Origin of the sequence: Pararhizobium sp. (genome assembly GCF_035497515.1) — a bacterium.
Taxonomy (GTDB): Bacteria; Pseudomonadota; Alphaproteobacteria; order Rhizobiales; family Rhizobiaceae; genus Pararhizobium.
Map to the genome: position 1 here is coordinate 1 of NZ_DATJDJ010000175.1, position 56,876 is coordinate 56,876.

Annotated in this window: 53 protein-coding genes and 5 pseudogenes (1 of these 58 running past the window's edge); 39 read left to right on the forward strand and 19 right to left on the reverse strand. The window is 61.1% G+C overall.

The window, feature by feature from the left end:
* Positions 1-146: 146 nt before the first annotated feature.
* The 8 genes from VL202_RS18160 to VL202_RS18195 form a co-directional block, all read right to left on the reverse strand.
* The gene (locus tag VL202_RS18160; protein WP_325465490.1) at positions 147-323 is read right to left on the reverse strand and encodes a hypothetical protein; all 177 of its coding nucleotides are present in this window, start codon (positions 321-323) and stop codon (positions 147-149) included.
* A 681-nt stretch (positions 324-1,004) separates the two neighbouring features.
* Positions 1,005-1,346: a MerR family transcriptional regulator gene (locus tag VL202_RS18165; RefSeq protein WP_325465491.1), complete on the reverse strand. Its 342-nt coding sequence runs from the start codon at positions 1,344-1,346 to the stop codon at positions 1,005-1,007.
* A complete protein-coding gene (locus VL202_RS18170) occupies positions 1,343-2,260 on the reverse strand; it encodes a DnaJ C-terminal domain-containing protein (RefSeq protein ID WP_325465492.1) in 918 nt (305 codons plus the stop codon). The genes VL202_RS18165 and VL202_RS18170 overlap by 4 nt, the downstream gene beginning before the upstream one ends.
* 426 nt (positions 2,261-2,686) lie before the next feature.
* Positions 2,687-3,046, reverse strand: a complete 360-nt coding sequence (locus VL202_RS18175) for a TraR/DksA family transcriptional regulator (protein ID WP_325465493.1) — start codon at positions 3,044-3,046, stop codon at positions 2,687-2,689.
* A gap of 309 nt (positions 3,047-3,355) precedes the next feature.
* Entirely contained in the window at positions 3,356-3,760 is a 405-nt protein-coding gene (locus VL202_RS18180) for a hypothetical protein (RefSeq protein WP_325465561.1), read from the reverse strand.
* A gap of 6 nt (positions 3,761-3,766) precedes the next feature.
* Entirely contained in the window at positions 3,767-4,156 is a 390-nt protein-coding gene (locus VL202_RS18185; RefSeq protein ID WP_325465494.1) for a cation-transporting P-type ATPase, read from the reverse strand.
* A 71-nt stretch (positions 4,157-4,227) separates the two neighbouring features.
* Complete coding sequence (locus VL202_RS18190; RefSeq protein WP_325465495.1) at positions 4,228-5,049, reverse strand: universal stress protein; 822 nt, start codon at positions 5,047-5,049, stop codon at positions 4,228-4,230.
* Between the two features lie 67 nt (positions 5,050-5,116).
* Positions 5,117-5,392: a hypothetical protein gene (locus VL202_RS18195; protein WP_325465496.1), complete on the reverse strand. Its 276-nt coding sequence runs from the start codon at positions 5,390-5,392 to the stop codon at positions 5,117-5,119.
* 447 nt (positions 5,393-5,839) lie between these two features.
* Here VL202_RS18195 and VL202_RS18200 point away from each other — a divergent pair.
* Positions 5,840-6,952, forward strand: a pseudogene (locus tag VL202_RS18200) (MBL fold metallo-hydrolase); the annotation flags it as partial.
* 409 nt (positions 6,953-7,361) lie between these two features.
* Positions 7,362-7,817, forward strand: coding sequence for a pyridoxamine 5'-phosphate oxidase family protein (locus tag VL202_RS18205; protein ID WP_325465497.1), 456 nt, complete (start codon positions 7,362-7,364; stop codon positions 7,815-7,817).
* Between the two features lie 54 nt (positions 7,818-7,871).
* Here the strand turns inward: VL202_RS18205 and VL202_RS18210 are convergent.
* Positions 7,872-8,188: pseudogene (locus VL202_RS18210) on the reverse strand (heavy metal translocating P-type ATPase); the annotation flags it as partial.
* A gap of 389 nt (positions 8,189-8,577) precedes the next feature.
* Between VL202_RS18210 and VL202_RS18215 the strand changes: the two are divergent.
* From VL202_RS18215 to VL202_RS18225, 3 genes are all read left to right on the forward strand, one after another.
* The gene (locus VL202_RS18215; protein WP_325465498.1) at positions 8,578-9,012 is read left to right on the forward strand and encodes an MgtC/SapB family protein; all 435 of its coding nucleotides are present in this window, start codon (positions 8,578-8,580) and stop codon (positions 9,010-9,012) included.
* Positions 9,013-9,176: 164 nt separating this feature from the next.
* Positions 9,177-9,512, forward strand: a complete 336-nt coding sequence (locus VL202_RS18220; RefSeq protein ID WP_325465562.1) for a DUF4010 domain-containing protein — start codon at positions 9,177-9,179, stop codon at positions 9,510-9,512.
* Positions 9,437-9,832: a DUF4010 domain-containing protein gene (locus tag VL202_RS18225; protein WP_325465499.1), complete on the forward strand. Its 396-nt coding sequence runs from the start codon at positions 9,437-9,439 to the stop codon at positions 9,830-9,832. Before VL202_RS18220 ends, VL202_RS18225 begins: the two co-directional genes overlap by 76 nt.
* Before the next feature lie 44 nt (positions 9,833-9,876).
* Here the strand turns inward: VL202_RS18225 and VL202_RS18230 are convergent, their stop codons facing one another.
* The 3 genes from VL202_RS18230 to VL202_RS18240 all read right to left on the reverse strand — a co-directional run bounded on the left by VL202_RS18230 (position 9,877) and on the right by VL202_RS18240 (position 11,195).
* A complete protein-coding gene (locus VL202_RS18230; RefSeq protein ID WP_325465500.1) occupies positions 9,877-10,377 on the reverse strand; it encodes a cytochrome b in 501 nt (166 codons plus the stop codon).
* Positions 10,378-10,447: 70 nt separating this feature from the next.
* On the reverse strand, positions 10,448-10,873 hold the full coding sequence (locus VL202_RS18235; protein ID WP_325465501.1) for a plastocyanin/azurin family copper-binding protein: 426 nt from the start codon (positions 10,871-10,873) through the stop codon (positions 10,448-10,450).
* Between the two features lie 133 nt (positions 10,874-11,006).
* Complete coding sequence (locus tag VL202_RS18240) at positions 11,007-11,195, reverse strand: universal stress protein (RefSeq protein WP_325465502.1); 189 nt, start codon at positions 11,193-11,195, stop codon at positions 11,007-11,009.
* 11 nt (positions 11,196-11,206) lie between these two features.
* Between VL202_RS18240 and VL202_RS18245 the strand changes: the two genes are divergently transcribed.
* The gene (locus tag VL202_RS18245) at positions 11,207-11,671 is read left to right on the forward strand and encodes a hypothetical protein (protein WP_325465503.1); all 465 of its coding nucleotides are present in this window, start codon (positions 11,207-11,209) and stop codon (positions 11,669-11,671) included.
* Between the two features lie 67 nt (positions 11,672-11,738).
* On the opposite strand, the pseudogene VL202_RS18250 reads toward VL202_RS18245, so the two are convergent.
* Positions 11,739-12,239 (reverse strand): annotated as a pseudogene (locus VL202_RS18250) (IS21 family transposase); the annotation flags it as partial.
* Positions 12,182-13,341, reverse strand: a pseudogene (locus tag VL202_RS18255) (AAA family ATPase); the annotation flags it as partial. The pseudogenes VL202_RS18255 and VL202_RS18250, both read right to left, overlap by 58 nt.
* Positions 13,342-13,508: 167 nt before the next feature.
* Here VL202_RS18255 and VL202_RS18260 point away from each other — a divergent pair.
* The 6 genes and pseudogenes from VL202_RS18260 (at position 13,509) to VL202_RS18285 (ending at position 22,025) form a co-directional block, all read left to right on the forward strand.
* Positions 13,509-14,444 carry a bifunctional enoyl-CoA hydratase/phosphate acetyltransferase gene (locus tag VL202_RS18260; protein WP_414692891.1) on the forward strand — a complete coding sequence of 312 codons (936 nt, stop codon included), beginning with the start codon at positions 13,509-13,511 and terminating at the stop codon, positions 14,442-14,444.
* Positions 14,441-15,640 carry an acetate/propionate family kinase gene (locus VL202_RS18265; protein WP_325465504.1) on the forward strand — a complete coding sequence of 400 codons (1,200 nt, stop codon included), beginning with the start codon at positions 14,441-14,443 and terminating at the stop codon, positions 15,638-15,640. The genes VL202_RS18260 and VL202_RS18265 overlap by 4 nt, the downstream gene beginning before the upstream one ends.
* A gap of 74 nt (positions 15,641-15,714) precedes the next feature.
* Positions 15,715-18,120, forward strand: coding sequence for a phosphoketolase family protein (locus VL202_RS18270; RefSeq protein WP_325465505.1), 2,406 nt, complete (start codon positions 15,715-15,717; stop codon positions 18,118-18,120).
* 148 nt (positions 18,121-18,268) lie between these two features.
* Entirely contained in the window at positions 18,269-18,628 is a 360-nt protein-coding gene (locus VL202_RS18275) for a TraR/DksA family transcriptional regulator (protein WP_325465563.1), read from the forward strand.
* Between the two features lie 78 nt (positions 18,629-18,706).
* Positions 18,707-21,282 (forward strand): annotated as a pseudogene (locus VL202_RS18280) (cation-translocating P-type ATPase).
* 101 nt (positions 21,283-21,383) lie between these two features.
* Positions 21,384-22,025 carry a CBS domain-containing protein gene (locus tag VL202_RS18285; RefSeq protein ID WP_325465506.1) on the forward strand — a complete coding sequence of 214 codons (642 nt, stop codon included), beginning with the start codon at positions 21,384-21,386 and terminating at the stop codon, positions 22,023-22,025.
* A gap of 599 nt (positions 22,026-22,624) precedes the next feature.
* On the opposite strand, the gene VL202_RS18290 is transcribed toward VL202_RS18285, so the two are convergent.
* Positions 22,625-23,455: a universal stress protein gene (locus tag VL202_RS18290; RefSeq protein WP_325465507.1), complete on the reverse strand. Its 831-nt coding sequence runs from the start codon at positions 23,453-23,455 to the stop codon at positions 22,625-22,627.
* Between the two features lie 182 nt (positions 23,456-23,637).
* On the opposite strand from VL202_RS18290, the gene VL202_RS18295 reads away from it, so the two are divergent.
* From VL202_RS18295 to VL202_RS18380, 18 genes are all read left to right on the forward strand, one after another.
* A complete protein-coding gene (locus VL202_RS18295) occupies positions 23,638-24,747 on the forward strand; it encodes an HlyD family secretion protein (RefSeq protein ID WP_325465508.1) in 1,110 nt (369 codons plus the stop codon).
* Complete coding sequence (gene rbbA, locus VL202_RS18300) at positions 24,744-27,512, forward strand: ribosome-associated ATPase/putative transporter RbbA (protein ID WP_325465509.1); 2,769 nt, start codon at positions 24,744-24,746, stop codon at positions 27,510-27,512. Before VL202_RS18295 ends, rbbA begins: the two co-directional genes overlap by 4 nt.
* A 3-nt stretch (positions 27,513-27,515) precedes the next feature.
* Positions 27,516-28,622 (forward strand): ABC transporter permease, encoded by a 1,107-nt coding sequence (locus VL202_RS18305; protein ID WP_325465510.1) that lies wholly within the window; start codon positions 27,516-27,518, stop codon positions 28,620-28,622.
* A gap of 75 nt (positions 28,623-28,697) precedes the next feature.
* Positions 28,698-29,399 (forward strand): CBS domain-containing protein, encoded by a 702-nt coding sequence (locus VL202_RS18310; RefSeq protein WP_325465511.1) that lies wholly within the window; start codon positions 28,698-28,700, stop codon positions 29,397-29,399.
* 59 nt (positions 29,400-29,458) lie between these two features.
* Positions 29,459-32,095, forward strand: coding sequence for a magnesium-translocating P-type ATPase (mgtA, locus tag VL202_RS18315; RefSeq protein ID WP_325465512.1), 2,637 nt, complete (start codon positions 29,459-29,461; stop codon positions 32,093-32,095).
* Between the two features lie 67 nt (positions 32,096-32,162).
* The gene (gene blh, locus VL202_RS18320) at positions 32,163-33,461 is read left to right on the forward strand and encodes a bifunctional sulfur transferase/dioxygenase Blh (protein WP_325465513.1); all 1,299 of its coding nucleotides are present in this window, start codon (positions 32,163-32,165) and stop codon (positions 33,459-33,461) included.
* Positions 33,452-33,799: a sulfite-sensing transcriptional repressor BigR gene (bigR, locus tag VL202_RS18325; RefSeq protein WP_325465514.1), complete on the forward strand. Its 348-nt coding sequence runs from the start codon at positions 33,452-33,454 to the stop codon at positions 33,797-33,799. Before blh ends, bigR begins: the two co-directional genes overlap by 10 nt.
* On the forward strand, positions 33,796-34,206 hold the full coding sequence (locus tag VL202_RS18330) for a YeeE/YedE family protein (RefSeq protein WP_325465515.1): 411 nt from the start codon (positions 33,796-33,798) through the stop codon (positions 34,204-34,206). Before bigR ends, VL202_RS18330 begins: the two co-directional genes overlap by 4 nt.
* Positions 34,203-34,634 carry a YeeE/YedE family protein gene (locus tag VL202_RS18335; protein WP_325465516.1) on the forward strand — a complete coding sequence of 144 codons (432 nt, stop codon included), beginning with the start codon at positions 34,203-34,205 and terminating at the stop codon, positions 34,632-34,634. The genes VL202_RS18330 and VL202_RS18335 overlap by 4 nt, the downstream gene beginning before the upstream one ends.
* Positions 34,631-35,413, forward strand: a complete 783-nt coding sequence (locus tag VL202_RS18340) for a sulfite exporter TauE/SafE family protein (RefSeq protein ID WP_325465517.1) — start codon at positions 34,631-34,633, stop codon at positions 35,411-35,413. Before VL202_RS18335 ends, VL202_RS18340 begins: the two co-directional genes overlap by 4 nt.
* Positions 35,414-35,709: 296 nt before the next feature.
* Positions 35,710-36,039, forward strand: coding sequence for a hypothetical protein (locus VL202_RS18345; protein ID WP_325465518.1), 330 nt, complete (start codon positions 35,710-35,712; stop codon positions 36,037-36,039).
* A gap of 274 nt (positions 36,040-36,313) precedes the next feature.
* The gene (locus VL202_RS18350) at positions 36,314-38,191 is read left to right on the forward strand and encodes a cation-translocating P-type ATPase (RefSeq protein WP_325465519.1); all 1,878 of its coding nucleotides are present in this window, start codon (positions 36,314-36,316) and stop codon (positions 38,189-38,191) included.
* Between the two features lie 204 nt (positions 38,192-38,395).
* The gene (locus VL202_RS18355; RefSeq protein ID WP_325465520.1) at positions 38,396-39,751 is read left to right on the forward strand and encodes a ferredoxin reductase family protein; all 1,356 of its coding nucleotides are present in this window, start codon (positions 38,396-38,398) and stop codon (positions 39,749-39,751) included.
* Between the two features lie 135 nt (positions 39,752-39,886).
* The gene (locus VL202_RS18360; protein ID WP_325465521.1) at positions 39,887-40,459 is read left to right on the forward strand and encodes a TetR/AcrR family transcriptional regulator; all 573 of its coding nucleotides are present in this window, start codon (positions 39,887-39,889) and stop codon (positions 40,457-40,459) included.
* The gene (locus VL202_RS18365) at positions 40,456-41,619 is read left to right on the forward strand and encodes an efflux RND transporter periplasmic adaptor subunit (RefSeq protein WP_325465522.1); all 1,164 of its coding nucleotides are present in this window, start codon (positions 40,456-40,458) and stop codon (positions 41,617-41,619) included. Before VL202_RS18360 ends, VL202_RS18365 begins: the two co-directional genes overlap by 4 nt.
* Positions 41,616-42,749 carry an ABC transporter permease gene (locus tag VL202_RS18370; RefSeq protein WP_325465523.1) on the forward strand — a complete coding sequence of 378 codons (1,134 nt, stop codon included), beginning with the start codon at positions 41,616-41,618 and terminating at the stop codon, positions 42,747-42,749. Before VL202_RS18365 ends, VL202_RS18370 begins: the two co-directional genes overlap by 4 nt.
* A gap of 2 nt (positions 42,750-42,751) precedes the next feature.
* Complete coding sequence (locus tag VL202_RS18375) at positions 42,752-43,456, forward strand: ABC transporter ATP-binding protein (RefSeq protein WP_325465524.1); 705 nt, start codon at positions 42,752-42,754, stop codon at positions 43,454-43,456.
* Positions 43,457-43,736: 280 nt separating this feature from the next.
* The gene (locus VL202_RS18380) at positions 43,737-44,015 is read left to right on the forward strand and encodes a hypothetical protein (RefSeq protein WP_325465525.1); all 279 of its coding nucleotides are present in this window, start codon (positions 43,737-43,739) and stop codon (positions 44,013-44,015) included.
* Positions 44,016-44,152: 137 nt separating this feature from the next.
* Here the strand turns inward: VL202_RS18380 and VL202_RS18385 are convergent, their stop codons facing one another.
* The 4 genes from VL202_RS18385 to VL202_RS18400 are packed head-to-tail and all read right to left on the reverse strand — an operon-like array spanning position 44,153 to position 48,181.
* Positions 44,153-45,145 (reverse strand): FAD:protein FMN transferase, encoded by a 993-nt coding sequence (locus VL202_RS18385; protein WP_325465526.1) that lies wholly within the window; start codon positions 45,143-45,145, stop codon positions 44,153-44,155.
* Positions 45,126-47,324, reverse strand: a complete 2,199-nt coding sequence (locus VL202_RS18390) for a PepSY domain-containing protein (protein ID WP_325465527.1) — start codon at positions 47,322-47,324, stop codon at positions 45,126-45,128. Before VL202_RS18390 ends, VL202_RS18385 begins: the two co-directional genes overlap by 20 nt.
* 17 nt (positions 47,325-47,341) lie before the next feature.
* Positions 47,342-47,812, reverse strand: a complete 471-nt coding sequence (locus VL202_RS18395; protein ID WP_325465528.1) for a DUF2271 domain-containing protein — start codon at positions 47,810-47,812, stop codon at positions 47,342-47,344.
* A 27-nt stretch (positions 47,813-47,839) separates the two neighbouring features.
* Entirely contained in the window at positions 47,840-48,181 is a 342-nt protein-coding gene (locus tag VL202_RS18400) for a hypothetical protein (protein WP_325465529.1), read from the reverse strand.
* Between the two features lie 162 nt (positions 48,182-48,343).
* Between VL202_RS18400 and VL202_RS18405 the strand changes: the two genes are divergently transcribed.
* The 9 genes from VL202_RS18405 to VL202_RS18445 all read left to right on the forward strand — a co-directional run.
* On the forward strand, positions 48,344-49,003 hold the full coding sequence (locus VL202_RS18405; protein ID WP_325465530.1) for a response regulator transcription factor: 660 nt from the start codon (positions 48,344-48,346) through the stop codon (positions 49,001-49,003).
* The gene (locus tag VL202_RS18410; RefSeq protein ID WP_325465531.1) at positions 49,000-50,379 is read left to right on the forward strand and encodes an ATP-binding protein; all 1,380 of its coding nucleotides are present in this window, start codon (positions 49,000-49,002) and stop codon (positions 50,377-50,379) included. The genes VL202_RS18405 and VL202_RS18410 overlap by 4 nt, the downstream gene beginning before the upstream one ends.
* Positions 50,380-50,474: 95 nt before the next feature.
* Positions 50,475-50,972: a hypothetical protein gene (locus VL202_RS18415; protein ID WP_325465532.1), complete on the forward strand. Its 498-nt coding sequence runs from the start codon at positions 50,475-50,477 to the stop codon at positions 50,970-50,972.
* A 103-nt stretch (positions 50,973-51,075) separates the two neighbouring features.
* Positions 51,076-51,738 (forward strand): response regulator, encoded by a 663-nt coding sequence (locus VL202_RS18420; protein WP_325465533.1) that lies wholly within the window; start codon positions 51,076-51,078, stop codon positions 51,736-51,738.
* Positions 51,739-51,770: 32 nt separating this feature from the next.
* A complete protein-coding gene (locus VL202_RS18425; RefSeq protein ID WP_325465534.1) occupies positions 51,771-53,099 on the forward strand; it encodes an ATP-binding protein in 1,329 nt (442 codons plus the stop codon).
* 256 nt (positions 53,100-53,355) lie between these two features.
* Positions 53,356-53,742, forward strand: coding sequence for a DUF2946 family protein (locus VL202_RS18430; protein WP_414692892.1), 387 nt, complete (start codon positions 53,356-53,358; stop codon positions 53,740-53,742).
* Between the two features lie 263 nt (positions 53,743-54,005).
* The gene (locus VL202_RS18435) at positions 54,006-55,115 is read left to right on the forward strand and encodes an ABC transporter substrate-binding protein (protein ID WP_325465536.1); all 1,110 of its coding nucleotides are present in this window, start codon (positions 54,006-54,008) and stop codon (positions 55,113-55,115) included.
* Positions 55,112-56,176: an iron ABC transporter permease gene (locus tag VL202_RS18440; RefSeq protein WP_325465537.1), complete on the forward strand. Its 1,065-nt coding sequence runs from the start codon at positions 55,112-55,114 to the stop codon at positions 56,174-56,176. The genes VL202_RS18435 and VL202_RS18440 overlap by 4 nt, the downstream gene beginning before the upstream one ends.
* Positions 56,173-56,876 carry the 5' portion of an ABC transporter ATP-binding protein gene (locus tag VL202_RS18445; protein WP_325465538.1) on the forward strand. Its footprint extends 46 nt past the window's final position, so only the first 704 of its 750 coding nucleotides appear in the window; the start codon lies at positions 56,173-56,175; the stop codon falls past the right edge of the window. Before VL202_RS18440 ends, VL202_RS18445 begins: the two co-directional genes overlap by 4 nt.

Sequence of the window (56,876 nt, forward strand, 5' to 3'; positions counted from 1 at the left end):
CCCGCAACTTGCGGGTCACCTTCCACCCGCCGCGAAGAGCGAAGGGGGCAAGGGCGCAGCACGCAACTGACAAAAGTTGCAGCACATTGCTGCGGCGAAGCTTCCCTTGCGGCCGACAGGTCGCCAGCGGCAGGGACATGCTGGTCTCAATGAGACCCGCGGGGGAAGTATTCATGCACGATCTCCAGATCGTCTTCGTCATCGAGTTCGTCGGACGGAAGGACGCCGAATTCGTCACCGGATTTGAACAGGGTGATGGGAACCATGAGGATGCGGGAAAGCGAAAATGCGTGGCTTTGGGCGAGTGCAAGATCCTGTGCCATGTGAGAAACCTCCGTCCGGAGCGGGCCAATCCCGCTCGATGGCTCCTAAAAGGACCAGGGACGGTCGCGATCACCGCGCAGTCGAAGACAAGCGGCGGCAGCTGGCTAGCCGACCCCGATAGTGGGTTGATCGACGGAGATCCGGACATGGGTCCAGGACGCCATCCATAAAGAGCGGGATTGGTTTGCTTCGGCGGGAATTGAGGTGTCCGGCACAGATCGTTCACGGAAGCCAGCTCAGCATTTGTTGCCGAGCATCTGTCTGGCCAGCCCACCAGTCAGCGACGGCCGGCTTCCTCCTGATCGGACAAGCCTTTGAGAACAGCGAAGTCCATCTCAGCGCGTGGCTCTATCCGGGCTATCTCGCTGGCGACTTTCGACCAGTGCCAGACCTCTTCGAGATCAGCAGTGGACCGGCTATGGAACGCACGGCGCTGTGGTTCGTAATAGGGTCCGGCTGGATCCGAAATTGCGAGAAGCCTGGCATCAGCCTGCCATCGCCGCCGTATTGCCCGGCGATGTGCGAGCCATCGTGTGAGGAAACGGATCATCAATCTCTCGAGACCGGTGGCGACAGAGGCAAATTGCCACAAAATCCGAACGATAGAGAGCGGCACTTAATAAGCTATTTCAATATCTTAATGGAAATCGCATAAGCATATTTATGGAACAAATCCAAACCTATTCCTCTTCATCGGTCTTAGTTTGGCGTTCGACAGCTTTAAGAATTGCAGTCTGGACCAATTTGTCCTGTATGGCCACGGCAGCTGATAGTTTGAACAATCGCTGGCGGGCCTGGTGTAGCTGATCTAGCAAGGAGACTATGATCGGTAGCGTATCTGCCTCGACCCCCAGATCATAGCGCAGGGTGCAGATCAAACGGATACGTGCGCATTCCATCTCTGAAAACACCAAATCTCCGCCATCTTCCTGGGGCGAGATCAATGCCTCCCGGATCCACGCGTCGAGATCGTTTCGCTGAAGATCACCTATTTGCTCGACAATTTCATCAACGCGCATCATTTCAGCATCTCCTTGCGGGGCTCATCCACGTTCTTCGGCTGCCAACTCTCCAGAAATGCTGCCAACTCGGGCTCCTCGCCGGCAGGCAGGACGACTTTCAGGGTGATGAATTGATGCCCGCGATCACCGGATTTGTGGTCGAGAACTCCCTTGTCGCGCAGTCGCAGGGTCTGGCCGGTGTTTGCGCCTTTTGGAATCTTCATCGAGACCGGGCCATTGATTGTCGGCACGGTGATCCGGGCGCCAAGAGTCGCTTCTTTTAGCGTGACGGGTACCTCCACATGGATATTGTTATCCTTGCGATGGAAGAACGGGTGCGGTTCGATATGCAATTCAACGAAGGCGTCACCTGCCGGCCCGCCGCCAAAGCCGGGCATGCCTTGGCCTTTCAGCCGCAACATCTGCCGGTCGGCTGCGCCCTCCGGGATCGACACACTCAGCGTCTTTCCTTCGGGCAGTGTGATGGTGCGAACGGCGCCATCGACTGCGTTCATGAAGCTAACCGGCAGTACATAACTCACATCCTGCCCTCGTGCCCGGAATGTGCCCTGTGCCCGCTGCGCGCCCCCGCCAAAAGCGCGCGCGAGAAAATCCTCCAGATCATCATTGCTGGCAAAGCCATCCTGCGCTGCGTGGGAGCCGCGGTGTGATCCATTGGCGAAATCGCGGTAGTAGCGCTGCTGGGGCTTTTCCGCTCCACTGGCATCTATCTCGCCTGCATCGAACCGCCGACGCTTCTCCTTGTCCTTGAGCAGGTCGTTTGCCGCCGAGACCGCCTTGAACCTCTCCTCAGCGAACTTGTCGTCCGGATGCAGATCAGGGTGGAACTTACGTGCCAGTTTTTTAAACGCGTCCCTGATTTCCTTGTCGGTCGCGGTACGAGCTACCCCGAGTGTCTCATAAGGGTCATTCATGCAGTGATCCCACCTCATCCGGTTCTTGAAATAATTCAGCGTCGTTTCGGGCGCGAAAGACACGCCACTCACTCATGCTTCTACAACCATGATCCGGCGCTAGTGCACGTTCGAGCCGCGCCGTTACAGTCGCGAGTTATCTGCAGCAGATGCTGGACGTGTTGGAGGCTATCTCTATTGTTGCCAGCCGAGGTGGGTAACCACTAACCTGGTTGTCATCACCGTAACCGGCACGCCGCTAAGCCCACCATCCCGTAAGATATTGCGCGCTTCCAGATTTTTTCATCGGTCCCGACTGAATTCCGATTCGAATCTTGATTGATCGAACCGTCAACAGGGAATTCTATCCTTGAGCTACTTTCAGCCTAGCCACCAGAGGTTCTACCCACATACACCGGAATTGCCAATGACGAGGCGATGAATGCTCTAGCGAGGTTGGAGCGAACGTGCGCAGGACTGACAAAACGGCGTGTGTGGGACGACATCAAGCCGTTCATCACTTATCGCACTGCCACACTTGACGCATAAACCGAAGGCGCCCTCTTCCATCCGATCAAGGGCGGCTTCTATGGCAAAAAGCTCCTTTTGCCCGGTCTCTCCCAGTTCCTCCAGTACCTCGTCGTTGTTGCGTTCTACGGCACGATCATCGCCGTCCCGGTTTCGGGGCTGTTGAAAATCAACTTCAATCTTTTCCAGCCGCGTTTGCAGCTGTTGCTGTCGGTGGACGAGGATCTGCCTGTACTTGGCTTCGCGCTGCTGCAGATGCTTGGAGGAAGATCTCGTCATGGTGGCCCCTCGAACTCAGTTGGTTGAAGCTCGAATTTACTTCTCGTCGGGAGCCACTGGCATTGATCATGATCAAAAGGGGGTGGTTCGGTACAGCGTATCTTCCAGCGCGGCGGGAATGGCGAAATAATCCTGACGCGCATTGACCAACGATCGCGATGAGCGGCTTTCGCCTTCGCCACCTGGCAAAACCGCCATTGATGACGATGGCACGGCAGGTAGTTGGCGTTAGTCACGCGCGATGGCCCTCCATACGCAATGATGCCGCCACCCCATGAACCGAGAGACGGTGCGGTGCAGAAGGGCTCACTATCCAAGATACCGCCGGAACTGGCTAACGATGACCAGCATGATCTCCGTCATGAGATAGCCGAAACGCCGGATGCCGCGCGCGAAATCCGTTTCCGGCGCGACATGGGCGATGGTCGAGGCAATGGAGGCGAACTCGGTCTCGCCGCCAGTTTTGACGACAACCATGGTCGCGGTGCCGCTGCGCACCGAGGTGCCGGTGAAGACGGCGTTCATCCGCTGGCCAATCTGGGCGTCCGACGCCGAGACACCGGCAGATTTCACCACCGGAAAGGTCTCGCCGGTCAGCGCAGCTTCACTGACGTTGAAGTCACGGGTCTCCAGAATGACGCCGTCGGCGGGAATGAGGTTTCCCGCCGAAAGCCGGATGATATCGCCCGGCACGATCTCCGCGACGGCAAGCAGCGTTTCCTACCCATCACGCAGCACCATCACCTTGGGCGCGATGCGGGCGGTTAGAGCCTGCATTGCCCGCGAGGCGCCATATTCCTGCGTGAAGGAAAGGACGCAGCTCGCCAGCACGATGATGCCGATGATGACCGCCTCACTGCCCTCGCCAACCACACTCGACACGATGGCAGCGAAGATGAGGATCAGGATAAGAGGGCTGCGGAATTGACGGGCGAAGGCCGCCATCGCCGACGTTTCATTCGCTGCGCTGATCCTATTGGATCCCGAGGTGAGCGAGCGCGTCTTTGCCTCGCCAGAGGAGAGTCCGTCCTTGCCAGCGTTCAGACCGGCGAGAAGCTCCTCGGCGGGCATCGCCCAATAGGTCGATCCGGTATTTATGGGTTGCGGCAAGGACGATTCCGGGTGCATTCGATTATCTCCCGCCCGCCCGGAGGCGCATCACTCGACCCGCGAAATGCTCCTTAACTCGACATGAAACGGTGGAGCCGGATCTCATCGAGCAGCGACCGGGTCATGCCACCGAAAGCCCATTCCCGGAGGCGGCTGTGTCCATAAGCACCCGAAACGACAAGGTCGGCATCATGCCTGTCGATGAGTTCGATCAAGCCGTCGCTTTCCCTATAGCTTTCGATCGTTTCGCTTCGCGCAGCTACGCCGTGGCGCGCTAAAAATGCGACCACGTCGACAATGCTCTCACGGGCCCATTGGTCAATGGTCGAAGCCACGGTCGCGACAACGACGTCATCAGCGGCTTGAAGTAGTGGCACCGCATCAAACACCGCCCGCCTCGCTTCCTTCGTGTCCTTCCAGGCAACGACGATCTTCCTGCCCACTCGGTGCGCTGTGTCGGTCCCGACAACCACAAGCGGGCGGCCTGTTTGCAGCACGACGCTTCCTGGATCGGACCTTCGCGCCGTGTCCTTGGTCGCCGCGCCATCTGAAGCATGCATGACGACGAGGTCTGCGTTTCGCGAGGCCTGCACGAGAGCGTAAGTCGGTCGTTCTTGGGCATCTCGCCATTCGGTCGAGACGGCGCCGGCAACCAGCGCCTCGAATTCCTTGCGCAGTTCCTTGAAACGGCGCTCGTCGTCATCGCGCATCTGTTGCCAGACTTCCCCAGCGAGCGTTGCTCCTTCCGGCCCGGTAATTGGCAAGTACACGTCAGCCGCGCAGAACCCGATCAATTTGGTATTCCAGCGCTGTGCCAGCTCGCTCGCTGCCTTCATCACCGGAGCGATGGGCCCATCGATATCCAGATTCACGAGAATGGATTTATAGCTCATTGGGCTGTTCTCCGTCTTATGTGTGCAAAGACGATAGGAGGTTTGAAGAAAGGCACATTGACGCGGGTCAAACGGCGGGCTCGATCCAAGTTCCGCGTAATCCTCCAACGATCTTCACCGCCTCCTCCAGCTTTCCGATCGCCGCAGGCTTGCCAGAGGCGCGGACAAACTCCACAGCTGCCTCGACCTTGGGTCGCATCGAACCTGCGGGAAAGTCTCCGGGTACAAAATCGCAAGCCTGAACATTTGCGAGCGGCCGGGCCGAGGCCAGGCCCCAGTCGGCATACACCGCGTCAACGTCGGTCAGCAGCAGGAGAAGGTCCGCATCAAGCTGACGCGCCATTCGCTCTGTGCGCAACTTATCTCAAATAAAGGCGCTGTGCCTAACGATGTGCCGACCGGGCTCCGCGAAGCACTGATCCCGAATCGGACCGACGTCTGCGTCGACCGTTTTGCCTGACGGTGAGACCTTCCCGGTGTCCCGCTCAAGGTATTTCGATCACCTGCGACCGCGCATAGGACCATTCCAGTAGCGGATCTCCGGCATGCCCTCGCCGTTCTCGCGCACATCGGCGCGAGGCTCGTCGCGCTTTTGCTTCAGCGTGACGATGATGCCGACCGCCCTCTCTCGAGGACCTGCAAGCGCTCGTTGGCAATTCCCTCTATCCGCTGACGATTGAATGCGACATCGCCAACCGCATCGGCAATAACCCAGCTGACCTGGGGAAGACCAAAACGCCGCGTGGCGCGCCATTTCGCAATAGACTGTCTCGGACGTCTCGCGTGCTCCCGACGCTACCGCGATGCCCATCTCCTCGGATCGGCGTCAGTCGAAATGGAGATCGGCGGGGACAGCCCCCTCCGCATTCTCTTCTCGGGAGACATAGGGCCGGATTACAAGCTGCTGCAGGCCGGCCCGATAGCACCGGTGGGCTGGGACTACGTAGTCTGTGAAAGTACCTATGGCGACCGGGAGCGGATCGACACGACAGACGAGATGCGTCTGCGCATTTTGCGCGACGAGGTCAACACTGCGGCCCGCCATACGGATGGCGCGCTCATCATACCCTCCTTCGCCGTCGAGACGACCCAAGAACTCTTGGCTGACCTCGTCTTTCTCATGGAGCAAAATGCGATCCCGGGGTGCCCAATTATCATTGATTCCCCTCTCGCAACCCGCGCGACGGCGATTTTCGAGTTGCATTCGGACGACTTGGAGAATGGCCAACTGCTCACCCGAGCCATCCATTCGAAATATGTCCGTTTCACCGAAAGCGCCGAGCAGTCCAAGGCTGTCGATTTCATCAAGGGTTTTCATATTGTAATCGCCGCCAGTGGCATGTGCGAAGCTGGCCGTATCCGTCACAGGCTGAAGAACTGGCTTTGGCGCGAAGAAGAGACCGTGCTTCTGGTCGGCTTCCAAGCAGCCGGGACGCTGGGTCGGATTCTGCAGGACGGTGCTTCGACAGTCAAAATTCAAGGCGAGGAGATCGCCGTTAGAGCGCGCATACGCGCAATTGACGTCTATAGCGGCCATGCCGATGGGCCGGAACTAGTGGCGTGGCTGAACGCACGACAACCGCTGCGAAAGGCCCTGTTCCTGGTACATGGTGAGGAGGAAGCTCTGGCTGCCATGAAAATGCAGGCTGCCAAATTGATCGACGACGAGCGTGTCATCATTCCGGGCATCGACCCTGCCTTCGGTCTCGATCCCGATGGCCCCGTCAATATTTCCAAGTCACTTCCCTTGCCGCGGCTCGATCCGCTCCAGCCAGGCCACCGCGACTGGAACAACGATTTTCAGGGCCTGATCCTAGATCTCCAGATGCGGTTGCGTAGCGCCGCAGACGATAAAGCGCGACGCGTGATCATTCGCAGGATTCGGGATTCTCTCGAGCTCTGAAGGGTGCGAAAGCCCTGCCGGCGCTCCTCACCGGGCCCGCTCGTCGAAACGCGACAGATGTGAACACCGCACCCGACTTTCCGGACGCGTGAAAAGATCTATTGATAAGACATCTAACGGACGGACGGACGGACTTTAAATTTCCGCCAGTCGTATATCACCCATTGCTTTACCATCCAGATCAGCGCCAGTTAGCTTTCCTTTGCGCTGCGTCAATGAGTGACTGCCCAGATGGTGGAGAGTAGCGGTGATTTGCGTCCGCGCAATTGTAAATACGTCGCGTAGACGGGCCGCAATACCAAGGCAGCCGTTTGGCGCTTCCACGTCGGAAAGATGTCCCACGGACCTCGGCACCGCGTGATGGCTCCGAAAATCGTTCGCGGCGGGTACAATAAAGGAGGAACTTGGGATGATGATCCGGGAAATGACGCATAACGAATGTGTCACGATGGTTGCCGAGCACCACATGGCTCGACTGGCATGCGCGAAAAACGACGTGCCGTACGTCGTGCCGATACACTACGCGCATTCGGGATCCCGGCTTTATGCGTTCTCGATGCCGGGAAAGAAGCTCGATATTCTGCGTGCCAATCCTCGTGCCTGCGTGCTGATCGAGGTTTTCGAAGACAAACATCGATGGAAGAGCGTGGTGGTGGATGCCGTGTTTCACGAGCTTTCCGACACGGAGGAACTGCACAACGAGCGCCTGAAGGCCTGGTCGCTCCTTTCGGATGACCTCGACTGGTGGGAGCCGGGTGCGCTCAAGCCGCGGCCGCAACCCACCGTCGCGGTTTCGCCTCATGTCTTCTTCGCTCTTGAAATTGAAACGTTGAGCGGGCGTGAAGCCAAGGGCGATACGTCGTAGGCCCCTTCAAGAGCCAACCAAGTGCTGGCGTCCATCCCGAAGACGCATATGCTTTCACCGAAGCGCTCTGAGCGCATTGAGGATCACGGCAACGTCGATCACCTCCTGGAGGATCGCGCCTTCGACGGGCTGCAGATATCCGAACGCAGCCGCGACCATCGCCCCGATCGAAAGCGCCAGTCCAGCCGATACGCTCTGAAGCGCATTCGACGGCTGCGTCGCGCGATTGCGACGGCTTTGGCGAGGGGGCCGAGTTCATCGACGAGAAGTACGACCCCGGCGGCTTCCGACGATGAAGCCGCACCTCGTGCGCCCATGGCAACGCCGATATCGGCGGCGGCAAGCGCCGGAGCGTCGTTGACGCCATCACCTGAACGAGCAGGCTGGCAAGGACCGCCAGCGTTGCGACCGTCCAGACAAGACTTGAGTAATGAGGATCACGCCATAACAGGACGAGCCCGATCAGAAGTCCACCCAATGCGACCACGACCAGGATCATACTGGAATGCCGCTGCCACACGCCTCGCCTCACTTGGGACACTTTGTCGTCTCCGTTGGCAGGAGGCCGGATGAACGCATCTGGAGTCATCAAAAAGCGTTCTGGCACTTTACAGGATGTGGGCCGAAGTTCCTTTGCATAAGCTACAAATGACAATGCGCACCTTGCGCAAGATCAAGTCCGAGAACAGCACGTCGTCTACAGTCGGTTCCCTACCCCCAATCGCCCATCGCAGGCCGATGGGCGATTGGATCAGCCCTGATGAAAGCCGCGATGGATACGCTCATAGCCAGATTTGGGATTGCCCTGTCGATCGGCCTTTTGGTCGGGCTCGAACGCGGATGGCGGGAGCGTCAGGCGCTCGCTGGCAGCAGAACGGCCGGCATCCGCACGTTCGGGATTTCGGGTCTTCTCGGCGGGGTGCTGTCAGCGATCGCCGATGCCCTGCACTATCCCATGGTGTTCCCGATCGCATTCCTCGGCTTCGCCGCTACATTGGCCGTGTTCAAATTGCGTGAGGCGCGGTCGGATTCGGACTATAGCGTTACCACCGTAGTGGCTGGTCTCGGCGTTTTCGCGCTCGGCGGCCTGGCTGTGTCAGGCGATGCGCAGGCCGCCGCTGCGGAAGGGGCGGCCCTTGCGGCCACGCTTGCAACCCGGGAAGTGCTGCACAGCGTCCTGAAGCGCCTGACCTAGGTGGAGCTCCGCTCCGCCCTGATGCTGGCCGTCATGACGGCCGTGATCCTGCCGATCTTGCCAAACGAGGCGTGGATCCGTGGGGCGGCCTCAATCCCTGGAAGGTGTGGTTCTTCACCGTCCTGACCGCAAGCCTCTCGTTCCTCGGCTACATTGTCGTCAGGATGCTCGGGGCAAGAAAGGGCCTCATCGTGAGCGCGATCGCCGGCTCATTGGTGTCGTCGACCGCCGTCACCATTGTTCTGGCGCGAACCGCCCGGCTGGCCGCTGGTTGGCTTCCTCTGGCCGGCGCAGCAGCACTCGGCGCAGCCGTATCCAACTTGCGCGTGATGGCGCTGATCCTTGTGATCGACCCTAGTGCGATCGTCCCCGTCGGGCCGGCGGCTTCCATGGCCGCGATCCCGTTCGCCGGATGTGGGTCGCCATGTTCTGCTGGCCGCAGGACAAGCCCCTCACGCAAGTGCCGGCGAGCAATCCGTTCGAGATCGGCCCACTCCTGATCTTCGCCGCGATTTTCGCGGCCGCGGCCGTGGCGAATGCTGTCATGGTCTCGCAATTCGGCAGCGTCGGCTTTTTGGCAACGGTCGCCTTGACCGGTACGGTCGATGTGGATGTCGCGGTACTGAGCGCACTGCAAACGCCGAGGGACGTGTTGCCGCTTGACGTAATCGGAAGAGCGATCCTGATCGCGCGGCGGCGAACGCCCTGTGCCGCGCGGGAATCGCGGCAGCGGTCGGGCCTCTGTCTTACAACATACCTCTCGCGGCCGTCACAGTCGTTGCTGTCGCGGCGTATGCCGCCTACGCCGCTACTGCGATGATCTGGTAGCGTTCCGCCAATCGCCAGCCGTGCACAGACCAAAGGTCAACCAACCGTCATCCGCCGGAGCACGTTCGTCTTCCAGTAGAACTGATGGACGAGCGCACCGAGGACATGGGCCGCGACCACAACCCAAAGAATAGCCTTAAGGACATCGGCGTGGAGGTCACCGGCTCCCTCATATCCGAGATAGTAGGCCACCATACCCGTAACTGGCATCGCGAGTAGAAGAAGGTAGAGGGTTCCCTCGGCAATCTTCGCTGCGAGCCTCAGGAGCGCCGGCTCCTGCGGCGGGGCTTCTGGAACGCCGTGGACGAGCCGAAGGAGAAGACGAAGCGCGACAAGAACCAGGATCGCGATACCGGCATAAGCATGAATGTTGGCGCTTGCAACCTGGTCAGCGGTCGCTGCACCGGTTTGCTTGATACTGCGGTCCCACGCATTCATACCATCGGGAAACAGCAGATTGAAGAAGACGAGCGCTGCCGTCAGCCAATGCAGCACCCGCTGCGGGAGGGAAAACGAAGAGGGAGTGGTCGTTGCCAAGGGATTCTACCTTCTGTCAAACGCCATGGGCGACGGCCACTGCGTCGTGGCCGTCGTAAGATCGGCCTCGTTACTTTGTGACCGTCAGCATGGCATGCATGCCAGCCTCGTAGTGCCCCTTGATGTTGCAGAGCAATAGATAGGCACCAGGCACAAGCTTCGCCTTCATTTGGCCATCAGCGCCGGGCTTCAGCTCGGAGACCTCGCCGAGGCTCTTCAACTGCTTTTCGTCGACCCGGTGTTTGGCGGCGACCACCTCGATTTTCTGATCAGCGGACTTCAGCTTGATGAGGACCATCTCATGCTCTTCCGTCATGGCATCGTTGTGGACGAGAAACGTCGTTTCTCCTGCCTCTATCGTCGACTGGTCGAGCGTCAGTGTCATTGGTCCGCCCCCTTCGCCGCCTTCCACCACCTTGACGGTGGCCGCGGCAGATGCGGACGATGCGAGGACGATGAGAGCGAATGTGGTGAGGATATTGCGACGGACGTTCATGTTGCTTCCTTGTTGCTGGAACTGCGTGTGGGAATAGGTCGCCATGCTGACAGATGCCTGAACGATAACGAGGAAAGCCAAGAGTTTGGTACGAATGACCTGATGCAGTATAATCGTCGGGACATGCCTCCTCTCATCGCACCATGAAGACCGGTACATCGCACGTCTCGAGAATCGACGCTGTCACGCCCCCGAAAACACGCTCGCGCAGAGGCGAATGACCATAGGCGCCCATGACGATCATGTCGCAGGCGAGTTCGAGCGCATGCTGACGGATCACGTCCTCCGTCGGCTTCTGGCCGCTCGCGATCTGCTCAACCAAGACTTTGCGCCATGACGGGACCGGAAGGCCGCCATGTCGGCACCCGGCTCTCCACCGTTCTCGAAGTAAGAGGAATCGGGATCGACGACAACGAGGCGGACAGTATCGGCCCCTTTAAGCATCGCGATAGCTGCCTTTGCCGCTCTGGCCGCTTGCGGGCGGGAACTCCAGGCAAGAAGGACATTTTTCGGCTTCAGGGCGGTACGGCCTGCCTTCGGTATCAAGAGCAGTGGCGTACCGGAATTGAATGCTGTCGCCGCGATTGCAGCTTTGCGAAGTTCGGCATCAGAACGGATACCTTCTCCAGCGACGACGACATCGGCGGACATCGCACGCATGCCGATGTTGCTTTCGATGATGAAGCGATCATCATAGATATGGTCGACATCGAACGACACACCACCTTTCCTGCAGCGCTCGTCTGCGCTTCGTCGAACGTCCACAACCTCTTCCATTTCCCTTTGGCGCTCAGTTAGCCAGGCGGCTGCGGCCGGGTAGTCGGCCCCAAACGGAGATATCGCGCTTCTCAGCGCCATGACGGACACGGCCTAGGGGCAAAGTCAGTAGATGCGTGCCGCCGATGAGGACGTCGAGACGATCATCGAACAGACGTACCCGGAGCCGGTGGCCGATCAAACGGGAAGGTACGGTGTACAAGACCTTGCGCAAAACGAAGCCGCCGGTGCTCGATACGGCAACGATAATTTCTTCGAAGTCGCTGGTGCGATGATCGGGAAGAGGCTGCAGATGCGTACGCTCGGCGTCGATGCGCTTGCCATGGGCGGCATTACGGCGGCTGATTATCTCATCGATGAAGGCGCGATAAGAAACGAGATCGCCAAAATCCCTGGTTCCGCGCATCAGCAGAGCATCGCGGATCGCGTTCTTGAGATGTCCGTGGGAGCACTCGATCGAGCCGTTCTCATGTGCGACGCCCTTGTTGTTGCGCGTCGGCGTCATGCGGTAATGAGCGCACAGTTCGTCATAGCGACAGGAAGCGTCGTCTCGGCGGACACGCCATGCAGCGCTTTGCGGATCCGGTCGCTTTCGACGACCCTCGCCCCGGGAGGCGCGCCCACCTTGGCGGCCAGGCGATCCGCGACCGTCGTCTTGCCGGAACCGCTGAGCCCGCCGATCGCTACCAGGCGCGAGGGCGTGTCCCCCAAAAGCTCATGGGCGAGATCGAAATAGGACCTCGCCTCCTGCGCCAGCCTGGCGGCATCCTGGCCGGGCTCTTCGGCCTGCGTCGCCGTCACATGGGCGCGGACCGCCGCCCTGATCGCCATCAGGAACGGCAGCAGGCAGAACCCGTCCTCGTCGTCGGTTTCATCCAGGTACCGGTTCATCACCAAGTTCGCGAGGCCCGGGAAACCGCGGTGCCAGAGATACATCAGCAGGAAGGCGAGGTCGTAGAGGACATCGACGGTGGCGATGTCGAGATTGAACTCGATGCAATCGAACAGGCACGGCTTGCCGCCCAGCAGGCAGATATTGCGCAGGTGGAGATCGCGTGGCAGCGGCGGACCTTGCCCGCCACCGCCCGCCGGTCGAGAAGTCCGCTATGGCGACCGAGCCGCAACCGGAAGGCCTCGCTGAGCTTCGCCAACTCCGCTGCGCTGAAAACATGGCTGGTCGCAAACCCGGCATCGTTGATGTCGAGGACGGATTCGATATTGGCCGCGCCGCCTCCCTTGGAAACCACCGGCGCCCGGCGATGATACAAAGCGATCATCCGAGCGGTCCGGGTCATAATTTCCGGCGTCAGCCGACCGGCAACCGCCATGCGGTCGAAAAGCTGGCTCTGCTCGAACCGGCTCATCTCAACGACGGCATCAATCAGCGGGCCATCGTCGTCGAATTCCAGGGTGCCCGCTTCGGCGCGGGTGATGCGCCGCACGCCGATATAGAGGCCAGGTGCGGTCTCGCTGTTCAGCGCGACCTCCTTGCGGCAGGCATCCATCCGGATCGCGGCGGTCGAGAAATCGACATAGGGTAGTTTCAGCGCCTTCTTCAGCTTGTAGACCTGGTCGCCGACCAGGAAGATCATGGAAATGTGGGTCTCCATCATCTCGACCGGACCCGCCATCCCGTAGGAGGCCGGGTCGGAAAGGAAGACGGTCGTCCCGCTCTGATCTTCAGTCATCATTTGCTGCACCTCAAGCGTTGAACCGAACCGGCTCGACAGTTGACGGATCGCCGCGTCGGCACATTGAGCTGTGTCAAGGCAAGCGACTCCATTCCAGGCAACAAGGTCACCGCAGGTGCGCTCTCATGCGCTGAGGCGAAAGGAACAGGTCGATCCCGGTGGATACCATGCTCAGACATCACGGCCGTTACGAGACCATTATCCGCGAGGCGATTTCGCTGCCGCCCATGCGCACGGCGGTGGTCCATCCGTGCTCGACGGAGACCCTGCGTTCCGCAGTGGAGCTCAAGCAACAGGGTCTTCTCGATCCGCTCCTGGTGGGGCCGGAACATAAGATCAGGGCGATCGGGGAGGCCGCCGAACTTTCACTCGCCGGCATAGACATCGAGCCTGTCGAGCACAGCCACGCGGCGGCAGACCGCAGCGTCGAACTTGCTTCCACGGGCAAGGTCGCGGCCCTGATGAAAGGTAGCCTGCACAGCGACGAGCTTTTGTCTGCCGTGATCGCGCCATCGTCGAGGCTGAAGACCGGGCGGCGCATGAGCCATGTCTACGTCATGGACATCCCGGCCTACGACAAGCTGCTGATCGTTACCGATGCGGCGATCAACATCCAGCCGGATCTCGAGCAAAAACGCGATATCTGCCAGAACGCCGTCGATCTCATGCATCTTCTCGGGATCGAGATGCCGCTCGTGGCAGTGCTCGCCGCTGTCGAGACGGTCAACAGCAAGATGCCGTCGACGCTGGACGCGGCCGCGCTGACGGTGATGGCGGCGCGCGGGCAGATCAAAGGTGCGCTCGTCGACGGGCCGCTCGCCTTCGACAATGCGATCAGCATCGAGGCGGCGCAGGCGAAATGCATCGCCTCCCCGGTCGCCGGCCGGGCGGATATCCTGCTGGTTCCCGATCTCGAGGCCGGTAACATGCTCGCCAAGCAGCTCATCTATTTCGCCGGTGCAGACGCCGCCGGATTGGTTCTCGGCGCTCGAGTTCCTATCATACTGACAAGCCGGGCTGATCCCGCCAAGGTTCGGACGGCTTCTGCCGCCCTTGCCCGGCTGACGGCAGCGAAAGGACTTGAAGCAAGGATGCCTCTATGACGGACAACCTTCTCCTGACGTTCAATGCCGGCTCGTCCACGGCGAAGATCGGCATATTCAAGGTGGACGGCGGCAGGCCGGAGCGGATCGGCAAGGCAGTCGTCGACTTCGGCACCCATCCGCTGACCCTGCATCTGAAGGAAGGCCCGGAGCAATTCGAGCTGCCGCTCAAGGGCGAGGCCGGTGACGATCTCGCCGGGCTGATGGACGAAGTGTTCCGGGAACTGGGCACGCATTTCGACCTCGACGCAGTCACCTCCGCCGGACACCGCATCGTTCATGGCGGCGACGTCTTCGACGGTCCGGTGGAACTGACGACCGAGACGCTCGCCGAGGTCCGCTCGTTGACGGACCTGGCGCCGCTCCATCAGCCCCAGGCACTGCGGATGATCAAGGCCGTCCGGCACCTGCGCCCTAAGCTGTTCCAGACCGGCTCCTTCGATACGACCTTCCATGCGACGCAGTCCGATCTCGTGCGGCGTCTCGCCATTCCGCGCGCCTATCATGACGAGGGCATCAAACGGTACGGCTTCCACGGACTGTCCTACCGGTACGTGGCCGGTGCGCTCGTCGCCAAGGCGCCCGGCATTGCGGACGGCAAGGTCATCATCGCCCATCTCGGCAGCGGCGCCAGTCTCTGCGCCATCGAAAACGGTTTCAGCCGCGATTCCAGCATGGGATTTTCGACGCTGGACGGCATTCCCATGGCAACGCGGCCCGGCTGGCTCGACCCCGGCGTGCTGCTGCATTTTCTAGGGCCGCTCGGCAAGTCGATCAAGGACGTGGAGGACATGCTCTACCACAAGTCCGGTCTTCTGGGTGTTTCCGGCCTTAGCGGCGATACGCGCGAACTCATCGAGAACGGCGGCAGCCAAGCCCGCGAGGCGATCGACCTCTTCACGCTCAGGATCGCCGGCGAGGTCGGGAGGCTCGCATCCACGCTTGGCGGGCTCGATGCCCTGGTGTTCACCGCCGGCATTGGAGAGAACCAACCGCAGATCCGCAAAAGTGTCACGGAACAACTTCTGTGGCTGGGCGTAGAGTTGGACGCGACCGCCAATGAAAACAGCGCACTGACGATCAGCACCGCGGCAAGCCGCATCGCCGTCCATGTCATCCCCACGGATGAAGAACAGATGATCGCGGAAGAATGCTTGTCCGTCCTTCATGCGAAGGATCACCCCGCCGCTTCGTGACCAGCGTCGGAGACACCCCCTCCAGTTCACGATAGATGTTTCCGATCAACTCGCCCTCTCGAAGGAGCAAGAAGATGCAGTCAAATAGAACCTCGCCCGTCATGCCGGAGATCAGCTCCGCGGAACTGGCGCTCATCGACCGCTACTGGCGGGCGGCGAACTACCTCTCCGTCGGGCAGATCTATCTTCTCGACAATCCTCTGCTGAGGGAGCCGCTAAAGCCGGAGCATATCAAGCCGCGGCTGCTCGGCCACTGGGGCACGACGCCCGGCCTCAACTTCATCTACGCGCATCTAAACCGGATCATCCGCAACCGCGATCTCAGCATGATCTACATCTGCGGGCCCGGCCATGGTGGGCCGGGCATGGTTGCCAGCACCTATCTCGAAGGCGCCTATAGCGAGATCTATCCGGAGATCGGCGAAAATGCCGACGGCATGCGCAAACTGTTCCGGCAGTTTTCCTTCCCCGGCGGCATTCCAAGCCACGTGGCCCCGGAAACGCCCGGCTCCGTCCATGAGGGCGGCGAACTCGGTTATGCACTGGTGCATGCCTATGGCGCGGCCTTTGACAATCCGGACCTGATCGTCGCCTGCGTCGTCGGCGATGGCGAGGCCGAAACCGGACCACTTGCGGCCAGCTGGCAGTCGAACAAGTTCCTGAACCCCGCCCGCGACGGCGCGGTGCTGCCGATCCTGCATGTCAACGGCTACAAGATCGCCAACCCGACGCTGCTCGGGCGTATGGCGGACGAGGATATCGACCATCTGTTCCGGGGTTACGGCTATGAGCCGTTCTTCGTCGAAGGCCACGAGCCGGCCGACATGCACCGGCAGATGGCCGCCACATTCGACGCCGCCTTCGACCGCATCCGGACGATCCAGGCCGAAGCCCGCGACGGCACCGCTCCTGAAGGCTGCCCGCGCTGGCCGATGATCGTGCTCCGCAGCCCGAAGGGCTGGACCGGACCGAAGGAAGTGGACGGCAGACGAGTCGAAGGTTTCTGGCGCGCCCATCAGGTGCCGGTCTCCGGTTGCCGCGAGGACGACGGCCACCGCAAGATCCTCGAGGACTGGATGCGGAGCTACGATCCGGACGACCTGTTCGACGCCAATGGCCGGCTGAAGGAGGAACTGCGGGCGCTTTCGCCCGGTGGCGAGCGCCGCATGGGTGCCAACCCTCATGCCAATGGCGGCCTTTTGCGCAAGGAACTGATCGTTCCCGACATCCGGGACTATGCGGTACCCGTGAAGACGCGCGGTGCCGACATGGTGCAGACGACGGAGATCCTCGGCAGATATCTGCGCGACGTGCTGAAGCTCAACGACATCAATTCAAACTTCAGGATCTTCGGCCCAGACGAGACCGAGTCAAACCGGCTTGGCAACGTCTTCGAGGTAACCGACCGCGTCTGGATGGAGAAGATCGAGCCCTACGACGTGCATCTGTCGCGCGACGGCCGGGTGATGGAGGTGCTTTCCGAGCATCTTTGCCAGGGCTGGCTGGAAGGCTATCTTCTGACGGGCAGGCACGGCCTCTTCTCGTGCTACGAGGCCTTCATCCACATCATCGATTCGATGTTCAACCAGCATGCCAAGTGGCTGAAAGTGTCGCGCGAACTGCCGTGGCGCAAGCCCGTCTCCTCGCTCAACTACCTGCTCACATCGCATGTCTGGCGGCAGGACCATAACGGCTTTTCCCACCAGGACCCGGGCTTCCTCGATTTCGTTGCCAACAAGAAGACGGATATCGTGCGCATCTATCTGCCGCCGGATGCCAATACGCTTTTGTGGATCGGCGACCACTGCCTGAAGACCTGGGACCGCGTCAACGTCATCGTTGCGGGCAAGCAGCCGGAACCGCAATGGCTAACCGTGGACGAAGCGATCCGGCATTGCGAGGCCGGCGTGGGCATCTGGGACTGGGCAAGCAACGAGGACGGTGCCGTCGAGCCCGACGTGGTAATGGCCTGCGCCGGAGACGTGCCGACGCTGGAGACGCTTGCGGCAGTTTCCCTGCTGCGCGAAGCGATACCGGAACTCAGCATCCGCGTCGTCAACGTCGTCGATCTGCTAGCGCTACAGTCTCAGGACCAGCATCCGCATGGCCTATCCGAAGAGGCATTCGACCGGCTGTTCACCGCCGACCGCCCCGTGATCTTCGCCTATCACGGTTATCCCTATCTCATCCACCGGCTGACCTACAAACGCACCAACCACCAGAACATCCATGTGCGCGGCTTCATCGAGGAAGGCACGACGACCACGCCCTTCGACATGACGGTGCTGAACGAACTCGACCGCTTCCATCTTGCTATCGAGGCGATCGAACGGGTGCCGGGGCTGAAGGAAAAGGCCGCCGGCGTGATCGACATGCTCAAGGACAGGCTAGCCGAACACACCCGCTATGTCCGAGAATATGGAGAAGACATGCCTGAAATTCGTGACTGGAAATGGAGAAACGCAGAAACCTTTGGGTGAGCAGCGAGACGTCACGCATGGCAGCCCGAACTTTCGCTCGGGCTGCTTCGACCCAACGGGTTCCCGCTCCTCCCTTGATCATAATCAATGCCCGCGGCTCCTGAGGAGAAGAAGCTTCGATCCAAACATCAATGATCGAGGGGCCAACATGACGAGATCTTCATCCAAGGATCTGAAGCATCGCGACGAGAAGTACAGGCCGATCCTTGTCCAACGACGGCAGCAACTGCAGACTCGTCTTGAAAGGATCGAGCATGACTTCGAACAGCCTCGCAACCGGGACGACGATGACCGTGCCGTCGAACGCAATAACGAGGAGGTCCTGGAGGAACTTGGAGAGACCGGGCAAAAGGAGCTTGCGGCCATAGAAGCCGCCCTTGGTCGGATGAAGCAAGGCGTCTTCGGAATATGTGTCGAGTGCGGCAATCCCATTAGCGATGAACGGTTCGACGTCGTTCCTCACACGCCGTTCTGCCAGTCCTGCGCACATTCGCTCCAACTTCGCTAGAGCATTCATCCCAATCTAGTTTAGCGATGACGGCGTTTCGTGCTCTCGTCCCTGCTGCAAAGCGTAACGAAGAGACAGATGGCCGACCTTGCCTCCATAGATCCCGTAACCGGTTCTGCGGTCGAGCGCGGCCTGACCACGGAGGAGGCCACGGAGCGCCTGCAGCGATTTGGGCCGAATGTTCTGCCGCAACCACAGCCGCCGTCGATCCTATCCATCTTTCTGCACCAGTTCCGCAGCCCGCTTATCTATATCCTGCTCATCGCGGCTGCGGTGTCCCTGGTCGTCAGCGAACCGGAAGATGCAGTCTTCATTGGCATCGTGCTGCTCGTGAACGGCGTCATTGGCAGTGTTCAGGAGTATTCCGCGCGGCGCGCGGCGACAGCTCTTCGCAAGCTTGAGCAAGCCCGCGCGACCGTGGTCCGAGACGGTCAAACCCGCGAGATTGAATCTCGTCTCCTCGTACCGGACGACGTTGTCTTGCTAGACGCCGGCGGGCGGGTTCCGGCCGACCTGATGCTGATCAAAACCACTGACCTCCTCTGCGACGAATCTTTGCTGACCGGGGAGTCCCTTCCCGTTCGCAAGTCTGCCACGGATCCAGACCATCCTTCCGTCGATCGCAAAGCGAGCATGGCCTTTGCCGGAGCGCTGATCATCCGAGGACGCGCAACCGGCATGGTCACCGCCACCGGGCTTGCAACCGAAATCGGCAGCATTGCCGCGGAGATCGGCAAGGCATCCATCTTCCAACCACCTCTTATGATCCGTCTTTCGCACTTCTCCAACGTCATTGCCTGGACGGTGGGCGTGGCGTCGCTGCAATCTCGATTGCGCTGGCGATTAGCATGCGCCGCATGGCGAAGGATAATGTGATCGTGCGACGGATGCCGGCGGTCGAATCTCTGGGTTCGTGCACCATGATCGCCACCGACAAGACTGGAACGCTGACGCTGAACGAATTGACCGTCACCGATATCCGACTCCCTGATGGCACCTATTTGCGTCTCGACGCACATGCCAATCTCGATGATTGTGAGATCCGAGGCTCCGACATGGCTCCTGAAGAAGCGCGCTCCAAGGCAGAACGCCTGCTGCGCGCAGCGTCCTTGCCGAACGAAGGTTCGTTGGTCAACGACCAGAGTGGCTGGGCAGGTGTCGGAGACACGGTCGACGTCGCCCTTTTGGCTGCAGCCCATAAAGCAGGATTGACCCACGACAGAATCCACCGGGAATACCCTCTCCTCGCCCGCATTCCCTACGAGCCCGATCTCAAATACGCGGCCTCTTTCCACCAGAGGGGAGAACGAGTGGGTATTTTCGTCAAGGGAGCGGCAGAGACGCTGATTGACATGGTCGATCGAATGGATGTCGGTGGTGAGGCGGTGGCGATCAAACGTGATGCCCTTCTGGCCCAGAAAGAAGAGATGGCCGCGCGGGGGCTTAGGGTGCTTGCCTTCGCAGAGGGTCGAATACGCAGCGACGGCGAGAAAAATTTCGGTCATCACCATCTTGTCGACCTTGTGTTTCTGGGCTTCGCCGGCATGCAGGACCCGGTGCGGCCTGAAGTCCCCCGCGCGATCAAGGACGCCCGTACCGCAGGAGTCGAGGTCGCGATGCTGACGGGCGATGATCCGCGGACGGCCGAAGCAATCGCACGACAGGCAGGCCTCGAGTTCGTGTCCGACCAGATAACAACTGGTGATGCCGTGCGGCAGGCGGAAACGGCTGGCGAGAACCAGCTGGATGAACTGACGCGACGGGCACGCATCTATGCCCGTGTTGCCCCCGCCCAAAAGCTTGCCATTGTCCTCTCCATGGCCCGCAACGGCCATTTCGTGGCCGTCACCGGAGACGGGGTGAACGACGCCCCGGCGCTCAAACACGCGCATGTCGGCATAGCTATGGGGCGCAAGGGTACGGAAGTGGCCAAGGAGAGCGCCGACATCGTCGTCACCGACGACAATTTCGCATCGATCGTCAGCGGCATCCGGGAAGGCCGTACAGCCTACTCGAACATCCGCAAGGTTATCCTGATGCTGGCAGCAACGGGGGCAGCCGAAATGCTGTTGTTCCTGCTGGCAATCCCGCTAGACCTTCCGATGCCGTTGCTTCCCGTGCAGCTCCTCTGGCTCAATCTGGTGACGAACGGCATCCAGGACGTCGCGCTGGCCGGCGAAAAACCTGAGGGCGACGAGCTTTCCCGCCCGCCGAGACGGCCGAAGGAGCCGATCTTCGACCGACTGATGATCCGTCGCATCATCCAGTCGATGCTGGTCATCGGTGTCGGCGGCTTCGTCCTGTTCTATTGGCTCCTGGCACAGGGGTATGAGGTTTCACAGGCCCGCAACCTGCTTTTGCTGCTATTCGTCATGTTCGAAAATGTTCAGACGCTCGCCTGTCGTTCGGAGCGGCAGTCGATTTTCAGGATGTCCTTGTTGGGCAACCCCGCTCTCGTCGTCAGTGTGATCGTTGCGCAAGCCGTGCACATAACAGCGATGTATATTCCTTGGCTGCGCGATACCCTGGAACTGGCGCCGATCTCTCTGCTTGAATGGGCCTTCATGCTGCTTGCCTCCTCTTCGCTAATCATTGTCAGCGAGTTGGACAAGTTCTTCGGAACAAGATCCTTCGCGACAACGCCATCAGCCTAAATCCTCGCACTACCGCAATCTCGGGTGTGGTATTGAGCGAGATCAACGCTCTCCTTCGCTACACCTGCCAGAATAAGATAGATGTGCGAAAGGATAGATTGATGTTGGTACGGGATTACATGACGCCGAAGCCGGTCTGCGTGTCGCCGGACACAAGTATCAAACATACCATTCAACTGATGCTTGACCACAACGTCAGCGGCCTGCCGGTGATCGGCGACGATGATCAAGTCATCGGCATGCTGACGGAAAGCGATCTTCTCAGCCGGAGCGTGTTCATTGCGGGGCTCCAGTCTCCCCCGAGAGATCCTGACAACGCATTCTTTGAAAACTACGTGCGAACGCACGGAACGACTGTGGGGGATTGCATGACGACGGGGATCATCTCTGTTTCACCACAACAATCGCTCGCTGACGTTGCGGCTCTTGCCAGGTCCCACGGGATCAAAAGGTTGCCCGTTCTTCAGTCGGGTAAGCTCATTGGAATCATCAGCCGGCGCGATATTTTGCGGGCCGTGACTGCCAACCGCGATTGCGTGGCAACCGGAGATGTCGCTCTTCGGCTCGCAGTTGCGACGCGACTACGATCGGAGCTGGGCCTTGAGACAGATCGGCTTACGGTCGAGGTCAAGAACGCAATCGTCGAGATCTCCGGGCCTGTTCCATCGCCCGCGCAACGGCGTGCCATGCAAGTGGTGGCTGAAAGCGTCGCAGGTGTGGCCGGTATAAATTTTCGGCATTAGCTGCAGAACGATGGGTAGCTAAGGCACCGGACCGCACGGCAAGAAAGGACCAGCGATGCACAGTAAAATTCATACTGCCCAGTTTCAAGCGGTCCGTCTTCCCCGCCGTCTGCGACTCTCTCGTCGCTCTGAAGGAAACGTGGCAGCCCGTGCGACGGCGAAACCGAGACTCCTGATTGAAGTCGATGAGTTTGGTATGCGCTATGGACTCGACGCCGTTGCGATCCGCGACCTCAGGATCCTGTTCGGGTCACGCGGGACCAAACAGGAGCTGCTGGCAAATGCCCGTCGGCCAAGCCGAATTAGATAAATAAGCCGGTCGAACATTGCAACGCGGCGGCTTCGACCGACGCTCGAAAGCAGGGGCAGCTGACGAGTTTTCGGCCGGCGGGCACAATTTTCAGACATCGTCATGACGGCTTGTAAATAGCTTGAGGATGCACATGAAGGCCCGCCCAACCGATCACCCGGTCCCTAGGCGCACACTTGGTCTAGCGTCTAAGCCGAGGTTGCCCCCTTCCGCAACGGATGGTCTCCCAATAAGAAGCCGCCTCCAGTTGATCTGGAGACGGCTTCTCGAACTGCGCGTGACTATCGTTTCATCTTGCCATGAAAATCGGAAATTCCGACGATTCCAGCACGGTTGCCGTCACACCGCCGAAGATGCGTTCGCGCAGCCGCGAATGGCCATAGGCACCCATGACGATCATGTCGCAGCCGATCTCCGATGCATGCTGCGCCAGAATGTCCTCCGTTGTTCGTCCGCCGCTTGTCAGCTGTTCAACGACAACCTTAATGCCATGCCGCGAAAGATATGCGGCAATGTCTGCACCCGGCTCGCCGCCGTTCTTGAAGTAGGCGCTGTCAGGATCGACGAGCACGACGTGCACCGTATCGGCCCCTTTCAATATATCCAGCGCCTCCTTAGCTGCCTGTGCGGCCTCCGCTCTGGAGTTCCACGCAAGAAGAACATTCTTGGGCGCGAGTGTAGTCTTTCCCGACGAAGGGATCAGGAGGATAGGCGTACGCGCGTCAAAGGCTGCAGCCGAAACCGCGGCGCTTCGCAAACCTCTCTCACTCCGGACACTGTTTCCCAGAACCACAATATCGGCATACATGGCACGCATGCCGATATTGCTTTGAAGAATGAAATTGTCATCGTAAAAGTGATCGACGTCGAAGGAGATGGCGTTCTTGCTGCAGAGCTCCTCAGCGTGTTTGCGGACTTCGATCAGCGCTTTTATTTCTTCCTGCCGTTGCTCGATCCAAGCGGTCGCGACCGGATAATCGGCCGTAATCGGCTGTAATGCCGTCCCGATGACCATGATCGAAAGATGCGCGTCCGCCTCGATCGTCAGATCGATAGCCTTGGCGAGATCAGCGTTAGCGTCGTTTTCGCCGACGATGGCCAGAAGAGTTTTGAAGGACAAGTTTGGCTCCATCCAGTTGAGAGGGTTAAGGATGAGATGAGCCTAGAAGGCCTGCTGGAAGGTTGCGATGATCTTTGTCAATCGCTTGCGGCGAAAGCGCTGCCGAGAGGCTTCTTCGGGATCTTGCCGCCGTTAGGCCGTGTGATTGATCGCGGTCAAGGTTGTCTCTGCAGAAAAGGCCCATGGACTCATCTTTCAATCTACTGGGAGTGGATCTTGCCTTGAACCGGACATGGAGATTTGGCCTCGCCTTGGTCGTCGTTGCAGGTATCGGATATCTCGCATGGCACTATTACGCCCTGCGGCTTGCCGCAGAGGCGACACTGGGCCTCGCTAGCGGCAATGGCCGCATTGAGGCTGTTGAAATCGATATAGCGGCACGAACAGCCGGGCGTCTTGCTGCCGTGGAAGTAAGAGAGGGTGATTTCGTGACCGCTGGTCAGATCGTCGCTCGCATGGATATCGAACAATTGGCGGCTCAAAAACGTGAGGCAGAAGCGCAGCTCTCCCGCGCCAGGATCGGGATCGACACTGTCAAAAGCGTCGTCACCCAGCGAAAGGCCGAAAAAGATGCGGCCGCGGCTACAGTTTCCCAAAACACCGTCTTGCTCCAGTCCGCGCAGAAGCGGCTCACGCGCAGTCTCCAGCTATCAAAGAGCGGATCGGTCTCGGACCAAACACTTGACGACGATCGAGCCCGGGTTGACGGCGCTGCGGCGACTGTAAGCGCAGCAGAAGCGAACCTTGCCGCGACCGAAGCGGCGATCGGTTCCGCGACAGCACAAGTGATCGACGCCGAGGCCACGGTTGAAGCAGCCCAAGCGACGATCGCACGTATTGAAGTCGACCTTCGTGATTGTGAGCTCAAGGCGCCGCGCGACGGACGGGTCCAGTATCTGGTGGCGCAGCCGGGCGAAGTGGTGGCCGCCGGCGGCCGGGTGCTCAACATTCTCGATGTCGGCGACGTCTACATGACCTTCTTCCTTCCGACGGCGGAAGCCGGGCGAACCCCGATCGGCGGCGAGGCCCGGATCGTTCTCGATGCGGCCCCGCAATATGTCATTCCGGCCCGGGTCTCGTTCGTGTCCGATGTCGCCCAGTTCACCCCGAAGACCGTAGAGACAGAGCAGGAACGCCAGAAGCTGATGTTCCGTATCCGGGCTCGGGTCTCTCCCGAACTGCTTCAGAGATATATCGCGCAGGTCAAGACCGGGTTGCCCGGCCGGACTTATGTAAAGCTTGATCCGGCCGCAGAGTGGCCGGCGGCCCTGTCGCAGCCGCTCACCCCATGAGCCCGAAACAGCAGGCGACAGGCCTCCAGCCGGAGCCGGCCCACGTGGTACGGATGAAGGATGTCAGCCATTCTTACGGCAAGACACGCGCGATCGACGGTATAACTCTCGACCTGCCGGCGGGCCGGATGATCGGCCTGATTGGCCCGGACGGGGTGGGTAAATCCTCGCTGCTTTCGCTGATTTCCGGCGCGCGGCAGATCCAGACGGGCCAGGTCGAGGTGCTTGGCGGCGACATGCGCAGCGCCCGTCACCGGGACCGCACCTGCCCGGCCGTCGCCTACATGCCGCAGGGGCTCGGCAAGAACCTTTATCCGACGCTGTCGGCGTTCGAGAACGCGGATTTCTTCGCCCGCCTGTTCGGCCAGGACCGCGAGGAACGGGAGTATCGCATCGCCAGCCTTCTGAGGCGTACAGGCCTGTCGGGCTTCGAGGATCGCCCCGCCGGCAAACTTTCGGGCGGCATGAAACAGAAGCTCGGCCTTTGCTGTGCGCTGATCCACGATCCGGACCTGCTGATCCTCGACGAACCGACGACGGGGGTCGATCCGCTGTCGCGCCGGCGGTTCTGGAGCCTCGTGGACGACATCCGAGCGGAACGGCCGGAGATGAGCGTGATCGTCGCGACCGCCTATATGGAGGAAGCGGCGCGTTTCGAATGGCTGGCGGCGATGGACGCCGGAAGAGTGCTCGCGACCGGCACACCGCGCGAAATCTTGGCCCGGACTGGTGCCGCCAGGCTCGATGATGCCTTCATTGCGCTGATGCCGGAGGAGAGGCGCGCCACACACAAAGCCATTCCGCTTCATCCGCCGGCAGATTTCTATGAGGCCGAATTTGCCATCGAGGCAGAAGGCCTGACCATGCGCTTCGGCGATTTCACGGCAGTGGACGACGTCAGCTTCCGCATCCGTCGCGGCGAGATCTTTGGCTTCCTCGGCTCGAACGGCTGCGGCAAGTCCACGACGATGAAGATGCTGACCGGCCTGCTGCCGGCCAGCGTAGGCACGGCGAAGTTGTTCGGCAAGACGGTCGATCCGAAGGACATGGATGTCCGGCGGCGCGTTGGCTACATGAGCCAGGCCTTCTCGCTCTATACAGAGCTGACGGTCCGGCAGAACCTCGACCTGCACGCGCGGCTGTTCCAGCTGCCTGCCGACACCATCCCGGCCCGGATCGAGAACATAGGCCGGCGCTTCGAACTTACCGACATTATGGACGCGCTGCCCGATGCTTTGCCGCTCGGTGTCCGGCAGCGGCTTTCGCTGGCGGTGGCGCTGATCCATTCGCCGGAAATACTGATCCTCGATGAACCGACGTCCGGCGTCGATCCCATCGCCCGCGACCAGCTCTGGGCGACGCTGATCGAACTTTCACGGAAAGACCACGTCACCATCTTCATCTCCACCCATTTCATGAACGAGGCGGAGCGCTGCGACCGCATATCGCTGATGCATGCCGGCAAGGTGCTGGTGAGCGATACGCCCGAGGCGATCCGCAAGGCTCGTTATGCCACCACATTGGAAGAGGCCTTCATCGTCTATCTCGAGGAAGCCATCGGTGAATCGGCCGCTCCAGCCGCGCCGGCATCCTCGACGGTGGAAGACGGGCGCAAGTTCGGCGACGCTCGTCGGCACCGCGCCTTCGACCTGCGCCGCATCTGGAGCTACAGCCTTCGCGAAACGCTGGAAATCCGCCGCGACCCCATCCGCGCCACACTGGCGCTGATCGGCAGCGTCATCCTGATGTTCGTGATCGGCTACGGCATCAACATGGACGTCAAGGACCTGACATTCGCGGTGCTCGACCGGGACGACACGGTCGCCAGCCGCGACTATATCGCCGATATCGCCGGCTCCCGTTATTTCGTCGAGCAACCGCCGCTTGCTGACTATGCCGATCTGGACAGGCGCATGCGCGACGGCTCGCTGAAGCTGGCGATCGAGATTCCGGCCGGTTTTGCCGAACATGTGGCCCGCGGCCAGGATGTCGAGATCGGGGCGTGGATCGACGGCGCCATGCCGCAAAGGGCGGAAACGACGCGCGGTTATGTGCAGGGCATGCACGCACACTGGCTGGCGCACAAGGCGCGCGAGATGTTCGGCGATGCCGCCAAGGGGCAGTTCTCGATCGAGACCCGCTTCCGCTACAATCCCGGCATCGAGAGCTTGGTGGCCATGGTGCCGGCGGTCATTCCGCTGCTGCTTCTGCTGATCCCGGCCATGCTCGCGGCGCTCTCCGTGGTGCGCGAGAAGGAGCTCGGCTCAATTGTCAATTTCTACGTCACGCCGGTAACGAGGCTCGAATTCCTCATCGGCAAGCAGCTTCCCTACCTGGCGCTCGGCATGATGAATGCGGTGCTGCTGTTGCTGTTCGCGATCCTGGTGTTCCAGGTGCCGTTTACCGGCAGCCTGGCTGCCTTTGCCACGGCGGCACTTCTCTACGTCGCGTTCGCGACAGCCTTCGGCCTGCTCGTTTCGACCTTCATGTCGAGCCAGATCGCAGCGATCTTCGGGACGACGCTGATGACGATCATACCGGCCGTGCAGTTTTCCGGCATGATCGACCCGGTCTCCTCGCTGCAGGGCATCGGGGCGGTGATCGGCCGGATCTATCCGACCACCTATTTCAACATCATCTCCCGGGGAACCTTCTCGAAGGGTCTCGGCTTCGACAGCCTCCTCGATGCCTTCCTGCCGCTTATCCTCGCCGCGCCGCTGCTGATCGCGGCAAGCGCCTTCTTTCTCAAGAAACAGGCAAGGTGACGGATGCGGCTGGCCAGTATTTTCCATCTCGGGATCAAGGAACTGCGCGGCCTGTTGCGCGATCCTATCCTGCTCGGGCTGATCGTCTATTCCTTCACGATCGCCGTCTATACGGAAGCAAAAGCCGTTCCCGAAACATTGAACAATGCGCCGCTCGCCATCGTCGACGAGGACAGTTCGCCGCTCTCGCGGCGGATCGCGGATTCTTTCCTGAGGCCTTATTTCAAGCCGCCGGCGATGATCACCGCGGGCGAGATGGACGCCCGGATGGACGCCGGCACCGATACGTTCGCGCTCGATATTCCGCCGAACTTCCAGAGCGACCTGATTGCCGGCAAATCCCCCGTCGTCCAGCTCAATGTCGACGCGACCCGCATGACTCAGGCGTTTTCCGGATCCGGTTACATGCAGAACATCGTCTCGACGGAGGTCTCGGGGTTCTCTGCCCAGGACAACCGGGCACCCACGGTGAACTTGGCTTTGCGCGCCCGGTTCAATCCCGAACTAAACCAGATGTGGTTCGCCTCGGTGATGAACGTCATCGACAATGTCACCATGCTGGCGATCATCCTCACCGGCACCGCGCTTATCCGCGAACGCGAGCATGGCACTGTGGAGCATCTTCTGGTGATGCCGCTAACGCCGTTCGAAATCATGGCTGCAAAAGTGTGGTCGATGGGGGTGGTAGTGTTCGTCGCTACCCTGCTGTCGCTGATCTTCGTGGTCCAGGGGCTGCTGAAGGTTCCGATCGAAGGATCGATCATGCTGTTCATGGCTGGTGCAGCACTCCACCTGCTTGCTGCAACCGCCATGGGGATCGCACTTGCCACCCTTGCGGGTTCAATGCCGCAGTTCGGCTTGCTGCTGATGCTGGTACTGTTGCCGCTGCAGATCCTTTCCGGAGCGACCACGCCGCGTGAAAGCATGCCGGAGGTGATCCAGACGATCATGCTCGCGGCGCCGAACACCCACTTCGTCCTGCTCGCCCAGGCAATCCTCTATCGCGGCGCCGGGTTTTCGGTCGTCTGGCCGCAGTTCCTGTCGCTTGGAGCGATTTCCGCCGGCCTTTTCGCATTTTCCCTGCTTGGGTTCCGTCGCTCGTTGCGGTGATACGAGCCCGTTGACGAACGTCAAAGACAGTCCCGCCCGCACACCTATTCTGGCCGCAAGCAAGGAGATAAGACCATGCTGACTGTGCGATCAATCATGACTTCAGATCCGATTGCCGCTGGCCCAGACGCGAAAATCTGGGGGGCGGCCAACATGATGTTGGATTGCGGCTTTAGTGGCCTGCCCGTGATCGATGATGACGACCATGTGGTGGGCGTGATCAGCGAAAGCGATTACCTACGGCGCGGAGAGCTCCGGACAGAAGCCCGGCACGGATTCTGGCGTACCCTGTTTTCGTCGCGCGGTGCGTTGGCGGAGGATTACGCCAAAGCTTTTGGCAAGGAGGTTGGTGAGGTCATGACCTCGCCCGTGGTTACTGCAGAGCCGGAGATGACCTTCGAGGCCGCAGGTTATTTGATGGCCGATCGAGGGATCAAGCGCCTGCCCGTGGTCGAGAATGACAAGATCGTCGGCATCGTCACGCGATCCGACATCATGCGTACCCTGATCCGGCAGATGGCAGCTTACGCCGCGGATCGGATCGACGCGGATATCAAAGCCGGACTTGAGGCCGAATATGGCAGGCAACGCCGGGGTGACACTATTACTGTCACTGTCAACGCTACGGTGGTCACTTTAGAAGGCAGGGTATTGGACGCGCGGGAAAAAACGGCGGCACGGGTCGCCGCTGAAAATACTTTAGGTGTAACGAAGGTCATCGACCAGATCCTTATTGTCGGCTTTCCCGAGATGCCGGTTTCACCGCCAGGATTCTGAGCTGAACAGCGCCGAGGCGAAAGCCTCCGCGAAATCGACCAAGCAAAAAGGGGTTTCAATTGGACACCGTCGCGGGAACTGCAATCAAGCCAGGTCCCCTGACCTACTGGGCTTTGGACGAGGCGGCGGTTCTCACCAGCCTGCGCGCCTCAGGCGACGGGCTCTCCACGTCCGAGGCCGCAACGCGGATGAAAGCGTTTGGCCCGAACTCGCTTGGCCGGCCGGAAAGCCATCCTGCTATCAAGGCGCTGCTGCGGCAGTTTCGCAGCCCACTGGTGCTGATCCTCGTGGCGGCTGCGGCGATTTCTGCTTCGGTTGGTGAAGTGCACGAAGCCATCATCATTTCGATCATCGTGCTGTCGAGTTGTCTTCTTGGCTTTGTCCAGGAGCATGGTGCTTCGCGGGCAGTGGAGAAGCTTAAACAGCGGCTGTCGCAAAAGTCGACGGTTGTGCGCAATGGGGCAGACTGCATCATTGATGCCAGCGACGTCGTGCCGGGTGATGTTCTGCACCTCTCAGCGGGTAATCTCATTCCCGCGGACGGCATCATCCTCAGGTCTCGCGATTTCAATGTCAGCGAAGCAGTTCTGACCGGTGAAGCCTTTCCGGTTGTCAAAGCACCCGGGAAATCGGTCCCTGATGCGATGTTGGCCCAGAGAAATAACGTGGTCTTTGCCGGAACGTCAGTACGCAGCGGCACAGCCAGCGTTATTGTCGTCAAGACAGGAACCACAACAGAATTTGCGGCAATTGCCGAGACGCTCGAACGACAGGTCCCGGAGACGGAATTTGCTCGTGGTATCCGACGTTTTGGGGTTCTCATGACCCAGATCATGTTTGCGATGGTGATCCTGGTCTTCTTTGCGAATGCGCTTCTTGATCGGCCGTTGATCGACTCCATTTTGTTCTCGCTCGCCTTGTCAGTTGGTCTAACGCCAGAGCTGCTCCCTGCCATCATTAGTGTCACCTTGGCCCGCGGGGCGCGAGCCATGGCGGCAAACGGCGTAATCGTGCGAAGGCTTGAGGCGATCGAGAACCTCGGCAGCATGGACTTGCTGTGCACCGACAAGACAGGAACCCTGACCGAAGGGGTGATTCATCTGGATGCCTGGCTCGATCCGCGCGGTTATCCCTCAAGCGAGGTCCTACATCTGGCGCGGCTGAATGCGACGCTGCAGAGCGGCATGGATAATCCGCTAGACGATGCGATCAAGGCGGCACCTGCGGACGCGCTACGGGAAGCGGCTTACGCAAAGCGGGACGAGATCCCCTACGACTTTATCCGCAAATGCCTTTCGGTGATTGTCAGGTCACCGGATGGAGTGACCAGGTTAATCTGCAAAGGCGCAGTTTCCAACGTCCTCGGCCTCTGCAGCTCGGTTCGGACAATGGGGGGAAGCGAAAGGCTCGACGCTGAGGCGCGTACTGAACTCGAAAACCTGTTTCGCAATTGGAGCGAACAAGGTTTCCGTGTCCTAGCACTCGCCACGAGAGATCTAGACGAAACACAACCTTTCGGCCGTGCGGTCGAGACCGACCTCTGCCTGGAAGGCTTTCTGCTCTTCCTTGATCCGCCGAAGGAAACCGTGAAAGCCTGCCTGGCGGCCCTTTCGGCGCATGGGATCGCGGTAAAGGTCATTACAGGCGACAACCGTTATGTTGCAGCTCACCTCGCGTCCTTGATCGGGCTTCGGTCGAACCACATTCTGACCGGCACGGACCTCGCCAAACTCTCGTTAGCCGGGCTTGCCGCCAGAGTTCGGCATGTGGACCTGTTTGTCGAGATCGATCCCAATCAGAAGGAACAGATCATCAAGGCATTCCGGTCTCGCGGCCATGTGGTCGGTTATCTTGGCGATGGCATCAACGACGCTTCCGCCCTGCATGAGGCAGACATCGGGATCTCCGTCGATAGCGCCGTCGATGTCGCACGCGAGGCTGCCGACATGGTGTTGTTGAAACATGACCTCGATGTGCTGGTACGCGGCATCGACAGCGGCCGCGCCACATTCGCCAATACCATGAAATACATCTCAGTAACGACAAGCGCCAATTTCGGCAACATGATCAGCATGGCGTTCGCGTCCCTTTATCTGCCGTTTCTCCCGCTGCTCGCGAAACAGATACTTCTGAACAATTTTCTGTCCGACATCCCGTCCTTTGCAATCGCCACCGACAATGTTGATATCGAAGACCGGCGGGCGCCGCGGCACTGGGATATCGGCTTCGTGCGGCGGTTCATGATTACGTTCGGCCTGATCAGCTCGGTATTCGATCTCACGACATTCGGGTTCTTGCTTGTCTTTGCCAAAGCGACCGAACAGAGCTTCCAGACTGCATGGTTCATCGAATCTGTCCTGACTGAGCTTCTCATCGTCTTCGTCGTGCGGACGCGCAAGACGTTCTGGGTCAGCTCTCCAGCTCGTTCGTTGACGATGCTGACGGCGAGCGTCGCCGCCTTGACCTTCGCACTTCCGCTATTGCCGGGCGCCGACTGGTTCGGCTTCGTCCCGTTGCCCCTGCCGGTGATTGCCGGATTGCTCGTCATTACCACCTTTTACCTGATGGCTTCAGAAGCTGCCAAACACTGGTTCTTTCGAAGTGAAGACCGACGAGGCAGCCGACCGAAAGGGAAGCGCCATGACGATCCTCCTTTGCGCGTGGAACCCATGGAGCGACAAAAAAGTTCCCTGTAAGGACTAGCAAGATAATCATTATATATTATATTATTATGTATATTGTACTTCAAACACGGAGCCAGTCATGTCTGTCACCGCAATTTCCGAGAAGCTGTCCGTCTCGCCACAGCCCAGTCGCGACGACATCCAGTCCCTTCGCGAAAAGGGATTTAGAACTCTTATCAACAACCGACCAGACGATGAGGACGACGCCCAGCCAGGGACGTCTGTCGAACGCGACAAGGCAGAGCAATGCGACCTGTCCTATGCGTTCATCCCGGTCAAGCTTGGCTCGATCACCGAGGCAGATGTCCGCGCCTTCCAGCGCGCTGTCGATGAATCGGAGGGCCCCGTGTTCGCCCATTGCAAGAGTGGCACACGATCCCTTAGCCTTTACCTGATCGGCGAGGTTCTTGACGGGCGGATGCCTGCGGAAGAAGTCGTTGAGTTCGGGCGTGTCCGCGGCTTTGATACAAGTGCGGCCGCCGCTTCGTTGAAGCAGCACGCTTCCCGTCGGCCGCAGGTGAAGGGCGTCTTCGACAAGCGCACCTGGAGCGTCCAGTACGTGGTCTCGGATCCGGATACGGGCAAGTGCGCCATCATCGACCCTGTACTCGATTTTGACGAAAAGGCAGGAGCGACGGCGACGATCAACGCCGATGCGATCCTCGACTATGTACGCAGCGAGGGCCTGACAGTCGAATGGATACTCGACACGCACCCCCACGCCGACCACTTCTCCGCCGCGCAGTACCTGAAGGAGAAGACTGGTGCCCGCACGGCGAGCGGCGAGCGGGTCATGGACGTGCAGAAGCTCTGGAAGAATATCTACAACTGGCCAGAGCTTGAAGCTGATGGTTCGCAGTGGGATCGGCTGTTCGCTCATGGCGAGACGTTCAAGATCGGCAATATCGACGCCAAGGTGCTGTTCTCCCCGGGACATACGCTCGCCTCCATCACCTATGTGATCGGCGACGCGGCCTTCGTCCACGACACGCTCTTCATGCCCGACAGCGGCACGGCTCGCGCCGACTTCCCCGGCGGCGATGCCCGCGTCCTTTGGAAATCAATCCAGGAGATCCTCGCGCTGCCGGACGAGACGCGTATCTTCACCGGCCACGATTATCAGCCGGACGGTCGGGCACCGCGCTGGGAGAGCACTGTCGCCGAGCAGAAGAAGTTCAATCCGCATCTTGCTGACGTGACGGAGGAGGAGTTCGTGGGGCTGAGGACAAAGCGTGACAAGACGCTTCCGATGCCCAAGCTGATCCTGCATGCCCTGCAGGTGAACATCTGCGGCGGCCGTTTGCCTGAGCCGGAAGCCAATGGCAAGCGCTACCTCAAGTTTCCACTCGATGCGTTGCAGGGAGCAGCATGGGAATGAGCTCCGACCTGAAAGCAATGTTGAAGGCAGGGCTTGCTCCGACCGAGATGGCCAGCCGCGCCGAAGAGGTGGCAAACCTCCTCAAGACGCTTTCCCATCCGGCGCGACTGATGATCGTTTGCACGCTTATGGAGAGCGAGTACTCGGTCGGTGAGCTTGAAGAGAAGCTCGATGTCCATCAGCCGCATCTGTCGCAGCACCTGACGGTGTTGCGTGGCTCCGGCATCGTCGCAACTCGGCGGGACAGCAAGCAGATTTTCTATTCCCTGACTGAAGAGAAGGCCGCCGAGCTGGTCGCCGCGCTCTACGACATCTTTTGCGTGAAGGACGACACATGATCGAATATCTCCCATCATTGGCCGGCGGCATGCTGATCGGCCTGTCAGCGGTCATGCTGCTGCTCCTCAACGGGCGGATTGCCGGAATCAGCGGCATCGTCGGACGGCTGGCTCAGGGCGTCGGCCTGACCACCAACCTCGCCTTTGTGCTCGGGCTGCTGATCGGACCGCTCGCCTACATGCTCACATTTGGCGATTGGCCAACCGTTGAGATCACGGCCGGCTGGCCACTCATAATCTTCGCAGGCCTTCTCGTCGGCTTCGGCTCGCGAATGGGATCGGGCTGCACGAGCGGCCATGGCGTGCTCGGCCTCGCCCGTCTGTCGCTGCGTTCCATGGTGGCGGTCGCCACCTTCATCTCGGCCGGTGTGATGGCCGTCACAATACTGCGAGGTGTGGGACTATGAGCCGTAACGTCTACCAGTTCGCCGGCGCTCTCGCTTCGGGCATCGTCTTCGGCTTCGGCCTGTCGCTGTCTGGGATGCTGAACCCAGCCCGCGTCCAGGGCTTCCTCGACATCTTCGGCGCTTGGGATCCAAGTCTCGCCTTCGTTCTCGGCGGTGCAGTCATCGTAGCCTTCGTCGGTGTACAGGTGATGAAGCGGTTGCGGCGGCCGGCTTTCGACGACAGCTTCCATGTTCCAATGAACCGACGGATCGACGCACCGCTGATAATCGGGTCGGCCCTCTTCGGCCTCGGCTGGGGGATCGGCGGCTTCTGCCCCGGCCCGGCGGTCGCCTCTTTGTCTATCGGCATTCCGCAAACCGTCCTGTTCGTCATCGCTATGCTGGCCGGGATGACCGTGCATGACAGGGTTTGGAGTGGACGGACATGAGCACCTCCATCATTGCGGCAGTCGGATCCGGTGGGATCGTCGGTTTTATGCTCGGCTTGCTCGGTGGCGGCGGGTCGATCCTGGCAACGCCGTTGCTCCTCTACGTCGTTGGCGTCAAGCAGCCGCACATTGCCATCGGAACAGGTGCCCTCGCGGTTTCCGTCAATGCCTTCGCGAATTTCGCCAGCCACGCGGTTAAGGGTCATGTCTGGTGGCGCTGCGCAGCGGTCTTCTCTGTGGTCGGCGTCGTCGGCGCGCTTACCGGCTCGAGCCTCGGCAAAGCGATGGACGGCGATCGCCTAATCTTTTTCTTCGGCATCCTGATGCTCATCGTCGGCCTCCTGATGTTGAAGCCCAAGAAGCCGGCGTCGGCCGAATGCCGCCCGGTCGACCTCAGAATGTGCCTCGTGACAGCGGCCGTCGCGCTCGCTGCCGGTGCCGCTTCGGGCTTCTTCGGCATCGGCGGCGGCTTCCTTATCGTTCCAGGCCTAATGCTGGCGACGGGCATGCCGATGATCAATGCCATCGGCACCTCGCTTCTCTCCGTCGGCGCATTCGGGCTCGCCACCGCTCTGAACTATGCCAGCTCGGGGCTCGTGGACTGGTGGCTCGCCATCGAATTCATCGGCGGCGGCATCGTCGGCGGCTTGCTCGGCATGCTGCTCGCCACGCGCCTGAGCGCCTACAAGAACATCCTCAACCGCCTGTTTGCCGGACTGACCTTCGTGGTGGCTGCCTACATCCTCTATCGGACCTGGGGGACGTCGATGATTGGCTGAGAGCGGTCAATCACAGTTGTAGCCCCGGCACCTGACAGGTGCGATGGTGTCTAGTAGACATAAATATGCAGGACGCCGATAACAAGACGACGCACACTCGTACAAAAGAAAGGACCGGCGCTGTCACATGCACAGGGACCACTGCCTTAGAGTGAGCAGGTCAAGCGTGAGCTTTTGAAGAACCCTCACTGTACCTCCATCTCCTCACCATCTTAGACCTGCTCTAACGCTGTTCGCAGCGATACTGTTCATTTCCGCGCCACAGATCGCGGGAGTCGCGGATATCCCACAACCCAATGGGTATCTCGAATCCCGGAATGATCTTTGGCTCGATACAGCTCAAAATCCATTCGGCTCTTCGATATCTTCAACGGGCAGAATTGCTCCAACAGCGGCCATCAGGACTGCCCTTGCGCTTATTGGGCCACTTAGATGATCTGGAGATTCTGATCGTTCCAAATACGTTGTGGTGTTCGCTGAAGACTAGTGAGCGTTGGCGAGCAAGCGCCAACCGACATGCTGATCGCGCCCAGGGTCTGGCCATCTCGCTGCTGTTTGGCGTCATTTCCTCGACCTTGCTGACCGTGCTCGTGATCCCCGCCATTTACCGGGTTCTCAGAAAATGAACAGTTTGCCCGGGGCGGAGTGCCGTTCGTGGGCAATGTCGAAAGCAGGCTAACAGGATGGTCGGAGCAATCCGCTGCCCGTATGCGGATAACGCAACCGCGTACCCGACGGGACGGACGTGAGCCGGCAACGCCACGCTATCCGGATAGTCATGCTGATCGAATTCCAGCTGCCCCCTCGATCCTTGCTTTTGATCAATGACGAGTTCGTCGGATTCTGGAACTATTCTAACAGTGTCGGAACGTACCGAACCGGTAGGGCTGGAAATTGACGATGGAAAATACCTCTGATCGCCAAATGCTCCTGCTCAGCGGATTGACCATACTCGGCCTCGCTCTTGCCGCGCTGGCAGCTTTCGTCGCTCCTGGCTGGTGGGGTGTGATCGGGCTCTGTCTCGCCTATATCGCCGGGGGAATTCCTCCGGCCATCAATGCGTGGCTCTCCCTCTGGCGCCGGCATGTCCTGGATATCGATTTCTTGATGGTCCTCGCCGCTATAGCTGCGGCGGCTGTTGGCGCGGCGCTCGAGGGCGCGGTGCTTCTGACGCTCTTCAGCATTTCCACGACGCTGGAGCACCGTGCCATGGCCCGGGCACGGCGGGCGGTCGAGGCGTTGATGAAACTTCGTCCGGATACGGCGCTCAAGAAGCTGCCTGATGGCCGGACGATCGAGGTTCAGGTGAAAACCCTTTTGCCGGGCGACATCGTCGTGCTGCGTCCCGGATCCCGGGTGCCCGCCGACGGCGTGGTGCTGGACGGAACGGGATCGATGGACGAAGCAACGATTACCGGCGAATCCATGCCCGTTGAAAAGGTCGCCGGCAGCAAAGTCTTCGAGGCCACCGTCAACCTCAACGCGGTCCTTACGATGACGGTAAGCCGCCCGATTGCCGAAAGTACCGTCGCTCGCATGATTGCGCTGGTGACGCAGGCGCAGGCCGATCGCGCACCTTCCGAGCGTTTCAGCGATTGGTTCGGGCAGAAATACACGATTGCCGTCGTTGCCGGTTCGACACTTCTCTTCGCGGCATTGCTTTCGTTCGGCTGGTCGTTCGATGATGCGCTGTACCGTGCCGCGACCATTCTGGTTGCCGCCAGTCCCTGTGCCATCGTCATTTCGGTGCCGGCGGCGATCCTCTCGGCACTCGGCGCCGCAGCGCGCGGAGGCGTCCTGTTCAAGGGGGGAAGCGCGCTGGAGACATTGGCGGCAGTCCAGATATTCGCCTTCGACAAGACCGGAACACTGACCACGGGCCAAGCCGAAGTCACCGGTTTTTTCACTCGCATTCCGGAAAAGCAGTTTCTTTCGCTGCTTTCGGGGCTGGAAAGCCAGTCGGAGCATCCAAGCGCTGCCGCAATCCGACGCTTTGCCGCAGAACGAGGGCTGGAGCCCGCCGAAATCCGCGATGTCGTCAACATTCCGAGCGAGGGTATCACCGGGCTTCATGACAAAGGCACCCTGTGGGCCGGCAATATCCGGATGGCCAATCGCATGAACGCCTCGCTCCACGATGCCGGGATCGCAGCCATGGCAGCTTCGATGCAAACGATTGTCTATTTCGGGCGGGATAGCGATCTTCTTGGTGCGGTGAGCGTCGCCGACCAGCCGCGCGCAAGTTCCGCAGCAGGACTTGCCGCTCTGCGTGCGGACGGCGTCGGCAAGATAGCGATGATGACCGGCGATCGGCGAGCTGTTGCCGAGCGTATCGGCGCCGAACTAGGAATGCAGCCCGAGGAGATCCATGCGGACCTGCTCCCCGAAGACAAGGTGCGATTGATTTCGGAAATGGCGAAGATCGGCAAGATTGCGTTCGTGGGCGACGGCGTCAACGATGCTGCTGCTCTTGCCCGCGCCGACATCGGCATCGCAATGGGCGCGGCCGGCAGCGAGGTTGCGCTGCAGGCCGCCGACGTTGCCCTCCTCTCCGAGAATATGGAGCGCCTGGCCGCAGCCCGGCGCATCGCCCGTAGGACGCGCACCATCATCCGGCAGAATCTCGTCTTCGCGGTCGGGGCGATGATCGTTCTAGTGCTTTCAAGCCTGTTCTTCGCCCTCCCAATGCCATTGGCGGTGCTTGGCCATGAAGGCGGCACGGTCCTGGTCGTGCTCAACGGCCTGCGGCTCCTCGCAGATCCAATCCGAAAGGCCTGAAACACAGCAATCTTGTCGCAGGGCATTCGAAACCTGCCGACAAGCAAACCCACACGCCCTGAGGCTTTTCCACTGGAATAGGTTTGACCTTGGACAATGAAAACGTCGCCAGACGATGCAAGGATCAAACTCCTTGAACCGTATGTCTGCCAGTTGGCAAGCCCGAACGGCCGTGTATCCGGCCGTCGCGAGATGGAGAACCTGATGAAGCGCATCAAGATCGCGTTCTGGAGCCTGGTGGCTCTGCTCGGGATATTATGGCTGGTGGTCGATCCGCGCGTCCTGCAGGCGTCGGGCTTTTTTGCCCTGCGCGGATCAATGGTTCAACTCAGCGGCATTCTGGCGATGAGCTTCATGAGCGTTGCGATAATCCTTGCCCTTCGTCCGAGATGGACGGAGCGATGGCTCGGTGGGCTTGATAAGATGTATCGGCTGCACAAATGGCTCGGCATCGGCGCGCTGCTGGTCGCGAGTATCCACTGGCTGTGGTCGCAGGGTCCGAAATGGCTCGTTGGCTTCGGCTGGCTCACCCGCCCGGAGCGGGGTCCACCGAAGGTTTCCGCCAATGCGGTGGAAGAGACACTCCGGTCCTGGCGAGGGGCCGCCGAAGGCATCGGCGAATGGGCCTTCTACCTTGCAGTGCTGTTGATAGCGGTCGCGCTCATCCAGCGTATCCCCTACCGGTTCTTCTACAAGACGCATCGTCTCCTCGCGGTCGTCTATCTGGCGCTTGTCTTTCATACGGTGGTTCTGACCGATTATTCCTACTGGACCTCCCCACTCGGCGCAGTCATCGCGATCCTTCTCGCCTACGGCAGTTGGGCCGCGATCGTGGTGCTGGCACGCCGCGTCGGCGCCGCCAGGAAAGTGGCCGGCACGATCACCAGGCTCCATTACTTCCCGGCCCTTCGCGTGGTCGAGGGTGAAATCGACACACCCGATGGCTGGCCGGGCCACAAGCCCGGGCAATTCGCCTTTGTAACCTGGGACGAATCCGAGGGCCCCCACCCCTGCACGATCGCATCGTCGTGGAACCCGTCGGACCACCAGCTGACTTTTGTCAGCAAGGCGCTGGGTGACTATACGGGACGCATGGCTGACTCGCTGCGGGTCGGGCAACCGGTCAAAATCGAGGGGCCCTATGGATGTTTCACCTTCGATGACGATCGGCCACGGCAGATTTGGGTCGGCGCCGGTATCGGCGTTAGCCCTTTCATTGCTCGCATGAAGCAGCTCGCCAGGGATCGCCAGTTCTATTCCGGCCGGCCGCGCTGCCAGGCAATCGATCTGTTCCACACCACCGCCGACTGGAGCGATGAGGCCATCGCCAAGCTCACCAAAGATGCCGAGGCCGCCGGCGTGCGGCTCCACGTCTTCCACAATGCGCGTGACGGACTGCTGACCGGTGAACGGATTCGCGCTGTCGCGCCGGATTGGAAACAGGCAAGCATCTGGTTCTGTGGCCCGGCCGCCTTCGGCGACGCCCTGCGAAACGACCTCCTCGGCCACGGTTTGCCGTCAGCCGAACACTTCCATCAGGAACTGTTCGCGATGCGCTGAGCGGATGGGCAGCCAATTGTTTCGACCTCACGCTAAGGTCGATTGATTTTTCCTCACACCCTTGTTAGTTATCTATAACTAACAAGGGTGAAGACTATGCGAAAACCGTCGGCAGAGCGCAAGGAACAGATTTTGATGACCGCGTTGCGGCTTGCCGACGAATTGGGACCGGACCGGTTGACTACGGGCGCCGTTGCCGAGGCGATCGGGGTGAGCCAACCGGCGATCTTCCGTCATTTCCCAACCAAGCAGGCGCTCTGGCTCGCAGTGGCTCAGACAATCCGGCAGCATATGATAGCCGGATGGCAGGAGGCACTCTCCGCCGTCACGTTGCCAGAGAAGCGGATCGCCGCAGTGATCGACATCCAGTTGCGTACGATCGAGCTGCACCCCGCCATTCCGGCGATCCTGTTTTCGCGGGAACTTCAGGTCGAGAACGTCGATCTGCGCCAGACATTCGCCGGCCTGCTCGCCGCCTTCCATCAAATTCTCTGCGAAGAACTGGACAGGGGCCAGAAGGCCGGCGTGTTTCGCGCCGACATCGATCCCGCCGATGGAGCGGTGCTTCTGATCTCCCTCGTTCAAGGTGTTGCAATCCGTTGGTCCTTGGGCGCGCGCGGGTTTGAGCTCAGGTCGGAGGGCAAACGCCTGCTTACGGTTCAGCTGGAACTGTTTTCAGTTTTGGCTCGGAAGGAGGACCGGACATGAAGGGCGGCAAGATGGCGAAGCTGCTGGCAGTCGCGGTTCTGTCCGCCGGCGCGGCGACCGCTTATATGGTCCTGACCAGCCGGCCGATTGCCGTACCGGTCGCATCGACCGAACGCAATGTCGCCATCAGGGTCTATGGGCTGGGAACCGTGGAAGCTCGAATCGTGTCCAAAATCGGCTTCCAGGTGGGCGCTGCCGTGACGCAACTCTCGGCCGATGACGGTGATGCCGTAACAAGGGGCGACCTGCTCGCCCATCTCGACAAGGATGTCCAGGTCAGTCGCGTCGCGCGTGCCCGCGCCGCCGCGGAGGGGGCGGCGGCCAATCTCGATAAGGCAGAAGCGAATGTTGCCAAGGCTGTGACGGTGCTCGCCCAGAGACGGGCCGCCGATGAGCGCCAACAAACGCTTGTCGGTCGCAATGTCAGTTCGCACCAGATGGCCGAAGAGGCGAAACGCGATGGTGAAGTCGCCGCAGCCGACCTCACCATCGCACGCACGGAGGTTGACGTCGTCAGGTCCCAGGTCGCCGACGCAGCCGCCGCGCTCGCCTATGAACAGGCAATTCTGAGCCAGCACGAGCTTAGGGCGCCTTTCGATGGGGTCGTCGTGGAACGGCATGCCGAAGCAGGAACCGTGGTTCGCGCCGGCGACGTCATCTATACGCTGATGGACCCCGGCAGTGTATGGGTCCTCGCCTATATCGACGAGGAGCGTGCCGGCTTTCTGGCTGTCGGCCAGAAGGCGGACATACGCCTGCGCTCCATGCCGCATGACGTCTATCACGGGAGAGTGGCGCGGATTGGCATCGAGAGCGACCGCGTCAACGAGGAGCGCCGCGTCTGGATCGCATGCGAGATCTGTCCTCCACGCGCCTTTCTCGGCGAACAGGCGGAGGTCATGATCACTGTCGCGGAACTGGCGGAGGCTCTCCTCGTGCCCGAGGATGCGATCAGCGGGTTCGACGGCCACAGGGGCCGGGTAAACGTCGTGCGCGACGGCAGGCTTGCCGAAATCGAACTGACGTTCGGCCATAAGGACCAGGATGCCCGGATTGAGGTGGTGAGCGGCCTGCCCGAAGATGCGAAAATCGTCACCACGCCGCTGAAGAAGCAGCTGGAAGGACGCATAGCTCGCGTGATCGAGGAGCCGGTTCCATGAACCTCGCCTATCGCGACGTTCGTCACAATCTCTTTCGCTTCATCCTCACCTGTCTCGGGCTCGGGCTCTTGATGGGGCTGGTGCTAGCGATGATGGGTATCTACAACGGACTGGTGGCAGACGCGCTGAACGTCGTCCGCGCGCCGGGAGCCGACCTCTGGGTTGTCGAGGCCGGTCGGCTCGGACCCTTTGCCGAACCCTCGAAGATTCCTGACGGTACCCGCGAGACGATCGCCCGCCTGCATGGCGTGCGTGATGCGGGCAGCATTACTTATCAAACCGTGGAAACGCCGCACGCCGGCAAGACGCTACGGCTTTATGTGATCGGCTACGAGCGTGGTCGCATCGGCGAACCGCGCAATCTCGTCGAAGGGCGCGCCATCGAGCGCAGCCATTTCGAGGTGGTCGCCGATCGCAAGTCCGGTCTCTCGATCGGGGACCGCGTCAGGCTCGGGCGCAATCATTTCCGGGTCGTCGGGCTGATCGAGGATGCGATGAGTTCTGGCGGCGATCCTGTCGTCTACATCACACTTTCGGACGCGCTGACGCTGCAATCCCAGCAGTCGCCATCTGCAGCCAGGGTGCAATCAGCGCGCGGCGAGGCACCGGCGAAAGGCGACACCGTCGCCGCCATCATCGTCCATCTCGAACCGGAGGCTGATATCCGCTCCGTCGCCCGGACCATCCGGCAATGGAAACATCTCTCGGCGATGACCCAGGTCGAGCAGGAGGACCTGCTGATCCGATCCGTGGTCGATCGCGCACGCCGGCAGATCGGGCTTTTTCTCGCTATCCTGCTGACGGTCTCGGCAGTGGTCATCGCCCTCATCATCTATACGATGACGATGGAGAAACTGAAGCAAATCGCCACGCTGAAGCTGATCGGCGCGCGGGACCGGACCATCATCGGCCTGATCGTCCAGCAGGCGGTGGCACTCGGCGCGGTTGGCTGGGGCCTCGGCCTCGTCTTGATCCTGCTGGTCAAGGACTACTTTCCCCGCCGTGTCCTGCTGGAACCGGTCAACGCGGTGGCGCTTGCCGGCATCATTTTCCTGGTCTGCGTTCTGGCGAGTGGTCTCGGTGTTCGCGCCGCGTTGAAGGTCGATCCGGCCACGGCGATCGGAGGATAAGCATGGTGGATGACGCAAGCCCGGTGGTTGTCGAGGTTTCCGGCCTGTCGAAACATTACGGCGAGGGGCCGACCCGGGTCGATGCACTGCAGGGCGTGGATCTCAAGGTCCTTTCGGGCGAGGTCGTGGCATTGCTCGGACCTTCCGGATCGGGCAAGACGACGCTGCTCAACATCATTGGCTGCATCATCGAACCAAGCGATGGGAGCGTCTGGCTGGACGGGGAAACCGTCTACGACAAGCGTTGGCTGAGAGACAATCTCCGGCGCCTGAGGCTCGACAAGATCGGCTTCATCTTCCAGTTCCACAATCTCCTGCCCTTCCTCAACGCCCGTGACAATGTTGCCCTCGTCCTGCATCTTGCAGGAAAATCGGATGCCGAGGCACAGAAGCGCGCCGTCGAACTGCTCGATTATCTCGAGATCGGCCACCGCAAGGATGCGATGCCGGCGCTCCTGTCAGGCGGAGAGGCGCAGCGCGTGGCCATCGCCCGGGCATTGGCGAACAGCCCGCGCATCATCCTCGCGGACGAGCCGACGGCGGCGCTGGATTCGAAGCGGGCCGGCATCGTCATGGACCTGCTGCGCAAGCTGGCCGCAGAGCAGCATGCCTGCATCATAGCCGTCACGCATGATGAAAAGATCTACGACCGGTTCGACCGGCTCTATCACCTGCGTGACGGGCACCTGCAAGAACAGACGGCGTGACACGAGCAGGCTTGTCGCGAATTTGCCGTCGATCGGGAACCTATCATCACCAAGGAGGTTAGAGGCTGAAGGAGACCCCGATGCAAAGTACCGCCCAATGCGTGCAGGAACACACCTCGCCGGAGACCAATCGCCGTATCCGGCTGTAGATGGAGCGGCGCCTGGCCTATTATCAGGACAACCGCGCAGAGATCGATCAACGATCGGCCAGCTCGACAGGGAATGGGACATTGAGCGCGCCATTGAGGCGAATGCTTCCGCGCTTGCACTGACCGGCCTGATGCTGGGCATTTCGGGAGACCGCAAATGGTTCGGCCTTCCTGTCATCGTAACAGGCTTCCTCCTGCAGCATGCGATCCAGGGCTGGTGCCCGCCTATACCGATCCTCAGGCGACTGGGCTTCAGGACTGCCGATGAAATCGGCCAGGAACGCTATGCCCTGAAGGCGCTGCGTGGCGACTTCGACGGTGTCGCAACGGCCGAACCATCAGGCGAGCTTGCAATGATCCTGCGGATCGTCGGGGTGCGACAAGGTTCGGCGCGAACGAGCGCTGCCTGAAGCCGCAGCCGCAAACTTTCTGGGCCCGTGAGCCGCCACTTGATTTAATAATGGATGTTTGCGCAGGAACCGTGCCGTACGCGGGTAACCTATGAGCTTTGGGTCCGGGCGCAGCCGACGGTGAAGGATCCTGACTGCTACCGCGACTGGACGAATTCGGAGCCTGTCGCTGGATGAGACCTTGTCGGCCGCGAGGTCGCTCCAAATCGGTCAAGCTCGTTCGAGGCGCCTCGTTCGATGAACAGCACCGTAAGACCTTGTGCCTCTGCCAGCGAACGGCCCCTGTCCCTGCCCAGCACCATCATCGCGGTCGCCCAGGCGTCTGCGGTAGCGCAATCGGCGGCGATGACCGTTGCCGATGCCGGCGAGGCGTGGAGCGGCATGCCCCGGGCGGGATCGATCGTATGGGCGAGGCGCTTCCCGGCGATCTCCACCCAGTGGCGATAATCGCCTGATGTAGCGATGGCTGCATCCGAGAGCTCCAGGATGGAATGGGCGCTTCGCCTGTCCCTGTCGGGGGCCTCGATGGCAATAGTCCACTGCGAGCCGTCCGGGCGCGCGCCGATAGCCTTCAATTCCCCGTCTATGGCGAGCAGTGCGCTGGCGATTCCGTGTTCCTCGGCAGCTTTGGACAGGCGATCGACGCCATATCCCTTGGCGATCCCGTTGAGGTCGAAGGTCATCGGCCCATGCTTGCGTGCGCGTCGATTGTCGCGGTCCAGTTCGAGAACCTCGTAGGCCGGCAGGCGTGCCCTGGTGCGAGCGGCATATATCGTGTCATTGGAGGCGGCTTCCGGGCCGAAGCCCCAGGCACCGGTTGCATCCCCAAGCCCGATATCAAAGGCCCCTCCGCTCGCGCCGCCGATCTCCAGCCCTCTGGCGAGAACCTCCATTAACGGGTGCGGCAATGACAGCCATTGGCCGGGCGGGGCATCGTTTAGCCGATTGAGATCGCTCTGCTTTCGCCAGATCGACATCTGCTCGTCCACCTCCGCGACCGCCGCCGCGAGCGTGAGCTTCAGCGGCGCCCCCTCGAAATTCACCGGGGCGTGGAAGACAGCGGACCAGCGGGTTCCCATTGTAGGACCGTTCAGGGCAAAGCGCTGGAAATCAGTAGACATCTTCGGCATAGCGACCCTCCGCCTTCAGGCTGGCAATCGTCGGTCCCTGACCGGCGAGAATGTCGGTAAGGACGCTGGCGACACCGGCCGCCATGTCGCGTCCGCCGCAGACCATGATCTGGGCACCTTCTGAGATCAACCGTGCCACACGCACGGCGTCTCGGTGCAAGGCATCCTGGACATAGAGCGGTGCCGTACACCGTGAATAGGCAGTGGTTACGGAGGAAAGCCGTCCATCCGCCCGCCAATCGGCGATCTCCTCCGCATAGAGAGCATCACTCGACGGATGGCGCGCGCCAAAGAACAGGTGCATCGGCTGGCCTTTCGTATTGCTTCGGGCAAATCCGGCGAGTGGGCCGATGCCGGTGCCGGCGCCGATCAACAGAACAGGTCGCGTGCCGGCCTCGATCCGAAAATTCGGATTCGGGCGGAGGAACGCTTTCATCGTCTGCCCCGGCTCCAGCGTGGTGAGTTGGCTTGAGCAAAGACCAGCCGGCTGGCGGCGCACGCAGATTTCAAGAAAGCCGTCGCTACTTGCCGATGCGAGCGAATAGAAGCGGGGGCAAGTGGAGCCTTCCGGGAGGACACCGATCAGGTCGCCCGCTTCGAAGGTTGGGAAGGTTCTGCCCGTCAGCCGCGCCCAGAGACCCGCTTTCGGCAAGGCGAAACGAAGGATCGAGACCGGAGCCTGCACATCGGCGCCATAGTCGCGCCGGCTGAGCAGGCCCAACTCGATCGTTGCCGGAGGCGACGCCTCGTGGTCGAGTTCGAACGGCAGGTGCAGCGCTTGGGAAAGCGAGCGCCCCCAGCGCGCGAAATCCTGGGGCGATTGCCGATCGACTGTTTCCATCGACAGCAACATCGCCCAGCCTTTTGCCTTCGCCGCCTCCGCCACGTCCTGCGCAAAGCCGCAGAAGCGAGGATAGAAGCGGTCCCCGAAACCGAGGATGGCGACAGGGGCTTTCGGGGCCTCGGACAGTGCGTCGAGTCGTTCAAGGAAGTTGCGCGCGGATGCAGGCGCGTCGCCGTCGCCATGGGTCGCAGCGAGAAGGATCACCCGCTCCGCCTTGCGCCAGGGGCCGGGTGCGAACGACGTCATGGGGCTTGTATGGACCCGCGCGCCGGCGGCTTCGAGCGCCGCCCGGAGCGTCTCGGCGAATGCCCACGTGCTGCCGCCTTCGCTGCCGACCAGGATGATCGTGTCGGCCTGATCGGCGGGGACGGAAGTGCGTTTTCCGAACCGAAGCGCGGGGATCATGAGCCGGACGCCCGTCCAGCTCAGGATCGGAACGCCGAGCGCGGAGAAGCCGAGCAGAAGACCAAGCAGGGCGGCACCCCGGCCGGTATGGAGCATGGAGATCACCTCGCCGGCCCTCTCGAAGGTGCTGACGTCCGACCAGGTGAGAAGCTCACCGGTGCCCTGATCGATATATCCCTCGCCTTCCGTTGTTTTGAGCGTCAGCACATCCGTCTCGTCTCCCGCCACAGGGAAGGAGAGCAGGCGCAAATCCTCGATTGGGGTATCACGAAGGAGCGTGATGGCGCCGGGAGTGGCGCCCATTTTTCCGCTGACTGCCGTCGGAAAGGGCGGAGGACCATTGCCTTCCGGCACGAAGCCGAAGGTGGATGCCGCCATCCAGAGAGCGGTCGTCGAGGACAGCAGAAGACCCGCGACGGTCAGGCGCGCCACAGTCGCGTGCCGTCGTCCGTCTCCCGTTCCGCGGTTGCGCGAAAGGATGTGGCGCCAGCCGCCGGCGCGGCGCGCCAGCATGGACAGGCCCGACAGGCACAATACCACCATGGCCGCTGCACCGGTGGCAACAGCGATGCGGCCGGGGTCGCCGAGGAAAAGCGAGCGGTGCAGGTTGGTTAGGAAGCGTTGTACTGTAGGTGTGCCGACCCGCTCGACCGCCGATCCGGTTTCAGGATCAATGATCGACGAGACAGCCCCACCGCCTTCGGTGTGATAAGCCGTGATACGGCCTGACGGCGCCCTGCGGATCTGCTCCACGGACGGATACCGTACCTGGACGCGCGTCGCAATGTCGGCAACACTTGCCTCGACGCTGACCGGCCCCGTCCAGGCCTGGTAAGCAGGAAATACAGAGAGAGCAGCTCCGCTCAGGGCCACTACGGTTACGAGAATGGCCACGACCACGCCTGGCCAGCGGTGCAGGGATCGCATCATGATAAAATCCTATCTATTCAGGGGCCGTAGGTGAAATCGGCGATATAGCGGCGGCCACGGACATGCGTGCCTGCACCCGTCGTCGTGAGCGGGACAACGATTTCCGAGGGACTGTCGCGCATGTCTTCGACAGCGGCATCGACGTGCAGCTCATAGCCCGCGTCGAACAATGCGTCGGCAAGATCCAGCGTGACTTCGAGCTTGCGACCGGCGCCGACACTGGCACCGGAAATGCCGTCGATCTGGGCCGTATCGCCGCCTGTGGCGCGGTACCAGTCGCTAAGATGACTGTAGTATTTGGCCTTTCCGCCGGCCATCCAGAGACTGCCGACATAGGCGCCTTTCGCGTCCGTGACGTAATAGACGAGATAGGCGCCGTCGCCGCCATAGTTCTGGACATTGGTGGTCAGGGTTACTTCACGGGCCGTTGCGATAGCCGGAACGGTCAGCGCGGTGGTCACCGCGAGTGCCGCAAGAAGAGTTTTCATCATCGTTTCCTTGCTATGGGGTGGGACCTAATTGACCTGAACCTTCGGCTTCGATCCTTGGAGGATCAGGCCGTTGGCAGGTGGCGTTGCGTGCAATGCGGGATCGAGGGTGCGCTGCTTGCGGTCGCCCCGGTCCTCTTCGTCATCCTCATCATCGTCATGATCGCCCTGGTAATGGTGATGACGGTGGTGCTTGCGCTTGTGGTGATGGCGGTCGCGATCGCTCACAGCCTGCAAGACATTTCGCTCGGATTTGAAAACCGGAAAGATTTCGCTGGCGGCCGGTCCCGCAATACCTGCCACCAGCACAAATGCTGCGAGCAGCCCGCCGGCAGCGGTCGCGTACAGAAATTTGCGATGCTTGTTCATGTCAGTCTCCTTCGTCCGAATTCGCGGAACCCCTCCGCTTCGGGACGCGACGAAGGTCAGTCAGCAGTCTGACGGGCTCCTGACGGGGCGTGCGGCATTGCTTCAGCTTCCCGTAAGGTGGCGGATGGATTAAGTCTCGGAAGACCAATACGAGGAATGGCGATGAGGGTGCTGCTGATCGAAGACGATACGGTGCTGGGGGCCGCCGTCCGCGACCAGATCGCCGGCGACGGGCATTCGGTCGACTGGGCAAACCGGCTGGACAAGGCCGGAGATGCCCTGGTTGTGGCCGCATATGATCTGGTGCTTCTGGACCTGATGCTGCCGGACGGGCTGGGCGTTCCGTTCCTCAAGGCGTTGAGGGCAAGGGGCGACGTGACACCCGTGATCATCCTCACCGCGCTCGACCAGGTATCGGATCGCATCGCCGGCCTCAATGCCGGTGCGGACGACTATCTGGTGAAGCCGTTCGATCTGGCCGAACTTTCGGCGCGCATCGGGTCGGTCGCGCGCCGCTATGTCGGAAACCCCAATCCGCTGGTCACGCTCGGCGCGTTGGAGATCGACCTTGCTGCGCGGCGGATACGGAACAACGGGTGCATCGTGGTGCTTACCGCCCGGGAATGGGCGCTCTTCGAGGCCTTCGTGCAGCGTCCCGGGCAATTGCTCTCAAAGGCGCAGCTCGAGGAACGTCTCTATTCCTTCGATACGGAGATCGACAGCAATACGATAGAGGTGCATGTGAGCCGGCTGCGAAAGAAACTAGGGCCACATGTGATCGAGACCGAACGCGGTCTGGGCTACCGGCTGGGGCAACCATGACTCTGCTTCATTCCCTCCAGGCGCGCGTGGCTCTAGCGGTCGGACTTTCCGTCACGATCCTGTGGCTGGTTGCAGCCTTCATCACAGCCCAGAGACTGGGTCATCAAATGGAGGAGGTGTTCGACAGGGACCTCCGGGCTACGGCCGAGCGTATCCTGCCGCTCGCACTGCACGATCTGCGCAAGCGCCAGCATGATGACGATGACGACGATCGCGAGGAACATGTCGAGGAGCTCCGCCCGCATGACCAGGCAATCACCTATCTTGTCCGCGACAGCGCTGGGCAGGTTCTGCTCAGGTCCTCGGGCGCCGAGGACACGGATTTCCCCTCCTTCGACGGCCGCGGGTTCCGCCGGACTCCCAGTCATCGTCTCTACTATGACGCGGCGCGTAACGGTAAAGTCACCATCACAGTCGCCGAACCGCTCGATCATCGCGCGGAAGTTTCGCGCGAGATGCTGGTCGCACTGGCGCTGCCACTCGTTGTGGTCATCCCGCTCAGCCTCGCTGCGGCCGCCTTTGCCACACGTAGTGGCTTTCGCCCCCTCCGCAGGCTCAAGCAGGCGTTGGAAGAGCGTGGCGTACACGATCTCTCGCCGCTGCCCGACACCGCGCCGCCGAGTGAACTGAAGCCGATCGCCGGCGCGATCGATCGGCTCCTTTCCGGCCTGCGTGCCGCTTTCGAGGCGGAACGCAGCTTTGCCGCGAATGCTGCCCACGAGCTGCGCACACCGGTCGCGGGCGCAATCGCCCAGGCACAGCGCCTGAGGACCGAGACCCGCGACCGGCAAGCCGCGCAGCGCGCCAGCGAAATCGAAGCGACCCTGAAGCGTCTCATGCGGATGGCAGAAAAGCTGATGCAGCTTGCTCGTGCCGAGGGAAGCCAGCTGCACCTGGATACGACTTCCGACATGAGACAAGTGCTGAGCCTTGAAGTGCGGCACTTTGGGGGATCGATCCCGGATGACCATTCGAAGATCGTCCTCTCTTTGCCGTCCACGCCGGTGATTTCGGATATCGACCCCGACGCGTTCGGGATACTCTGCCGGAACCTAATCGAGAATGCGCTGCGCCACGGAGCCCCGGGCCGACCCGTTGAAGTGGTGCTCGATGCCGACGGCACTCTGACCGTCGGCAACGAGGGGCCCATTCTACCGCAGACGTTGATCGAAAGGCTGCCGCAGCGATTCGAACGTGGCGGCGCAACCGGCAACGGGGCCGGGCTCGGCCTTGCAATTGTCAAGGCAATTGTCGATCGGGCGGGAGGACGGCTCACCATAATCTCGCCGGTTCCGGGGCGCCAGACCGGAGTCTGCATCAAGGTGGACGGACTGATCTCCCGCGCGAGTCCGTCCGCCCACAGCACCCGAGGGTGAAGCGAATAGGAACATGGGCAGGCGACGCTGGCCGGAAACCTTAAGCGGGCCATAAGCTGGGCCGGCTATCGAGCGGACATGGCACCGATGTCGCCATGCAGACCGCAAAGGAGCAAGAAATGCCTATTCGCAATAGCATCGCCGCGCTGGTTCTCACGTCGATCCTCAGCCTCCCGGGTGGGTTCGCCTGGGCGGAGACCGCCGCGCAACACGACCATCCGGCGGCCGTGACGGAACTGACGCTCAACGCCGGCGAAAAATGGAAGGGCGACCTCAACATGATCAAGGGGATCGACGGCATCCGCCATGCGGTCGCCGCCCGCCTTGAAGCGGTCCACCAGGGCACGCTTCCATCGGCAGAATACAAGACGCTTGCCGCCGGCATCCAGAAAGAGGTGGATTTCATGGTCGAGAACTGCAAGCTCGAGCCAGACGTAGACGCACAGTTGCACATCGTGCTCGGTCAGGTGATCGACGGGATCGGCGAACTGCAAGACGGGGTGGAGCCGCGCGAGAGTGTTGAGTTGATCGTGCATGCACTGAATGCATATGGGGAACATTTCGACCATCCGGATTGGCAAGCGTTGAAATGAAGCGGCGCCGGCGCGGCATGATCGCCTCGTCGCTCGACCAGGGCTATTCACCGGTGCGTCCGGTGGATAGCTTCCAAAGCGGAAACAATGGAGAGGTAGGCCGATGAGATTGCTGCTGGTCGAAGACGATATCCTGCTCGGTCGCGGGCTCGTCGCCGGCCTCTCGCAAGGCGGCTTCGCGACCGACTGGGTTCAGGATGGAGAGGATGCGGAGGTGGCGCTGGAAACTGCGGACTATGACGCGGTGGTGCTCGACCTCGGCCTGCCGCGCCTGGACGGGCTTTCTCTTTTGCGTCGAAGGCGCACCGCGCGCGACAGGACACCGGTTCTGGTGCTGACGGCGCGCGACACGATCGCCGACAGAATTTCCGGCCTGGATGCGGGCGGCGATGATTATCTGATCAAGCCGTTCGACCTGGCCGAACTGCAAGCGCGGCTTCGGGCGCTGATCCGGCGGTCGAAGGGCGTGGCCGCCCCTGTCCTCGTCAGCGGTCGGGTCACCCTCGACCCCGCGGGCCGTAACGTGACCCTCGACGGGCTGCCGGTCAGCCTGTCGAACCGGGAATTCGCGATATTGCACGACCTGATGCAGTCCAGCGGACGAGTGCTCACCCGCCAGCAACTCGAGGAACGGGTCTACGGATGGAGTGAGGAAATCGAAAGCAACACGATCGAGGTCCATATCCACAATTTGCGGCGCAAGCTCTTCCCGGAGGTCATCCGTACCTTGCGCGGTGTCGGCTACATGGTTCCCTCAAGCCCATGAGCAGTTCTCTCCGCCGTCGGCTGGTATTCTCATTGGGCGGCGGCATGGTCGCCGCATGGATGGCAACCGCCTATTTCACCTACGAGGACACACGGGGACTTATCGACGAGGTGATCGACGAGCATCTCGCCCAGACCGCCGACATGCTGCTCATGCTCGTGAAGCGCCAGCCTGTGGAAAACGTAAGGAACGCGCCGCCGATCGGCTCCCGGGCTCCTGGCCCGCAGCCATTGTCCTATCGCGTGCGGCTCGATCCACGCTCCTCGGACATCGTCCTCTCTGCCGGCCCGGCGCTTCCGGAATCGGAGTGGATTGCAGGTTATCGCGACGTGGTTGATGCCGGGGGAAGCTGGCGCATATATGGGGCAGCCAGCGAGGCGGGACTGCATGTCGATGTCGCCGCCCGCCACGAGATTGGAGAGAGCTTCGCCTCCCGGATTGCCGCCCATATCCTCCATCCTCTGTGGATCGCCGCACCTCTGTTGTCGGTACTGGTTTGGAGCTTGGTGCGCTGGAGCCTGCAACCGCTCGAAAGGGTCGCTGACGCCGTCAGGCGGCGTTCTGCGACCGATTTTTCGCCGCTTGAAGCCGAAGTGGCACCGACGGAGATCATGCCGGTCGTGACTGCACTGGATGCACTGTTCGGGCGGATCCAGGCTGTGAGGGGCCGTGATCGCCGCTTCGCGGCGGATGCGGCGCATGAATTGCGCACGCCGCTAGCCGCCATCCGCGCCCATGCCCAGGTGGCGCAACATGCCTCCGATCCATCGCAATGCAGGCAGGCGATCGAGGACGTGCTTATCGGAACCGAACGCGGAACGCGTATCGTCGAACAGCTGCTCGCTCTTTCGAGAGTGGAGGATGTGGACAGCGCGGAGAACCGCGAGAGGGTGGACCTCGCCGGACTGGCGCGCGAAGCGATTGTCGACTTTGCTCCCCGGGCAGCCGCCCTGAACATCGACATCGGACTCGAGGGTGGGGAAGACGCCTTGCCGGTCATGGGAAATGCCGACCTGCTCGCCGCCATGCTTCGAAACCTGATCGACAATGCCTTGCGGTACGGCGGTGGAGGCAGCATCGATGTGGTGCTCGGCCGGCAGGATAACGTGGTGAAGCTCCGTGTGGAAGATACCGGCCCCGGCATTCCCCCCGCGATGCGGCCCCGGGTGCTGGATCGCTTCTTTCGCGCGCCCGGCAATCGCGAGCAGGGCAGCGGCCTCGGTCTGCCGATCGTCGCGGCGATCATCGAGAGCCATGGCGGAACCCTCGTGCTCCGCGATAGGGTCGCCGGCCCCGGCCTCTGCGTAGAGGTCGCATTGCCTTTTTTTCAGGCCGGGCTCCCGAACAGCCGAGACCGCTAACGTGCCGAGCGGCGGCTCTTCCACGCCGTGTCCTGGATCGAAAATTACTGGTACGCAATGTGAGAGCCCTTGTCCGCTATGCAAGCAATTCGACGGATGTGGAATGGGCGCTGCGCCGCTGATGCGACGGCCGAACGGATCGGACGGCCTCGCAAGACTAAGTTGCGCGAAGTGTCCGCAGCCTGGTTGATGCAGAACAAAGAAGAGTGCGCCTGTCGCGGGTATTCATTCGTCGTTCACTGGATAGTGTCGCGGAATGCGCGGTGGGAGAACGGGAGTGGTTCGAGGACACCGCGGATGGCGAACGGCGCTTGTCGCGTGCTGTATGCTGGTCCTGTATGCCGTCGTCAGTGTGTCGGCGCTCCGTGCGATGCCTGACCACCCGCAGCTCGATGCTTTTGGCGGCACGATCTGCACCAGTGACACCGATGATCAGGGCGGCGGCCATGATGAGGCGAGCGATTGCTGTATGCTCGCTTGCAGCATGGGATCGCAGTTGCTGCCGACCGCATCGGATACGGGTTGGACCCGCCACGCCCCCGGTGCGTCCGATACGCTTCAACCTCCCCCGCAAACGGTTCGAATTCATTCCAATGAATACCATCCGGGCAATCCGCGCGCTCCCCCGCCAGTGATCTCCTGATCGCCTTGCGGCGAACGGTATGGCATTTGCAATAGATCGCATCCGTCCGACCGGCCCGCAAGAGCCGTTGGATTGCATCATCTCGGCCGATCCCAACACCATAGGGCCGGCTGTTGCCTCCCGCAATCCCGGCATCCGACCTCATATTCACCCATGACCAGCACGCGTGTCGCGTAGATCGCGGACCGGCAAACCACGCGGATCGGCATGCTGCCGACCCGTGCCGCCGGCATGCGAGCCAGCAATGAAATCAGGAGCTATCAATGTTCAAGATCAAGTCCGTTCTTCTCGCCGCCACGGCTCTGGTGTCGCTCGCGGGGCCGTGCCTTGCCGAAATCAAGGTCATCGACATCAAGGGGCGCGAGGTGACGCTGCCCAGACCCGCCGAGCGAATTGCCCTCGGCTTCTACTACGAGGACTATCTGGCGGTCGCCGGCCCAGGCGCGATCGACAAGGTCGTCGCGCTGTCTCTCTCCACCTGGAAGGATTGGCGGCCGAACCAGTTTGCCGCCTATGAGAAGGCGCTTCCGAAGCTCGCCTCGATTCCGGAAATCGGCAACACCGAGGATGGCACATTCCCTATCGAGAAGCTTCTGGCCACCAAACCCGACCTGTTGATCCTCGCCGCCTGGTCCTATGACGCTCTCGGGGAGGGCACACGGCAGATCGAAGCTGCCGGCATCCCGATCGTAACGCTGGACTATAATGCCCAGACCGTCGAAAAGCACACTCGCTCGACCGAGATTCTCGGCAAGGTGACAGGCGCTGACGGCCGCGCGAAGGCACTTGCGGGGATGTACCGGGCCGCCATGGAGGACATCGACGCCCGCATCCGGCTCACCGGCCCATCCGGCAAGAAGGTCTATGTCGAACTGGCGCAAAAGGGGCCGTCCGAGGTCGGCAACTCCTATGGCAGCAGCATGTGGGGGGCACTGATAGACAAACTCGGCGGCATCAATATCGCCAAAGGACAGATCGGCAACTGGGGACCGCTCAGTCCGGAATTCGTTCTGACCGAGCAGCCGGACCTGATCTTTCTCGCGGGCTCCGAATGGCGGGACAAGCCGCAGGCGGTGAGCGTCGGCTTCGGCGCCGATCCGGCCGTGACGCGCGAGCGCATGGATGCCTATCTGACCCGCCCGGGCTGGCGGGATCTGCCCGCAGCGAGGAACGGCGAGATCCATGCCATTTATCACGGTGGGGCCCGCACCCTCTCCGACTACGTCTATGCGCAATATATCGCCAAACAGCTCTATCCGAAGGCCTTCGAGGATGTCGATCCGGCCGAGAACATCCGCCGCTACTACGAAGCCTGGCTGCCGATCAAGGCAGACGGCGTCTTCGTGTTGCCCTATAGGGCAGCCGGACAATGACCCTGGCAATTGACGACTTCGAGACGGTGCGTGGCGCCTATCGTCGCGCATCGGTCCGCCGGATTGCCGCCATCCTCATCATCTCGCTTTGCCTCTGCGTGCTGATGGTGCTGGACTTTACGACCGGCCCGTCGGGAATGGCGCTTTCCGACGTCTGGCGCGGCCTGCTGGCCGGGCCGCAGGGTGAGGACAGGATGACGGCGACCATCCTCTGGCAATTGCGCCTGCCGCAAACGCTCATGGGTTGCCTCGTCGGTGCCTGCCTCGGCCTTGCGGGGCTGCAGATGCAGACGATCCTGTCCAATCCCCTGGCCAGTCCGTTCACGCTCGGCTTTTCCGCTGCGGCGGGTTTCGGCGCCGCGCTTGCTATCATGTTTGGCGCGCTGGTTCCGCTACCACCCTATCTCGCCGTGCCGGTCGCCGCCTTCGCCATGACGCTCATCGCCTGCAGCCTTGTCTACTTCATGGCGCGGTTTCGCGGTGCCACGCCGGAAATCCTGGTCCTCGGCGGCATCGCGGTATTGTTCCTCTTCCAGTCGGCGCAGGCGCTCCTGCAGTTTCTGGCATCGCCGGAAGTCCTGCAGCAGATTGTCTTCTGGCTGTTCGGCAGCCTGCTGAGGGCCAGTTGGACCGGCGTGACAATATGCAGCTTGATACTCGCCGCCTGCATTCCCTTCGTCATTCGCACCACCTGGGCGCTGACCGCGCTAAGGCTCGGAGATGCCAATGCCCGAAGCCTCGGCCTTTCGGTCCAGCGCCTTCGCAGGGAGACGTTCCTGATTGTCGCATTGTTGACGGCCGCGGCGGTTTGCTTCGTGGGAACCATTGGGTTCGTGGGATTGATCGCTCCTCATGCCGCCCGCACCCTCGCCGGAGACGACCACCGGTTTTCCCTGCCGTTGGCGGCGCTCATGGGCGCCATCATTCTCGTCGGCGCCTCTGTCCTGGGCAAGATCATATCACCGGCCGCAGCCATTCCTGTTGGTATCATCACCGCCGTCGCCGGGGTGCCCATATTGTTTGCGGTGATCTCGAGGCGCGGAAAGCGGAGCACGTCATGACGCGTTACCTTCATCTTGATCACGTCGATGTCCGCCACGGGCGGACACCCATCCTGTCCGGCGTCACCGTCTCGTTCGCGGCGGGCCAGATCGTCGGCCTTGTCGGACCCAATGGCGCCGGAAAATCGACGTTGCTGAGCGCCATCGCCGGACTTCTTCCATATTGCGGGGACATTACCTGGAACGGCAAGAGCGTCGATATCCACGAGATCGGCTTCATGCCGCAGCACTGCCAGATTCGCGCCGAGCTGACCGCACTCGAGGTTGTCCTGCTGGGTTGTCATGAGCGGCTCGGCTGGCGCGTCGGCGACGATCTTTTGAACGCCGCAGCGAAAACCTTCCAGTCGCTCGGCATCTCCGACCTCGCCCGGCGCGGAATGCAGGCGCTGTCTGGCGGTCAGCAGCAACTCGTCCTCCTGGCGCAGCGGCTCCTGCGGCAACCCCGTCTGCTCCTGCTCGACGAAGCGACGAGCGCACTCGACATCAAGCACCAGATGCGGGTGTTCCGCCTGCTGCGGGACTATGTCGATGAAACGGGTGCACTCGTGATCATATCGATCCACGATCTGAACCTGGCCGCCCGCCACAGCGACACGGTGCTCCTGCTCGACGCTGGCAAGGTCGCCGGGGTGGGTCCCTTCGAAACCGCCGTTACCCGGGAAACACTGCGGATCGTCTACGGGATCGAGGCTGAGTTCCT

What these genes read in the sequence shown, in the direction of transcription:
- VL202_RS18305 (WP_325465510.1), top strand. Translation starts at nt 27,516, where the DNA reads ATGCGGCTGGCCAGTATTTTCCATCTCGGGATCAAGGAACTGCGCGGC.
- VL202_RS18430 (WP_414692892.1), top strand. Translation starts at nt 53,356, where the DNA reads ATGCGCGGTGGGAGAACGGGAGTGGTTCGAGGACACCGCGGATGGCGA.
- VL202_RS18440 (WP_325465537.1), top strand. Translation starts at nt 55,112, where the DNA reads ATGACCCTGGCAATTGACGACTTCGAGACGGTGCGTGGCGCCTATCGT.
- VL202_RS18175 (WP_325465493.1), bottom strand. Translation starts at nt 3,046, where the DNA reads ATGACGAGATCTTCCTCCAAGCATCTGCAGCAGCGCGAAGCCAAGTAC.
- bigR (WP_325465514.1), top strand. Translation starts at nt 33,452, where the DNA reads ATGGGAATGAGCTCCGACCTGAAAGCAATGTTGAAGGCAGGGCTTGCT.
- VL202_RS18190 (WP_325465495.1), bottom strand. Translation starts at nt 5,049, where the DNA reads ATGAGCTATAAATCCATTCTCGTGAATCTGGATATCGATGGGCCCATC.
- VL202_RS18165 (WP_325465491.1), bottom strand. Translation starts at nt 1,346, where the DNA reads ATGATGCGCGTTGATGAAATTGTCGAGCAAATAGGTGATCTTCAGCGA.
- VL202_RS18220 (WP_325465562.1), top strand. Translation starts at nt 9,177, where the DNA reads ATGCTCGGGGCAAGAAAGGGCCTCATCGTGAGCGCGATCGCCGGCTCA.
- VL202_RS18330 (WP_325465515.1), top strand. Translation starts at nt 33,796, where the DNA reads ATGATCGAATATCTCCCATCATTGGCCGGCGGCATGCTGATCGGCCTG.
- VL202_RS18275 (WP_325465563.1), top strand. Translation starts at nt 18,269, where the DNA reads ATGACGAGATCTTCATCCAAGGATCTGAAGCATCGCGACGAGAAGTAC.
- VL202_RS18265 (WP_325465504.1), top strand. Translation starts at nt 14,441, where the DNA reads ATGACGGACAACCTTCTCCTGACGTTCAATGCCGGCTCGTCCACGGCG.
- VL202_RS18400 (WP_325465529.1), bottom strand. Translation starts at nt 48,181, where the DNA reads ATGAACAAGCATCGCAAATTTCTGTACGCGACCGCTGCCGGCGGGCTG.
- VL202_RS18390 (WP_325465527.1), bottom strand. Translation starts at nt 47,324, where the DNA reads ATGATGCGATCCCTGCACCGCTGGCCAGGCGTGGTCGTGGCCATTCTC.
- VL202_RS18435 (WP_325465536.1), top strand. Translation starts at nt 54,006, where the DNA reads ATGTTCAAGATCAAGTCCGTTCTTCTCGCCGCCACGGCTCTGGTGTCG.
- VL202_RS18350 (WP_325465519.1), top strand. Translation starts at nt 36,314, where the DNA reads ATGGAAAATACCTCTGATCGCCAAATGCTCCTGCTCAGCGGATTGACC.
- VL202_RS18285 (WP_325465506.1), top strand. Translation starts at nt 21,384, where the DNA reads ATGTTGGTACGGGATTACATGACGCCGAAGCCGGTCTGCGTGTCGCCG.
- VL202_RS18410 (WP_325465531.1), top strand. Translation starts at nt 49,000, where the DNA reads ATGACTCTGCTTCATTCCCTCCAGGCGCGCGTGGCTCTAGCGGTCGGA.
- VL202_RS18310 (WP_325465511.1), top strand. Translation starts at nt 28,698, where the DNA reads ATGCTGACTGTGCGATCAATCATGACTTCAGATCCGATTGCCGCTGGC.
- VL202_RS18215 (WP_325465498.1), top strand. Translation starts at nt 8,578, where the DNA reads ATGAAAGCCGCGATGGATACGCTCATAGCCAGATTTGGGATTGCCCTG.
- VL202_RS18205 (WP_325465497.1), top strand. Translation starts at nt 7,362, where the DNA reads ATGATGATCCGGGAAATGACGCATAACGAATGTGTCACGATGGTTGCC.
- VL202_RS18385 (WP_325465526.1), bottom strand. Translation starts at nt 45,145, where the DNA reads ATGCCGAAGATGTCTACTGATTTCCAGCGCTTTGCCCTGAACGGTCCT.
- VL202_RS18360 (WP_325465521.1), top strand. Translation starts at nt 39,887, where the DNA reads ATGACCGCGTTGCGGCTTGCCGACGAATTGGGACCGGACCGGTTGACT.
- VL202_RS18340 (WP_325465517.1), top strand. Translation starts at nt 34,631, where the DNA reads ATGAGCACCTCCATCATTGCGGCAGTCGGATCCGGTGGGATCGTCGGT.
- VL202_RS18235 (WP_325465501.1), bottom strand. Translation starts at nt 10,873, where the DNA reads ATGAACGTCCGTCGCAATATCCTCACCACATTCGCTCTCATCGTCCTC.
- VL202_RS18270 (WP_325465505.1), top strand. Translation starts at nt 15,715, where the DNA reads ATGCAGTCAAATAGAACCTCGCCCGTCATGCCGGAGATCAGCTCCGCG.
- rbbA (WP_325465509.1), top strand. Translation starts at nt 24,744, where the DNA reads ATGAGCCCGAAACAGCAGGCGACAGGCCTCCAGCCGGAGCCGGCCCAC.
- VL202_RS18415 (WP_325465532.1), top strand. Translation starts at nt 50,475, where the DNA reads ATGCAGACCGCAAAGGAGCAAGAAATGCCTATTCGCAATAGCATCGCC.
- VL202_RS18245 (WP_325465503.1), top strand. Translation starts at nt 11,207, where the DNA reads ATGACGGGACCGGAAGGCCGCCATGTCGGCACCCGGCTCTCCACCGTT.
- VL202_RS18225 (WP_325465499.1), top strand. Translation starts at nt 9,437, where the DNA reads ATGTTCTGCTGGCCGCAGGACAAGCCCCTCACGCAAGTGCCGGCGAGC.
- VL202_RS18395 (WP_325465528.1), bottom strand. Translation starts at nt 47,812, where the DNA reads ATGAAAACTCTTCTTGCGGCACTCGCGGTGACCACCGCGCTGACCGTT.
- VL202_RS18335 (WP_325465516.1), top strand. Translation starts at nt 34,203, where the DNA reads ATGAGCCGTAACGTCTACCAGTTCGCCGGCGCTCTCGCTTCGGGCATC.
- VL202_RS18295 (WP_325465508.1), top strand. Translation starts at nt 23,638, where the DNA reads ATGGACTCATCTTTCAATCTACTGGGAGTGGATCTTGCCTTGAACCGG.
- VL202_RS18355 (WP_325465520.1), top strand. Translation starts at nt 38,396, where the DNA reads ATGAAGCGCATCAAGATCGCGTTCTGGAGCCTGGTGGCTCTGCTCGGG.
- VL202_RS18170 (WP_325465492.1), bottom strand. Translation starts at nt 2,260, where the DNA reads ATGAATGACCCTTATGAGACACTCGGGGTAGCTCGTACCGCGACCGAC.
- VL202_RS18405 (WP_325465530.1), top strand. Translation starts at nt 48,344, where the DNA reads ATGAGGGTGCTGCTGATCGAAGACGATACGGTGCTGGGGGCCGCCGTC.
- VL202_RS18160 (WP_325465490.1), bottom strand. Translation starts at nt 323, where the DNA reads ATGGCACAGGATCTTGCACTCGCCCAAAGCCACGCATTTTCGCTTTCC.
- VL202_RS18375 (WP_325465524.1), top strand. Translation starts at nt 42,752, where the DNA reads ATGGTGGATGACGCAAGCCCGGTGGTTGTCGAGGTTTCCGGCCTGTCG.
- VL202_RS18345 (WP_325465518.1), top strand. Translation starts at nt 35,710, where the DNA reads ATGGGTATCTCGAATCCCGGAATGATCTTTGGCTCGATACAGCTCAAA.
- VL202_RS18260 (WP_414692891.1), top strand. Translation starts at nt 13,509, where the DNA reads ATGCTCAGACATCACGGCCGTTACGAGACCATTATCCGCGAGGCGATT.
- blh (WP_325465513.1), top strand. Translation starts at nt 32,163, where the DNA reads ATGTCTGTCACCGCAATTTCCGAGAAGCTGTCCGTCTCGCCACAGCCC.
- VL202_RS18380 (WP_325465525.1), top strand. Translation starts at nt 43,737, where the DNA reads ATGCTGGGCATTTCGGGAGACCGCAAATGGTTCGGCCTTCCTGTCATC.
- VL202_RS18370 (WP_325465523.1), top strand. Translation starts at nt 41,616, where the DNA reads ATGAACCTCGCCTATCGCGACGTTCGTCACAATCTCTTTCGCTTCATC.
- VL202_RS18420 (WP_325465533.1), top strand. Translation starts at nt 51,076, where the DNA reads ATGAGATTGCTGCTGGTCGAAGACGATATCCTGCTCGGTCGCGGGCTC.
- VL202_RS18195 (WP_325465496.1), bottom strand. Translation starts at nt 5,392, where the DNA reads ATGGCGCGTCAGCTTGATGCGGACCTTCTCCTGCTGCTGACCGACGTT.
- VL202_RS18365 (WP_325465522.1), top strand. Translation starts at nt 40,456, where the DNA reads ATGAAGGGCGGCAAGATGGCGAAGCTGCTGGCAGTCGCGGTTCTGTCC.